This is a genomic window from Sphingobacterium haloxyli, assembly GCF_002980525.1.
Taxonomy (GTDB): domain Bacteria; phylum Bacteroidota; class Bacteroidia; order Sphingobacteriales; family Sphingobacteriaceae; genus Sphingobacterium; species Sphingobacterium haloxyli.
Window position 1 is genome coordinate 173,015 of sequence record NZ_PVBQ01000008.1, and the last position, 57,671, is coordinate 230,685.

Genomic DNA, 57,671 nt, shown 5'->3' on the forward strand with positions numbered 1-57,671 from the left:
CGTCAAAGGAGTTTTTCTAGATTTTGACGTTAAAGTAGATGGTAGTCCCAAAGATTTATCCCAAGCCCTCGTCACTGTCGAAATAAGAACTGCATCGATCAATACCAAAAGTGAGTCGCGGGATGAGCATCTACGAAGTGCTGAATTTTTCGATGCCAATACCTATCCTAGTATAAACTTCCGGACAACTAAGATTACAAAAATAGCTGACGACGAGTTTGATTTAGCAGGTGATTTGACGATTAAGGATATTACTAAAACTGCCGTGTTTACTGCGAAATATGGTGGATCCGCAAAAGACCCTTGGGGCAACCAAAAAGTGGGGTACACTGTTTATGGCAAAATCAACCGTCCGGATTTTGGATTAACATGGAACACCGCGCTAGAGACAGGTGGTGTTATGGTCAGCGAAGAGGTAAAATTCTACGCCGAAGTACAATTTATCCTTTCGTAATTCAAAACCGAAAAGATAGGATTGAATACAATACTGCAGAGACGTCCAGATGGGCGTCTTTTCCTTTTACAAATGCTCCGTATACTGCAACTTACGAATACCCTGCTCCAGCACTGCACGGTCCTTTTCAGCCAATACGACTGGTCGTTCTAGCACTTCTTTCAAGTCATTTAGTTGTGCCAACGTACGCACCCCTACCGCAGCGATATCCACGGCTGGATGACCAAGAGCGTATGCCAATAGTAGTTGTGTTTTACTTACCTTTAACGATGACGCCAGTTTTTCCACGTTACGTCGTGCGTGTCCCACCTCTCCCGAAGTCAATTGTAAATAGCTCCTAGCAGGTTTATCAATCAACACCCCTTGTGTCAGTGCCCCACGGCTGATGACGGAAATATTTTTGCTCTTTAATATAGGGAAGATTTCCTCCGGTCGCCGATCCAATAAGTTATATTGCATCATGACACTAGTAATATTAGACTTAGTAGCATATTCCCTGATCACGTTTGGACGTATAGAAGAAAGCCCGTAGTAGCGAATTTTACCGTCTTTCACCAATTGCTCGAACGCTTCAATAATTTCATCGATAGGATCGTCCATTGTCCCGCCATGCAATTGATATAAATCAATATAATCGGTGCTAAGTCGGGTCAATGAAGCATCTACCGCTTTGATAATGTACGACTTAGAGGCTTTCCAATCCCATGCGCTACCGTCCGAGCGCCATTGATTGCCCACTTTGGTCGCTAAAATAACTTTGTCACGCATGGGCGCCAACACTTGACCGATCATATCTTCGTTCATACCACGCTCATACAGGTCGGCCGTATCGAAATAATTGATACCCAATTCAAAGGCGCGCTGCAAAACTTCTGTGTTTTGTTTTGTAGCGCCGTATTTAAGCGACATTGTCCCTAAACCAATGGTTGCTATTTTTAGTTCTGAATGACCTAATTTCGTTAACGCTGTCATTTTTTACTATTATTGAATTTGGGGTGTGCACAATGCACGATTACATTACCGTTTCCTGACTCTTTATTCCTATTAATTCAATTTCAAAAATCAGCGGACTGTAGGGAGGTATGTCTGCCCCGGCCCCCCGTTCACCATATCCCAATGTAGAGGGGATATACAATCTGTACTTCGCCCCGCTTGACATCAACGGAATACCCAGCTGCCATCCTCGAATAACGTTAGCCAGATCAATATCTAAAGGTTCTCCGCGCTCATAGGAGTTGTCAAAAACCTTTCCGTTCGCTAACACGCCTTTATAATGTACCGTTACTTCGTCATCTCGTGTTGGTTTCGCTCCACTTCCCTCTTGAATCACTTCATAATAAAGTCCGTCGTCAAAGTACCGAACGCCAGACTTTTGCTTAATTGTGTCAAAAAATGCCGTTTCCTCTTTCTTAAATCCATCAATTCTCTCCTCAGCAGCGTTTGCAAACGCAGTCTTAATCATGCGTATTCCTTCCTCTTCACCGATTAATCCTTCGTTTCCCGCTATAGCATCTTGTACACCTCGTAAAAAGCTTTCCGAACTAAGGGTTATACCGCTGCTGGTAAGCGAAGACCCCACATCTTTACCCAATGCGTAGGAGACAGAATCTGTATTTGTTTCTAAGACCTGTGCTTGTGTCAGCACACTCGTAAATGTCGTTGCCAGCGCGGCAAAACCAATCTGCTTTATATTCATTATTTATGTTTTTCTACTATATTCGTCACAATTTCTCTCGTCAAATCAGGATAGTCAACCGTGACTTTAATCTTACTGTTCAACCATGCCTCGATAGCGTAGTCAAACTTCTTCTTTAAACTACCGATTACTGGAACGCCCATTTGCTCCAAAGCCGCGGCATTTAAATGTTGTTCGTACTGATTTTTCATGGGTACTACCAACAATTTCTTTTCCAAAAACAGCGCCTCTGCAGGCGTTTCGAATCCAGCGCCGCACAATACACCTGAGGCATTCGCCATACTGCTCACAAAGGTATCGCTTCTTATGGGATTAATGGTCACATTCTTCACCGTAAACTTCTTTTTATTATGCTTGGAGTAGACGTCCCATTTTACATCCGGAAACTTAGAAAGGTTTTTCAGCAAATGCGCGTCATCGTATGCAGGCAAATAAACGGTATAGTGCCCGTCGTCCTTTGGGTCAAGCTGGCGAACAGACTCCCGAATTACAGGCGTGTAGATATGGTCATGGTACGATTTAAAATGAAATCCGTACGCAATATTTGAAGGAGCATAGTTCTTCATGATAAACTTACCCAACATATCGGTTTCCTCTGGTTTAGGACTCGCGGGGTGTAATGCACCTATTTGATGACTTAAACCGATACACGGAATTTCCCGGGTTTGGCAAGCCCAAGCAGAAATCGGTTCGAAATCATTTATGATGAGATCGTACTTTTCAACAGGCAGGCTATTGATCTCTTTGATAAACCGTCGAACGGTAGAACTCATAAACGTTCGCCACAAATCTACGCCTCCCGATTTTCCAAAGATAAAACTTAAACCGTGCAGACGATATTTGACCGGAAATGGCAACTCTATATCTGCCTGGATGCCGCTAACCAGCACATCTACTTCCCCTAGTGTCTGCAATATTGGAATAATGTCCAACGCTCTACATAGATGACCATTACCCGTTCCTTGAACTGCATACAATATCTTCATTATATCGCTTTAATTTAAGTACCCAAAGTACACATTTTCCATTAATTCGAAAAACGGAGGACCTACTTTTAATCTAAATTTATTATCTTTAGAACAAACCATCTATACAAGTGAATTATGTACAATAAATATTATTACCTTCTGGGGATGCTCCTTACGCTGATACTCAGCTCATGGGGATTTTATGCACACAAAAAAATTAATCACGTAGCGGTGTTTACCCTACCTACGCAATTGGCCACATTCTATAAAAAGCACATTAACCTGATTACAGAAAAAGCCGTTGATGCAGATAAAAGGTGTTATGTCGATTCGCTAGAATCTCCTCGACATTTTATTGATGTAGAAAAATTCGACGCGGGTAATATGGATTCGATACCCATACATTGGAGTCAAGCCACTGCAAAATACCACGAACGTAAATTACGAGCAAGAGGAATCGTGCCTTGGCAAATTTATTTTACTTACCAGAAGTTGGTCAAGGCATTTCGCGAAAACAATACAGTTGCCATTATCCGCCATTCTGCCGATCTCGGTCACTACGTATCGGATGCGCACGTGCCACTCCATACTACGCAGAATTATAATGGCCAACTGACTGGGCAAATTGGTATCCATGCATTCTGGGAAACCAGACTGCCAGAAATGTTTGCTGAAGACTATAATCTTTTCGTTGGCAAAGCCTATTACCTCGATAATCCGCTCGATTCGGCATGGACCATCGTACGAGAGAGTAACGCACTGGTGGATGATGTATTACAGCTAGAAAAAGAACTTTCCGAAACTTTTCCGAAACATCTGCAACGAAGTTATATTACCCGGAACAACGTACTTATTTCTACATATTCGGATGCGTATGCCCGCGCATACCATCAACGTATGCAGGGTATGGTAGAAGAACGCATGCGAAAATCTGTTCAACGGACGGGCTCCTTTTGGTTCTCTGCTTGGGTAGACGCTGGACAGCCCGCTTTAAAAGGCAAGTTTAACGCTGATCAAAAGGTAGAACAATCGGACATTCAACGCGGAAAAATCATAGGCCGGGAAGAGTGGCATTAGCTTATTTTTTCCACTCCCCTACGCAATACCATTAATGCCTCCTCTATTTCGTTCTCATTTAAATGGCCGAAACCTAATCGCATCGCCGACAGGGTACTGTTTTGGTACAAAATGTTCTTCGGAATAAACAACTCCTGATTTCGGCAAAGATTTGCTAGTTGAAAGAGAGAAAGGGATTTGTCCCAGGTCGTCCACAGGGCCAAACCACCCGAAGGCTTTTCAAATGTCACGATGTCACTAAAGCACGTGTCTAAAATTTCACAGAACAGATTCCGGCGTTCACGGTATATTTTTAGGGATTTCTTGAGGTGCCGATGGATCTCTCCTTCCGCTATCATTTCAGCCAAGGCTTGCTCCATGATCACGTCCCCCTGTTGGTCAATAATGCTTAAATATTTACGCATTTCCGCGATTAGGTTATCGGGCGCCACGACAAAGCCTGTCCGAAAAGCTGGCGCGAGTGATTTTCCAAATGACCCTATGTAAACCACCATCCCATCAACATCGCCGCTCGCCAATGGCATAACCGCCGTCTGTTCATATTGAAAATCATAATCGTAATCATCTTCCACGATAACAAAACCGTATTCCTGTGCTAACTGTAATAGGGCAATTCGTCGTTGGGCGGATAGGGTAACCGTCGTCGGGTAATGGTGATGCGACGTGAGATAAACCATACGCACCTGCCCTGGATTAAAATGGGTACGGATATAATCTATATCCATACCTCTTTCATCGACGGGAACAGTAAGCACCCGCGCACCCATTTTCTGAAAAACCATATTAGCAGAAAACATACTCAAGTCCCCGACCAAAACATGATCACCCTTTGAAAGCAAGATCTGCGAAATAATATATAAGCTCATTTCCACGCTGCGGGTGATGAGCAGATTACTTTTTGAAATGTGCAGCCCTCTCGAGAAATTCAAATAGTTACTCAATTGAGACCTAAAATATTCACTTCCCTCGGCTTGATATCTCGTAAGACGCCTCAGATTGTGTTTCCGTTTCATGGAAGCACTGTAGCAGCGGGAAAGGTGTTGCATTTGTGTTAAACGTATATCGGGTTGTCCATCATTAAAAATCAAACGGCAATCGGACGATTCGAAAGGATTATCCAAAACGGGAGACTGCCTAAATAAAAAGCCTGTTCGATCCGGATACTTCGCTAGTGAAACCAATTTTTGATAAGGTTTGTCTATCTTCATCTGATGCGATTGATTAACGATAAAGGTGCCTTTGTTTGGCATTACTTCCACCCATCCTTGGGCGTCTAACTCATTATAGATAGCGATAACTGTCTTACGATGTACCTGCAGCGCTTCGCTTAAGGCTCGCGTCCCAGGTAATTTCGCACCTACCAACAAATATCCACGCTGAACGGCATTTATTACCTGTTGCGCAACCTGTAGATATATAGGTTGGATAGATGTCCTGTCAATAAAAACAAAACTGGAAATTAAATCTAAAACCGGACTACTCATCTTCTTAAAATTGGAACCATATAACAATCCGGAAAGATAATACTTTTGCTGCATGAAACCATCATGATTATTCAACCCCAAACGAGAATGAATAAATCTGATAGCATCATCACCATTAAAAAACAAATTATATACAGATGAAAATAACATACAGTAACCGAATATTATTTGTGGCCATACTTTTTCCTTTGTTGGGACGAGCTCAAGAAGTTAAAACAGACAGTATTCAAGAAGTGATTGTTCACGCAAACCGTTTGCAAATTCCCTTTAGCAAAGACAATCGAAATATAGAGATTTTAAATGCTGAACAAATCAAACAACTACCGGTCAAAAACCTGAATGAAGTACTGGGGCTTTTAAATGGAGTCGACCTGCGACAACGCGGCCCTTTTGGTGCACAGGCGGATATAAGTATTGATGGCGGGAGCTTTGAACAAACATTAGTTCTGGTCAACGGAGCAAAAGTTTCCGATTCGCAAACAGCGCATCACAACCTGAATCTCCCTATTCCTTTAGATGCAATCGAGAGAATAGAAGTGCTTCGCGGTGCAGCAGCACGTGTTTATGGTATCAATGCGCTAACTGGGGCGATCAATATCATTACCAAGAAAGTAGAAAAAAGCTCAATACAGGCCAACGTATATACCGGCAGTTCGTTTAAAAACAGAGACGAAGAGGATAAAGATGGTATCTATTATCACGCCGGTACACAAATCGGCGCGAGTTGGTTTGGCGACAAACACCAACATCAGCTATACTATAACAAAGAAAAATCTAATGGACAACGATACAACACCGCTTCACAGAACGATAAAATATTTTATCAAGGGAATCTAGCGATAGATGATGATAATGAGATGGAATGGCTGGGTAGCTATATGTACAATCGTTTTGGCGCTAATGGCTTCTATGCCGCTCCCGGAGATAGAGAGTCTGAAGAAATTGTTGAAACGATATTCGCTTCTGTCGGTTCAAAACATCAACTTTCCGAACGTTTTTATTTTAGTCCGCGCATAACCAATCGGTATAACGAGGATGATTACCGCTATTTCAAGCACAACCTTTCGTCGGCCCGCTCTCTCCATTATACAAATGCCTTTTCAATGGAGCTGAACAGTCAATATCGTACTGCCTTTGGAGATTTTGGACTCGGGTTAGAATCTCGCCTTGACCGTATTGTCAGTTCTAATATGGGCAAACATGATCGAAATAACCATGGTGCTTATGCGGAGTACAGGACCGAACAAATAAAAAATATGACCATCAACGTGGGGGCATACATTAATTATAACACGCAGTACGGCTGGCAGGCCTATCCAGGTATCGACCTAGGTTACAGCTTTGCGCCTAAATGGAAAATAGTATTCAACACCGGATCAAGCCAGCGTATTCCATCTTTTACTGACCTCTACTTAGACCAGCGTCCGGGAAATATCGGCAATCCTGATTTATTCTCAGAGGACGCTTGGCAAACCGAAGCCGCCATTAAATTCCAAAGTACTAATTTTATTGCCCACGGCGGCTATTTTTACCGCGACATCCGAAACTTTATCGATTGGATAAGAGCAGATACGAAGGATCCTTTTCAGCCATATAATATAGGTAAAAACAAAATACACGGCATAAATACCAATTTTCTTTATACGTTTCAGCATGATGACATCCGTTACAGGGTGAATATGGGATACAACTATCTGCATGCGTCGCTCCAACAAACTGAGGGACTCACATCCAAATATAATTTGGAAAATCTCAAACATCAGGCGAAGTTACTAATCATGGCCAACAACAGGGTATGGAACGCTTCTGTAGCCAACCGTTTCCAACAGCGTATATCAGATAAATCTTATTTCTTAACAGATGTACGAATTGGCTATAGCTTTCCGTTCCTTTCGGTGTATGCCGATGCCCAGAACATCTTTGACGTCACGTATATCGAAACAAGTGCCATTCCGATGCCTGGAAGATGGTATAGTTTGGGGGTCTTTCACCGACTGTAAGGAGGCTTTCACCTATATTTTGGACTTACTTACCTAAATACCCTCCTATCTTTTTCCCTTTACTCCTTATTTTGTTTCTACAAACACGAAACAAATGGGATGGTTTACAATTTTTAAAAAGAGTAAAGATACACAAAACGCAGCAGAAGCTCCACCCGTTAACGCAGTAGCGGCATCGGTGGATAGTAAGCCTCAACTCAACGGAGCGTCTATACATGATGGTCAAGGTATTTTCCTCATTTACAACTACCTGCAGCAGGATTTTGAAACGCGGGGATACAACGACGCACTTACTAGTCCGGATGAAGGTTACCGAAACGACAATATAAAATTGATTAAATACGATCTAGAGATTTTAATCCATCAGGTCAGAACATATCATGATTCCCTCATGAAAGACATCGAATTTCATATCCATTCCCGGGAACGCGCCGGATTGGTCGATTTAGTCGATGAACTACGAATCAAACAGACTGATCTTTTGGGTCATATAGAAAAGGTAAAAGCATTTGAGCAAGCCGTACAAGCGAACACAGGTTTGTGCGAACGTGCGATCTTATCATATAAACGAGGCTTTATGAAAGGCATGGCATCTATTACCCAAGCCTATTTATTAACCAAAAAATTTTAACACATGACAGACTGGTGGTTAAAATTTGGGTGTTTTCTTACGGGTTTCAATTACAATCTCGTCAAAAACTCCAGCGAGCAATCGGCAAAAAATGTAAAGAAATATACCTCCGCCATGTTGCTTATTGTTTTAGTATGGTTTTTCATTGGTTATAGTTTTGCAACACGTTATCTCCACTTAGCAACTTGGGGCGGAATATTGGGTGGTATACTGATGAGTTTCGTCGTCATCCAAATCGAACGCATTATTATTCTGTCGACACGTGTTAGTACTTGGTCTAGCCTATTCCGCATACTTCTCGCGTTAGTGATGTCTATCTTAGGGGCTTTTATTATGGATCAGATTACCTTTAAAGATGATATCGAATTGCGCAAGGCCCAAGTAATGGATGAGCGGGTAAAAATTGCAGTAAAACAATCAGAAGAAGATTTACAGAAACAAATTCAAGATCTGGATACCATGATTTCGACAGCTAATTCTAGATACGAAGCAGTAAGCGAAGATCTTAAAAGGAATCCGGTTATCGTAACGTCCTATACAAATCGCAGTATTACAAGGGACAGCGAAGGGAAAGAAGTGAACAGCACGCAATCTACCAACAAATCCGTCATGGAAAATCCAAAAAAGCTAGAAATGGAGCAGCTGCATAAACAGATTGAAACGCTACAAAGTAAAAAATTTGCGCTGGCGGCATCCATTACATCGATTAAAGAGCTAAAGGAACAGGAATTGAAAGCCTCTACCGGCTTTCTGGATGAACTGACGCTATTGCATGATGTGGTAACTTCTTCCTCCATAGCATTATTTGTTTATTTACTTTTCTTATTCTTTTTTCTTGCGATTGAATTGTTTGTACTGGTTATGAAATTAACCGACAGTGATTCGGACTACGATAGGCTACTCCGACACCAAACAGATATCCGCGTGCAGATGTTAGAGAAACTCCGCATACACTGAACAAAGTATACCAGAAATTGTTATTCATTATATTATCTAAAAAACAAATTATTATGTCATTCAAAGAAACATTTATTGTAAACGGTGAGAACCTGTTAAAGAAAATCAAGGAGATTATTGCCGAAGGTAACGTGACCAAAATCAGTATCTCCGATAAATCGGGAAAAGAAATCATGAGTTTTCCCGTAACTATTGGCGTAGTAGGCGTGGTATTCGCACCCATTTTCGCCGCGATCGGCGCATTAGCGGCTCTACTTACAGAATGTAAAATCACCGTGGAAAAGCGGAAAGGTGAGGATGCTCCTCTCTCGGACGAACAAAAAACGGAAGAGCCGTCTCAAGGTGAAGGGACTGATATAGAGGTTAAGTAGCGATAAGTTTTCAAAACCTTCTGCTACGGGTAGTTGTTATGATTAAGACACAAAATCATATCTATTATGGCAGAAAAAACAATTGGTATCATCGTGGGGTCTTTAAGAAAGGGATCCTTCAGTAAAAAAATTGCAAATTTTCTTATTGGAAATGCGCCAGAGGGCTGTACATTGGAGCGTATCGAAATTGGTGACCTTGCTTTATATAATCAAGATTATGACGAAGGCGATTCCCCAGCGTCCTATGCCCCTTTTCGAAATAAGGTCAAATCTTTAGATGGGGTGATTTTCATTACGCCAGAATACAATCGGTCTGTACCAGGGGTATTAAAAAATGCAATAGATGTTGGTTCTCGACCTTATGGACAAAACGCATGGCAGGGAAAACCGACGCTGGTCATCTCGTCATCCATTAGTAATTTAAGCGGTTTTGGTGCAAACCACCATCTACGGCAATCACTTGTTTTTCTTGATATGCCGGTGCTGCAACAGCCAGAGGTTTATCTAGCGAACGTACAAAACCTGTTTGACGACAGTGGTAGTTTAACCAACGAAGATACTGCTAATTTTTTAAGGGAAGTACTGGATGCTTATACGAAATTTGTCGAACGATATTGAACGATATTTTAGAGATTCTCCTTAATTAAGCGTTCGAGTTCATTTGCGGGAAAAACACCAGACTGTCTCCAACGTATTTCCCCTTTCTGGAAAAGAATCAATGTGGGTACGCCACGGATCCCCAAGGCTGAGGCGACTTGGGGGTTCTTATCCACATCTATTTTTATAATGGAAGCATCCTCACCTACCCTTTCCTTTACTTCATCTAATATCGGTGCTTGCGTTTTGCAGGGGCCGCACCACTCGGCAAAAAAATCAACCAGTACCGGTTTATCTTGATTTATTATCTCTTGAAATGTCATGCTGTTTCTTTTTATCTTATTTAATCGTAGCGAACAGGAGCTACAAATATATAAGCATTTTAGAGAAAAAAAGTTTTCACCACGACGCCAAATTTATTAATGTGGCAGCCTTTCTCTTAAATAGCCATAAAACCATGTACCGGCGATAGCACTCAGCAAGGTCACCGTGACTACGGTTGCTCCAGTACCAATTTGTGCAAACAATGGTCCGGGGCAAGCGCCGGTGATCGCCCACCCGAATCCGAAAATCAATCCGCCATATATTTGACCTTTATTGAATTTCTTCGGAGAAATATGGATTGGTTCACCGTCTATAGTCTTAATATTAAACCTTTTAATTAACCAGACGGATATCATTCCGACCAATACAGCGCTGCCAATGATTCCGTACATATGGAAGGACTGCAAACGGAACATCTCCTGTATACGAAACCAACTAATAACTTCTGATTTAACAAATATAATCCCAAAAAGCATACCCACTATCAAGTACTTGACATTTTGATATGCTTTGTTTTCCAAATCTATCTTTTTGTAACCCATCTTCTATTTTTGTTTAAAGTAACAGTATGTATGGCAAAATTAGGTTCGCCATGATAAAACCTCCGATCATAAAACATATCGTGGCTACAAGTGACGGCCATTGAAGATTAGACAGTCCCATGATAGCGTGCCCGCTTGTACAGCCGCCTGCATAGCGCGTACCGAATCCGACCAAAAAACCACCCACTGCCATCAGCAAAAATCCTTTTACCGTAAACAGCGATTGCCAGTTCATAATATCTTCGGGAACTAAATTGTTATAATTCGTTATCCCATAATCTACAAGCTCTTCCATCAATGCCGGAGTTACAACTATTGCGTTGGGGTTGCCGAGTATTCCAGCTCCAACAATACCGCCTAATAGAATACCGGCGACAAAAAATAGATTCCACATTTCTTTCTTCCAGTTATACTGGAAGAAAGGAATCTTCGCCGGGACACATGCAGCACAGATATGTCGTAACGACGAACTGATTCCAAACGATTTATTGCCTAATAGCAACAAGGCGGGCACTGTAAGCCCGATCAACGGTCCTGCGATATACCAAGGCCACGGTTGTTTTAACAATTCTAGCATGTTGCGTTTTATTTAATTACAAATCTACGAGTATTACCTATCTCTTTATTATAACTTAGATGACCGGATTTCCCTTTTGTTTCCATTCGTTCATTCCTCCCGCGTAATTCTTGACTTTATTAAACCCATTTCTCTTCAAAATAGAATAGGCTATGGTTGAACGATCGCCTGCCTGACAATGGATAACGAGCTGTTTGTCTTGGCTGATTGTATCGAGATGCTCCTGCAGGGTCCCCACAAAAGCGTGATCGGCTCCCTGTATATGCCCCGCTTCATACTCAATGGTGCCACGTACATCGACGATCTGCGCATCCTCTTTCCCAATGTACGTCTCAAATTCTTCTATAGAAACCACATCCATTGTTTCTAGATCCAATCCCAAATCATGGATGTCGGAAATGTAACCGTACATGTTATCCATACCGATACGCATCAATTTTCGTGTCAAGTCTTCCATGCTGTCCTCTTCAGCCACTAAAATGAACTGTCGCTGATAATCCAGAAGCCAGCCGCACCACGTGGCGAAAGAACTATTGCCCTGTATATTCAAGCTTCCGGGAATAAATCCTCCTGCATAGTCGGTCTTACTTCGCGTGTCCACAATGATGAGCCCTTTCTGATAGGCAGCCAAAAATTGTGCCCTAGATAGTTTTGGATGCTTGGGAACCGCGATCAGCAACGGCCGGTCAACTTTGTTTTGACGCTTCATCATAGCAAAATATCTTGGCGGTTCAGGTTGATCGGATAATAAATAATCAGCAAACCCTTGTTCATCATTATTGTAACGAAACGCCCAATTACGTTTTTTTTCGTATCCAACGGTAGAGCTAGGCACCGCTCCTAGTTCTTTTCCGCAAGCAGACCCTGCTCCATGTCCCGGCCACACTTGGACATATTCTGGTAGCGTTGCAAATTTTTTCAGTGATTGGAACGTCTGCTTAACCCCAACTTCTTTTGTTCCCGCCAGCCCGGCTGCCTTTTCTAGAAGATCCGGACGACCGATATCGCCCACAAAAATAAAATCACCGGTAAACACCATAACAGGCTTGTCCGTAGCTGGGTTATCAATCAGTAAAAAGCTGATGCTCTCGGGGGTGTGTCCAGGGGTGTGGATAACCTCCAAACTTAGATTCCCCACTTGAACAACATCGCCATCTTGTAGTCCAACATGTGAAAACTGATATTGCCAATCTGCACCGCCTTCGTCGGAAAGGTATATCCTAGCCCCCGTAACCGCTGCTAATTCTCGCGAACCACAAAGGAAATCTGCATGAATGTGTGTCTCGGCAATATGCGTGATACGGAGGTTATTTTCGTCTGCAATCCGCAAATATACATCAATATCTCTTTGTGCATCGATTACAACGGACTCACCTGTGGCTTGGCAGCCTATTACATAGCTAGCTTGCGATAAACTTTTATCATATACGCGTTGAAAAAACATAATATTTATAAATATTTCTATATTAATTCGCTTCTGTGTTTATACAAAGTTCCTATTTTATTTTTTATTGTTTGGTCACATTAGTTACACAACTAAGATTTCTGCGATTTTTATTTTTTATTGAGGCATTTCTCGGGGTTTGCGTATAAAACTATTTGTCGATTAACATGTTATTATTATCAAAAGAGAGTACAACTATGGCGTCATTTTTCCAATACAGCGTACACCTTGCTGACAGCCCTTTCTGGGCTTTCGCTGTTCACGACGGACATCAAATAGATTCAGCCGTTGAGCATTTTATGCTGTTAGATGAAACGCAACGTTTGAGAGAAGAAGACCCCTATACGGCCTCGATGGCGGAACTACCGATCAACCAACTTTTTGTAGGATCATCACGTTTTCAATTGGACGTCAACAGGAAGGAAGAAAATTCGGTGTACCTTCGACCAGAACAGGCTTGGGGATTGGAGGTTTGGAAAGATACGCTACCATCTACCGTTTTACAACAGCTCTATGACGACCACAAAAATTTCTATAAACAGGTAGATAGCTATATACAACAAACCATTGATAAATATCACTTTTTTGTTGTTTTTGATGTGCATTCGTATAATGCGCAACGAGCCGACGCAAAACAACCCATAGATAAGCACGCCAATCCGCAAATAAATTTGGGCACCCACTACAATACAGAAAAATGGCGACCACTAATCGATAGATTTATGGAGAGCGTACGTAGCCAGCGAATTTTGGATGAAGCTATTGATATCCGAGAGAACGTAAAGTTTAAAGGCGGATATCTAGCGCAACATATTCTCGACAAATTTGGTAACCAGGGTTGTGTTCTATCCATCGAATTCCGGAAAGATTTTATGAACGAATGGACGGGTCTTCCCTACCAACCCGTTATTCTAGAATACAAACAGTTGTTACTTCACACCTTAAAAGACTTGCAAAAACTAGACGTATATGGAGTTTAAGGATAAAATATTGCCTCAACTATTACGGGCAATTAAAGACAGAACGCCCATACACAAACAAGTTCCCAATAAGGGAAAGATTATTTTTAATAAAATAGTCCCTTATCTATTTATATACCGTGTACCCGATTCAGGTAAAGATCGTATGTTATCGGAGCTCACAAAATCCGAATTAGCCAGTGCGGTATTCTTGCCATATAATGGTGACGATTCGGTAAGTTTATGGATTCCAAAGCTGGCAACAGCACTTGCAGAAGAATTTGGCACCTGTTTACTTATCGAAGTATGGAGTGCCCCGGAAGACCAGGATGCTGATATAGCCATTCATCTCTCGCAAAAAAATGCGCTGGTATTGGCCGAGTACTTAAAGAAAAATATAGAAACCGAGGCTCCTGAATTCCTCGTCGAACTTAAAAGAGAAACAAAGTTACCACGTCCACCCCGGCTTCCACTCTTAGTCGACACAGACGACACAAAAAAAAATATCGTCATCTCTCTCGGCATCTCCGTCCGCAAGAGATATGAGAATATCGAAGGCGCGCACTTGCCGCTGTTGGCACGGGCTTTTCGAGAATCTTTGGCAAAAGGCCTGTCACGGCTATTTTTTGAATTTGTACGACTGTATACAACAGCGCGGGCGGCCCAGTTTAAAATGAAAGGTCAGGAACGACTCAACGCCGAGATATATGAAATAGACCGCGCATTAGCTAAAGAGAGTCAGAAGTTTGATTTCTTACTGCTCGTTACACCTACCAACTCACACGAAGCCTGGCTGCAATTCAAAAAAGATAAATACAGAAAAGCGCCAGTTTTTCATTACCGACCCATTCCGATCGATCCGGATATCGTAAAGAGGAACTTATATAATCTGCGTATCGAAGATATCTATGACCCAACGATAGCCTATCTTTTTAGAGACAAACGGCGGGAACTTGATGATATGATGACGATGCTCGCCTCTCGTGGCACCTCAGATTTCAAATACGGAAGCCTGATGGTTTTTGGCAATGTGGATGAACAGTTATATGGACTGGCAAAGGCCATGCTTACAGCTATTGATAGTATAACGCGGTCGGAAAGGGAAGAATCGGAAGAAGAATATCTTGATGCTAAGGCTTTTGCCCGACTAGCAGAAGAGGAAATATCCTTTCTCCAGCAGCAATCGCCAACCTTCAAAACCAGTGTGCGTGTCCGCGATGATATCGCCGGGGTTATGGTGAACCACGGTGTGCTGAATATTAGTAAGCAATACAGAATAAGTAAGCGGAGAGCGATCGCGCTTATCCAACATGAAGTGGGTACCCACATAATTACGTACTTCAATGGAAAAGAACAGCCTTTTAGTCTATTCCGACTAGGTGTTCCTGGATACGAGCAGCTGCAGGAAGGACTCGCCGTTCTTGCCGAATATCTAGTTGACGGCCTTACGAATCAACGACTACGCATATTGGCGGGACGTGTTATTGCTGTGCAACACATGCTATTAGGACATTCATTTGTCGAAACATTTGACATGCTACACGAAGAGTATCACTTTAGTACCAGCACCTCATTTACCATAGCGATGCGTGTATATCGTTCCGGCGGACTAACAAAAGACACTGCTTACCTACAGGGTTTCAAAGAACTTATCCAGTATATACAGGAAGGCAAAGATCTGAATCTACTTACAATTGGAAAGATCCGAGAAGACTATTTGCCTATTGTCCATGATTTAATTCAACGGGGTGTATTACGGCCGCCGCGCATCAAACCCCGTTATTTACACGAGCCTTATACGGATAAATTAAAAGATGTAGATCAATTCGCCAGTATTTTTAAAATGATTAATTACTAAAATTAATAAAGGATATATGAACATCGCATTCTTAATCAACCAAACCCACAAAGAGGAAAGCAACTTCACGACCACGTTTCTTTCTTTTAAAGCACATGGACGTGGGCATAAAGTATTTTATATCGGTCTGGCTGACTTCACTTATCACAACGAGCATAATATCGGTGCCCATTGTCGCGTGATAGAACCATCAGAAAATATAGAAAGTCAAGAAGGTTTTTTGGAGATGATACGTAAAAAGGAAAAGCAATATATAGATGCTACGCAAATGGATGTCCTTTGGATTCGCTACGATCCTGTTATAGATATGCTCAACCGCCCTTGGGCTCCTCCCACTGCTCTACAGTTCGCTCAGCTTATCAAGCGACAAGGAACCTGGGTTATCAATGATCCCGATAAGTTGGTAGAGGCAACCAATAAATTATATTTAGAATACTTTCCCAAAAAAATTCGTCCTAAAACCATGATCACGCGGTCTTACAATGACGTTGTCAATTTCCTGGACAGCCAAGACCATCAAATCATTTTAAAGCCGTTGACGGGCTCTGGTGGAAAAAATGTTTTTCTAGTGAAAAAGGATGAGCGACACAACCTAAAGCAGACTGTAGAAGTCATCACACGCGATGGCTATTTGCTTGCGCAAGAGTATCTGCCGGAAGCTGCAAACGGCGATATTCGTTTTTTCCTCTTGAATGGTGACCCTATACAGATAGCAGGAAAATATGCCGGTGTTAACCGAATACAGCAAAAAGGCGATATCCGGAGTAACATCCATCAAGGCGGAACTGCGCAAAAGGCAAATGTTGACGAAACCATCTTAGCTACCGTCGCTCAAGTTACAGAAAAGCTTAAGGAAGACGGCATGTATTTCGTAGGGCTAGATATCGTAGGAGATAAAATAATGGAAATCAATGTCTTTAGCCCCGGCGGTCTCAATCTAGCGTCTAAACTAAACAACGTGGATTATGGTTCTCTTGTTTTAGATCATATCGAAAACGAGGTGGAAAAGCGGAAAAACAAATAAATGGCCTTCCATGTCTGGAAAGTCGTCTTTATTGCTATGTCTATTTCGCACTCCTTTCCAGCTCCCTCACAAAATCTCTTCCCCAATAGTGGATATCGTAGTATTTCACTTGATCATATAGCCTATTAATACGAGTTGCCCTTTCTTCCTCCGGCATGAGCAGCGCTTTCAGTAAACTTTCCTTCATACTTTTCATATCGTACGGATTTGTTAGAATAGTATAAGGTAGTTCAACGGATGCACCCGCAAATTCCGATAATACCAAGGTGCCCGCTCCTTTTATTATTCCTTGTACAGCCACATACTCTTTTGCAACAAGGTTAAGCCCGTCTCTTAATGGTGTAATCCAGGCAATATCACTGATCGCGTAGAGTCTCACCACTTCTTCAAAAGGCAACGACCTATAGAAATATTGAATGGGCATCCAATTCATGGTAGCGAAGCGCCCATTGATTTCTCCTACGGCGCGATTAACCTCGTCGCGTATGTCATCATATATTTTCATGCCCTGGGAAGGCGGAGTGCAGATATTTATCAGCTCCACCTTTTCATGGTACTCCGGATACTCCTCGAGAAATTCACCAAATGCTTGAATTTTCTCCAGCGGACCTTTTACATAGTCCAAGCGCTCGACAGAGAGGATGGTGCTCATTCCGCTGGACTTATTGGTGAGCGCAGCGGATATCTCTTTTTTTATACCGGGTTGTTTAAAAATCGACCGTATCTTACCCATATTTACTCCAACAGGCAGTGCGCCCAGCCGTATTTGACGACCATCAATCTCAATAACTTTAGTCATTTGGCTTACCCCCAGTGCACAACTATAGGTCAAAAATTGTTTTGCTGTATTAATTCGCTTAACCACCTTAAACGGCGTGTGAGAACGTAACACATCGATAAAGTTCTCTACGTAACGTGGAATGTGAAAGCTTATGAAATCGCATAACAATAAACTTCCTATGATATCCTTACGCCAAGGGATGATGTTAAAAATATCTGCTGCCGGAAAGGGTGTATGATGGAAGAAACCAATCTTTAGATCCGGGCGAAGTGGTTTCAAATAAGCCGGAACCATCCACAGATTATACTCGTGAATCCATACCAGCGCATCTTGGTCAGCCTCTTTGGCAATGCGTTCGGCAAAGATTCGGTTGATTTTTAGATAATGTTCCCAATCGTTGTGATTAAACTTTGCTTTGTCTACAAAGGAGAAAATCATGGGCCAAAAAGCTTCTTTGCAAAATACGCGATAGAACTGATCAATGTCCGCTTTGGAAAGGCTAATCGTAGCCGCTATCAAATTCGGATATTTGTCTTCGTCAATCAACTGATTTGGAACATCTGGACGATCTACTTGTTTAACTTCCTCTCCAATCCAAATACCGGAACGTCCCTTTTCAAATAATCCGAGTAACGAGGGGATAATGCCATTTGGACTTTTCGGAGCGACTCTTATCGTTTCCCCATTGACAACATCCTGTTCAAAAGGCAATCGGTGGTAAACCATTACGAGTTGGTTCGAGCCTTTATGGGACTCCATAGATTTATATATATCCGTCGTTTCCGTATATGTACGGAAACGTTCGAAGTGTTCCATTGCTTCGATAATCCCTCCTGCGCCGGGTTTAGTGGCTTGGTAGACGCTCTTATAATCGGCCGTATGCTCGAGTAGTGCCACTTCAGCCTCTCCAACAACCACTCCATTATACAGCGTATCATACAAAGAACGATCATTAAGGGTGTCGCCTGCTACCAATACATTGATCTCGTCGATATGTAAATGCTTAATTAAGGCTTTCAATGTACTTCCCTTATTCACGCCCCTCGGTAATATATCGAGATATCTATCAACCGATGTAATAACATCGCAATCGAAGCGCTGTGCTATCTCATAAACTGGAGATAGATCTGTCTCGGTATCATAATAAAACGAGCACCGACGTTGTTGCGGGACTTCTTGATAAGCAACATCCGCTTTCTCTAAGACACTCGAACGTATCTCATATGGAGAGGGCCATTTATTGTCGATATCACCTTGTATTGGCTCCACGGCCTCTAACGTTAACCCGTTAACCACAGTTGCCCCTACGTCTGCAATGATGTAATTCGGTTTCGGAAGGAGTGGATCATTGAGCAATGGAATAACGGACTCTAAACCTCGTCCCGTAACAAATACAAGCTGTATGTCGGGTGATTGTTTGATCAGGCGATACAGACGTAATCTGCTTTCCATGCTTCCTCCTAAAAATGTCCCATCCAAATCCGTTGCTAATAGCATCATATATCGTTTCTTTTTTTATTGTTTAAATTTTTTGTGATTGGCGTGTGTCTGCAGACGAGTCGTATTTGCTATGGGCAAATTAGGTTACCCAGACAGACTTACCGTTTGAAAACACAAATATAACTAAATTTAAACTATTAAGCAAACAACACTATGAATCAAAGGATTACTATCTGTTAATTTACATTAACATCGAATTAATATGCAAAAAGCGAAAAAATCAAAATTATAAATTGTATTTTTAGCGGGAACCTACGACGTGTTTTATGTTTACTAAACTAATTGCTATAGATGATCAAAAAATTGGCACAGTACATTTTCATGCATACATCATCAAAATACAGGAGGACGAGGTGAGTTTCGCTATTTTTATGGATGAATTACGTACGCCGTTATTGTATTTTTATCGAGATAGTATAAATAGTGTCTCTTTCAAGATCGATAACGAACAATTTTTAGGCATTGTCAGAAACAGCAAATTCACAGGAGAGGAACGAAAAGAACTTTACAAAGAATTTGAGTTTTTCCTTCGTACCATGGAAGAGCGGGCCACTGCCTACTTGTTTAAAACCGCGACAGTGAAATATATAACAAACTCTCGCGACATCATCCGATATAAAAACTATTATATTTCCGCTAATACGAAAATGTTTGAGCAGAAATAAAAGATATAGACGCAATTAATTGAATCGGCCCACTTGCCTATCCATTACTTAATTGCGTCTCCTGCTAGTTCAAAATAACCACCTCTACCCGTCTGTTTTTCTGACGGCCTTCCGGTGTTTTATTATCTGCCACTGGATTTGTTTGTCCAAGACCTTGTGTACTGATACGAGATGACGATACGCCTGCATCTTCCAAGAATTTCTTGACCGAAGTTGCTCTTTTTTCAGACAACCATTGATTGTATTCCGCTGTTCCTGTAGCATCGGTGTGACCGTCCACACGCACCTTTCTAGCGCTGTCATTAATCAGCAATTTTGATAATTTACTCAATTCAACCTTCGCTTTATCCGTAAGATAAGATGAGTTCGTTGGAAACAGTAGGTCGGAAGAAAGCGTAAATTTAATCCCTTCATCCGTACGCGTGGCGTCTTTAAACTCCCCCTTCACATTTTTTAAGCCGTCGTCAGTTCCATCCTTAGAGACGACAGCTCCAGGATTAACCATAATAGCTTGTTGTTTGCAAGACGTTACACCAAGAGCAATAATGAGTGAAAACGCGGCAGTACCTAGATATTTCATGAAATTCGCTTTTAAGTTATGCTGTAAAGATAGTAATTTTCATCTTAATAAATCGCTCTTTAAAGCTATGAGTTACCGGATTTCGATATTCAAGCCTAAAGCGCCATTTTATTCATCCGCTCCAAATAGTTTCGCTAACAATGTCTTGATTTCTGGTATTTCTTTGTACAAATTCCATATCAGTCCAGAGCGTGCATTTTCTATGCAGACGGTAATAGCCGCTTGGTTGGTAGCAAAATATTCATCCGATACATCGTTGTTTCGTAAATCGAGCCAAGCACGGAATCCGTACTCTGTAAAAAAGTTTTCACCGTAATTATCATACAACGCTAATACGGCTTTCTTACCTTCTTCGTTCAAAATAAACATAGACGACGGCGCGATCGCGGGATTGATACGATAACTTCCGACGCTATCCATACGTTGATAGAATCCCCAGACATCGGAATTGGTAGACCCTACCCCTATTTCGTTATCGCGGCGTTTCCGAACCTGAATATAATTTCGTAAAGCTTGTTCATAGTTGACGTTCTTGTCTCTTAACAACTTGGGATCAATCGTGAAAAACGGCTTATATAGATCCAATAAAGTCGATCCTGAAAATCCAAACAAGAGATGCTCTCCATATAAGACAGTATCTTGAAAGACAGAAACCCTATTGGCCATATTATCCGTTGGCATGTTCCGAAGTGGATCGACGGCGTACCGGAAACTCCGCATAAGAGTCGAAATTGTATCTCTGGCAAGACTATCCATTTTATTATAATCCGATGAGTACGTCAAATCTATATTTTTAACTCCATTTTCGTAAGCGGAAAGCGGGATAGCATGTTTCGGTGAACTCATCGCCAGCAGGTAAGCATTAATGGACTCATTTATGCCTCCGAGTGTCGGATAATGCTCTGTTAAACCTGCCATTGCAATTTTTTCTACCAACACATCGTTGTATCCATCGGCCACTAATTCATTCCACTTAATATTTTCCCAAAGTGTAGTTATTCTTTTTCGCAGATCGGTTTCGGCATCGTCATTTTTAGCAAAATACTGACGTGCCACCAATAATGCTTCTATCATCGAAGACGTCGCCAATACATCGTAGGTCGCTTCATTATTGCGGTGTTCGGGTAGGCCGGTACGCCCATCGAAATATGCAGGAAAGATGCCCAGATGATGCTGTGCTTTTGTTAGAAAATACACCATACGGGAAACGCGGCCTAATGCTAACGACCTGTTTATTCGTCCCTTTTCCACCCCTACGATAAGACTTAAGATAGCGTTTCCACTTTCTTTAACCGATACAATGGCACGTTCCTTCATACGAAATGGCAGATACATCCCACTATTGATGTCGTAATTTTCCGCAAAATAGTTGACGTGCGCTTCTTGTACCAAGTCTAATAATCCGGTCTCATCTAGTTTTTTTGTCTTTACTTCCTTTACTTCGGAAAACGGTGATTCCTCGTAATTATAATCTACCCATGCAATCTTATAATAGTAGGATTTATTGAGATCCGGAACGTAATCTAGGCAGCCCTGCATCGATATCGGACGTATGCCAACTCCCTTAAACACCTTGTTATCTTCTGATCGATATATTTTTATATAACGGATCGAAGGTGTCAACGGCAACTGCCATTGTAAACGGACTTGTTTGTCATATGCTATAGCAGACGAAAGAATAGCGGGGGAAGAAAGCTTTACTCTTGACACGCTTTTTGACAGAAACTCTACTTGATCAATAAACAGGTGATGCGTCCCCTCACCGGTTCCGTTTTGCGCAAACCGTAGCCCTGTAATAGATTCTTTGACATGCAAGTTTTTCAAATCGGCTATTGGAATCCGCACATCTATCCATTTATTGTAGTCAAGGTTCTTTATATACGACGCTAATTCCACCTCGTTCGTTTCCGAACCTTTTTGTTGGATATTTATTTTCGGCAGGTGATGCGCTGTTGTATTTTCGGACTTGATAAACACTTTTAGCACGAGATAGTCTGACCGCTCAATCTGATAATTCAATTTTTGACGGCTATATCGTAAATCGACTTGCCAATCGCCTTCCATTGCGGACATATATTGCAAGGAAAGTGCATTACCCGGTGTGAAGAACAGGGTGTCAGATACTAATAGGTGGTGGTTCAAGTTCTCGACCCAGGAACGTCCTTGATAGCTTACTTTACTTTTGGCATAGACCCCTTTTACCAAACTGTTGTCGAAAACAACTTCGGGATATGTGTCGGCATACCCTTTTTCTGACATACAGATAATGCCCATAAACGCCAAAACAAACAGATAGAATCGCTTCATAACAAATATTGATCTTCGACAAAAATAAGCAAATATTACACCAATTAACTATTGCCCCCTATTTTAAAGGTTCGGTAAGAAAAATATTACGCACATTTTTAGACGGTTAGCAACAGTCATATTAAAAAGCGTCAAAATAATTTTAGGAATAAAATTTTCTGTCTATATTTGCATCGTCGCAAGCGAAAGTAGCTCAGTTGGTAGAGCACAACCTTGCCAAGGTTGGGGTCGCGAGTTCGAATCTCGTCTTTCGCTCAGTTGCCTAGGTGGTGGAACTGGTAGACACGCAGGACTTAAAATCCTGTTCCCGTTAAGGGAGTGCGGGTTCGATTCCCGCCCTAGGTACTAAAGGAAACAATACGATTGTGTTGTTTCCTTTTTTTATGGTCAGCCTTTCTTTAAAAGCTCATCCGTTGTATTCGTATAGCATTCAATATCGCTAATAATGCTACGCCAACATCGGCAAACACCGCTTCCCACATTGTCGCTAATCCGCCTGCTCCTAGAACCAGAACAATAGCTTTTATACCGAAAGCTAATCCGATATTTTGCCAAACAATTTTCCTGGTTTGTTTACCAATGTTAATCGCCACCGGTATCTTACTTGGTTTATCGTCCTGGATAACCACATCCGCTGTTTCGATCGCGGCGTTGCTTCCTAGTCCGCCCATAGCAATACCGACGTCGCTCAAAGCGATTACCGGAGCATCGTTCATACCGTCTCCAACAAAAGCAACACTTTCGCCTCGCGTCTTGATTTCCTTTACTTTGTTTACTTTATCTTCTGGCAACATGTCGCCGAAAGCATTTGAAATTCCCAGTGCTTCGGCAACGTGCTCGACAACAGTGCTCTTATCTCCGCTCAACATGGTTGGTTTTACACCAAGCGACTTCAATTTATCAATAGTCAGCCTGGAATCCGCTTTGACACTATCAGCAATCGTGATGTAGCCAACAAATTTATTATCGTAAGCAATGGCAATAGTCGTATAAACGATGGTATTGGGATTTAAGTCGTGTTGGATTCCAAATTTCGCCATCAGTTTGAAATTTCCAACCAACAGGTTTTTTCCACCGATAGTGGTTTTTAATCCTTGGCCAGGGATCTCTTCCGTATTTTCCAACTTAATTTCACTGTTTGGCTTTCCGACATATTCGTGAATAGCTGTTGCTATAGGGTGTGTGCTATGGCTTTCCAAAACATTGACCATCTGAAGAATCTCACGCTCTTCAAATTCCGCATTAATATTCACTTCGCGGACTTTAAAAACACCTCTCGTCATTGTTCCCGTCTTGTCCATTACCACGTTCTGGATGTTGGCCAAAGTATCTAAAAAATTGCTACCTTTTATCAAGATACCATTCCTGCTTGCAGCCCCGATACCACCAAAATATCCTAAAGGGATCGAAATAACCAACGCACAAGGGCAAGAAATAACCAAGAACACCAAAGCCCTATACAACCAATCGGTGAATACGTAATCCGAAACAAATAATACAGGTAGGAGCGCGATTCCAATGGCGAGGAACACGACGATAGGTGTGTATATTCTGGCAAATTTACGGATAAATAATTCCGTCGGTGCTTTTTGAGAAGTAGCGTGTTGCACCAATGTCAAAATCTTACTTAACTTGCTATCCGTATACGCCGCTGTAACCTTTACCTGACTGACAGTATTTAGATTTATCATCCCTGCTAAAACTGTTTCTCCTTTACTTTTGGTGTCAGGTTTACTTTCCCCCGTGAGTGCGGCGGTGTCGAATGAAGCAGAATCAGATAACAGTGTCCCATCCAAACCCAATTTGTCACCGGGTTTTAGCATTATAATTTCGTCGATATCCACCGTTTCCGCATTTACCATTTCAGGCTCTTTATTTCTTATAACCCATACCTTATCAGGTCTTTGATCTAGCAATGATTTGATGTTCAGCTTCGCCCTCGAAACGGCCATACTTTGAAACACTTCTCCGACGCTATAAAATAACATTACGGCAACACCTTCCGGATACTCGCCTATAGCAAACGCGCCAATTGTTGCGATACCCATTAGAAGAAATTCCGAAAAGATGTCCCCTTTGTTTATGCTTTCTACAGCTTCTTTGAGCACAGGCACACCCACGGGAATATAGGCAATCACATACCAGATAATCCTAACCCCGCCTGTAAACCATCTCTGTGTCTCCACATAATCCATGGCAAGCCCCATAAGTAATAGCGTTGTAGAAATGAATGCAGGCAGAAACATCTTGAAAATACTATTGTTATGACTTGCATGCTTATGCCCATCATTGCTGTACTCTTTCCGAACATGCTTTGTACTACAACAACTATCATCCTGTAGCGTTTCTTCCACACCTTCTTTAGTGTGTGTGTTTTCTTCCTGCGAGCAACAGCGCTGCCGGCCCTGCATGTCATTAGTCTGTTTATCTGCCATTATTAAGAATCTTTCAACACCAGCCAAAATCGTAGCTTCGTATTCTACGAAGTTACAAAAGAAGAACATACAATACTAACCTTCCGTTTACCAGAAAGAAACGGAAAACTTCAAGCGGACAAAAAGGAATGTACTGGATGATTTTATCAGGATTCAAATATTTTTTCCTATATTTCCGACGAAACACAATATTGAATTTTGAACTTTATAAAACATCTAAAATGAATAATCTGGAATTTAATGATATTCAGCAACATTGGGATAATTTTGTTTCCGCAGCTATTGCATGGGCGCCGAGAATCCTAACAGGATTTGTTTCCGCTCTCCTCATATACTTGATCGGCTCTTGGTTGATTAGGTTTATAAAACGGATGGCGGAGAAGACATTTCAAAGACGTCAGATGGATATATCGCTTCAACGTTTTCTCCTCAACCTTATCAACTGGGGACTCAACATTCTTCTGTTTATTGTGGTGGTTACGCAGCTTGGTGTCCAGACCTCTGCTTTTGTAGCAATGATCGGTGCAGCCGGACTAGCCATTGGATTAGCCCTACAGGGGTCATTGGCAAATTTTGCTGGAGGAATATTGATTCTGGTGCTCAAGCCTTTCAAAATTGGAGACTATATCTCATCCGACACCGGCGTATCAGGCACCGTACAAGAGATAGATATTTTTAATACAAAACTCACTACCCCCCAAAACCAACTAGTTGTCGTCCCCAACGGGCCAATGTCGAATAGCAGTATAACCAATTACACCCAGCTCGGGACGCGAAGAACATGGTTTGACATAGGAGTATCATATGGTGCTAATTTAAAAGACGCAAAGGAATTATTGTTAGCTGTAATCGATAAAAATGAATACGCGATGAAAGAACCAGCGCCCCAAGTTGTTGTTACCGAGCTTGGAGACAGTGCCGTCAATCTATCGATACGAGTGACTACCACTAACGAACATTTCTGGACCATGAACGAACAGTTGATCATCGATTGTAAAGCTGCACTGGATAGTGCCGGAATTGAGATCCCCTTCCCTCAACGAGATATCCACATCCGAAAAGAAGGCTAAGGCAAATTTTGATCTTACGGTGTAGCGAAAAACATGATGATAAATTTTATACGTTTCTTTGATCTCCACCAGGGAGAAGATAAGAAGGAAACCGTGCTGGAGAGCGTCGTCACCAACATCTCCTTCCGGGGTTCCAATGCTTGGATTCTGGCCTGTGCCATCGTGATTGCGTCAATCGGACTGAATGTCAATTCGACTGCCGTCATTATCGGAGCCATGTTAATTTCCCCGCTTATGGGACCAATTGTGGGAGCAGGCTTTGCGTTAGGGACATTTGATTTTCCGCTCCTGAAAAAGTCAATCAAGAATCTATTGATAGCAACAGGAATTAGTCTGGTTGTATCATTCCTATATTTCACCCTTAGCCCTTTTAAAGAAGCGCAATCGGAACTCTTGGCACGTATTTCCCCAAACATCTACGATGTACTTATCGCATTCTTCGGTGGCGTTGTTGGCGTCATCGCGATTACCAGGGTAAATAAAGGCAACCCGATACCGGGGGTGGCAATTGCAACTGCGCTGATGCCCCCCCTCTGTACAGCGGGCTATGGGCTTGCCATTGGAAATCTAAGCTATTTCGCAGGTGCGTTATACTTATACATCATAAACTGCGTATTTATCTGTCTGGCGACATTTGTCATTGTTAAATACCTCCGTTATCCCAAGATGCATTACGTGGATAAGCAACGAGAGAAACGTATTACTCAGATGATAACAGTTATCACATTAGTACTGGTTGGCCCAAGCCTGTACTTTGCCTACACCATGATACAACAACGAAAATACACGAACAAGGTAGAGCTTTTTATTCAGCAGGAACTAACGGAAAAAGGGTATACTATTATTTATGAGCGACTCCTGCAAAACCGTTCGCCCAAGCAGTTGGAACTCGCCTTTTTGGCAAAGAAATTCAGTAATAGAGAGATCGATGCACTTTCGCAATCTATGAAATCATTTGGTATAGAAAATACGGAGTTGGTTATACGACAGGATAGTCTTGACATCCGGTCAAGTATTTTGAACGAAATCAATCAACGAAATATATCTGTCAACGAAAAAGATCTAACCATCCGCGCGCTTAACAATAAATTAGCAAGCTATGAATTGGACAATGGAAGGCTTCAAAGTGATCTATCCATCCTTTTTCCAGAGATAGAAGATTATAGCATAGGCGTTCAAAGCCGATATGTAGACGCCGATAGCATATCGAAGCATATCGCATTTATATATGCAACAAAAGAATCGTTAGCGGAAGAACAGGCGAATAAACTGAGGCAGTGGGTTAAAAACCAGTTCCCACTTGATAGTATCAATCTTATACAAAGGAGGATAACGCAGGATTAGAAATTTACCTGCCCGACACGGCAGAAGCCCGTATCAAAAAGTGTTAAAAACTTTCGTGAAGTTTTAAGAATCGTACCATGAAAGTTTTGCTTTGCAAAGTCGAAACTCTATATTTGCCACAGTTTTTTATATGGCAAAAACATCTTTTTGCCACCTTCACCTTTATCAATCAAGATAAGCAGAATAATGGATATTTTTAAAGCGATTATTGTAGGTATTGTACAGGGACTAACAGAATTCCTACCCGTATCTTCCAGCGGTCACATCATTATAGCTCAAGAAATCTTAGGACTTGACTATGGTGATGAGGATAACCTGTTGTTTGCCGTAATGCTGCACGGCGCAACGGCCTTGAGCACACTCGTGGTGTTTCGAAAGGATATTTATAATATCCTTAAAGGTTTGTTAGCGTTCCGAAAAAACGAATCGTTGAGCTTTGCCATATCGATACTGGTATCCATGGTTCCTGCGGTGATTGTCGGACTTTTCTTTATCGATACCTTGGAACAATTGTTTTCCAACCTTCTTGTTGTAGGGTGTTCTTTACTTGCTACATCGCTTTTACTATTGTTTGCAAGTAAAAAAAGAAACCAGGGAAAAGCTATTAATACGGTAAGGGCCTTCGTTATTGGTATCGGCCAAATGTTGGCGGCGGTATTCCCCGGTCTGTCACGCTCCGGCACTACGATTTCCACAGCCCTCCTTATGGGGACCGATAAAGATAAAGCTGCAAGATTTTCGTTTCTCATGGTGTTGCCACTTATTATCGGAGCAACAATAAAAAAGATCTTTGAAACGTCCTCAATAAGCCAGCCAGAAGTAATAGAACAAGCAACCACCATGACTATCCCTGCTTTGAGTCTTGGATTTTTGGCAGCTTTTTTAGCCGGACTGTGTGCTTGTAGTTGGATGATAAAACTCATCCGAAACGCAAAACTCTATTATTTCTCAATTTATTGTGCGTTAGTAGGTACCGCCGTAATAACCTATGCATTGATTAGTTAACGCACAATAGTCTATAAAAATGACTTGATATGGTCATTATACCCATATATCGCCAAGATATCTCCTTTTTCCAAGACGGTATCAGGACGAGGTACACCGTGTAATACAGTCGTAACAATATTTTTTCCGAAAGATGTTCGTTGTTCAGTGTTCTTCAATATTGTTAATACCAACAGTTCGTACCTTTCACGGAAACCAATTTCCTGTACCGACTTTCCTACGTATTTGTCTGGAACAACAACTTCAACTATGGAATAGTTGCTGTTAAGTTCGAAGGAATCGATAAGCCCTGTCATGCTCAGGCGCTTCGACCACCGCTCTGCCGATTCCTCTTCGGGGTGCGCGATCTCCGTGATGCCCAGTGCACCCAAGACCTTTTCATGCAAACGGTTAACCGCCCGGCTGATTAAACGTTTCACTTGCGCTTCCTTACATAATGCAGACACCATTATATTGGCCCCTTCATCTTCTCCTATAGCTACAATAACTACATCGGTATTTTTTAAGGGAAGCGTATTGAATGCCACTTCGTCGGTAGCATCCAAGCAGACGGTGTGCGTAATTTTTTCTTTAAGCGCCGTAATCTTTTCTATTCGCTGATCGACGCCGATGACCTCATTACCCTGCGTTGTCAGCTTTTCCGCTAGCGAGGAACCAAAATTCCCCAATCCTATTACGATAAATTTCATCTTTGTACTTTTTTAATGGTTGACGAGCGCTCGGCGTGAGTAATTACGTTCTTCGTACCGATATGCTCTATATCTCGGTTTCATAAATCTTAATATATAGTAAGCTCTTCAGGAGCGTACCGATAATGTGTGTATTTTACTTTTTTGATGAACGCGATGAGCACCGATAACATCGTTACTCTTCCCACAAACATCGTCAAAATTAAGATCACTTTGCTCTCTGTGACAAACTCACTTGTTACACCTAGGGAAAGCCCCACAGTGCTATAGGCAGAAAAACACTCAAAAGCCACTTCCAACAACGGACGGGTAGGCTCAAAAAAGGAAATCGAGAAAATCGCCATCCCGATGGTGAAAAGCGAAAGGAACATGGTTGCAAACGCTCTTTGTATGGATATAGTACTAATCTCTCTCCCAAAAACCTCTGTCCGGTCCTTGCCTTTTGCCAGGCTCAATATGTTCAGGACTGCTACAGCTAAGGTACTGGTTTTAATACCTCCGCCGGTAGAGTTAGGAGAGGCTCCTACCCACATTAACAGCATGACAAAGATAATCGTTGAGAATTGCAACGCGCCAAAGTCTATGCTGTTAAAACCGGCTGTCCTCGGTGTCGTGGCAGTAGAAAAGGCAATGACTAATTTTCCAACCCCCTCATGAGCAGCAAGCACGTTCCCGTATTCATTAATATAGACAACTAAAGTGGCAAATAGCGTAACGATACCTGTTGTGACCAGATTAATCTTACTATTGATGTTTAATACCCAAGGACGATGAAAGCGACCCTTCAATGTCCATTTCCCGATAAGCTGTTTATACACGTGCTTCAAATACTGAAGAACGTTTACGACAATAGGAAATCCCAACCCTCCAAAAATATAGATCAAGGATATAAGAAGCTGTAGGCTGTAGTTATGCACAATGGCATCATCCATCAATCCGTTCGACATGGTGGAAAATCCCGCATTACAGAAAGAAGATATGGCATGGAAAAGTGAATAAAATATACGGCTGCCATAAGACATTCCCGTGTTGTCGCCCAAACTCCAAAATATACCTATAGCTCCAATGATTTCTATACCTAATGTAACCCAGACCGTTCGCCGCAGCAGCACAAAAACTTCTGACATCCGCTGCGTGTTCGAATATGCGCCCACGGCTAACTGATTCTCATAGGTACTTCCTCCCTTGAGGAAATAACTAAACAACGCTGCGAACGAGAGAATGCCTATTCCGCCAGCCTGAATAAGGAGCATAATAGTGAGCTGCCCCCAAAATGTAAAGTGGGTTGCCGTGTCCACCACGATCAGCCCTGTAACGCAAACAGCGCTGGTTGAGGTAAAAAGCGCATCAATCCACGACAATGGCTGGTGTAATGCCCACGGTAATTTCAATAGGCAAGTACCCGCCATGATAAGAAGCAAAAAGCTAGAAATGAATAACTGCGCGGGGTTATAGAAACGTTTCTTCACAATATTTTAAAATGCGGGGTAAAGCTAAAGTTTTTTTCCTTTAATCTCAAAATTGTCGAACCTGTTCCTTCGTTGAAATAATTCACCTTTGAATAATACGGTCGCTCGATAGAGTCGCTCGATAGATATGTTTGGGCTCCCCTGCCCTAGCTCATATCTATCAGATGGAAGATGTGCCCGTGGGAAGCGACCGGCAACGATCGTTAGCCGTTATCGTATAAATTAATGCTCCTAATGCATAGAAAGGCACATCCCAGACATCGGCGGTCATCCTTTCATTCCATAAAGGAAGTATTATTTCAAATAAGACCGATACCAGCAGGAAACATGCAAATACGTGCGATAGTGGCAGGGTATAAGCGGGATTTTGATAAATCAGTTTCCTTTCCCAACCTATCAGCGGTAATACAATGGGCATAAATAAGATCGGATCAAGGTAGCTGTCTATAATAGGAAGTGAGACCTTCGCTACTTTCTGTGCATATTGGTGCATTAAGAATAGAATGGAAGATACAGTAAAAAGCAAAGTTAGCTTTCGGTTCACATTCATAACGCGATTAGAAAAACAAGCAACAATACTACTAACAGTACGGGGGAGAACAACAATAATAAGAACAATACAGGGAGTTTCAGTACAAATATCAAAATCTGTAAAAGAACCGGCTGACCTTTTTTGGGACGGACCCAATTTTCCAACCGCTTATAAGCGGTTGATATGACTTCCCATATTTCCTCCCTTATTGTTTGTTTTTCAGGTATATTCTGATTTTCTTCCCCTCTATTCCTCTGCATTTGGTTTTATATATGTAGCATTACTTCGTTGGAGCGTTGTCCGGCCCATTCCAAATCTATTCATTAATAGAGCAACCATAGAATCACCCGATATATTGGTAGCTGTCCTCAGCATATCCAAAGGTCTATCAACGGCGAAAATCAAGGCTATACCCGCGGGATTAACACCAATGGATTCCAATACAATGACTAGCATTAGGATTCCCGCTCCGGGCACGGCCGCCGCACCAATAGAGGCCAATGTTGATGTTGCAATTACACTTAGCTGTTGTGCAATAGTAAGGTCGTACCCCATTACCTGTGCGATAAAGACTGCAGCGACCCCTTGATACAGGCACGTCCCGTCCATGTTGATCGTGGCTCCAACAGGAAGGACAAAGCTTAATACTTCTTTCCTTATATGCAAGTTCTCCTTCGCACATTCCATCGTTACAGGAAGCGTAGCGGCGCTCGAACTCGTCGAAAAACCTAGAAGCTGCGCAGGTAAAATGCCCTTAAAGAATTTAAAGGGATTCATCTTTCCAAAGGAATAAATTATTATTGAATAAATGCCGTACACCAATACCAGCAAACCTAGTATTACGGTAACAGCATACATACCCAAAGCCTTAAACATATCTATAGAAGGAGCTTCTGCGATAAGCGTGATAATAAGAGCGAACACTCCGTAAGGCGCGAACATCATTATGATATCGACGATCTTTAACACGACAGCATATCCTGAGTCGAGTACGTTTTTAAGCCCTCGTATATGATCGATTGGCAATGATATCATTGCGATTCCTACCAACAGACTAAAAAATATAACTTGGAGCATATTGCCGTTTGAAGTTGTCGCATGAAAGATATTCTCCGGAACAATATCGACAATTACCTGTAAAGGTCCTCTTTCCCCTTTTACTTCGTTAGCTTGTTCCACTTTTTCTCCTACCTCTCCGCCAAACGACTGTAACATCTCTTGCCGGGTATCTTCAGAAATAAAGTTGCCCGGCTCAATAATATTAACCATGCCCAGTCCAATAGTAACAGCAATGAAAGTAGTCAGGATATATAAACCAAAGGTTCGAAGTCCAAGACTAGAAAGTTGTGTCACATCTTTCAGATCAGAAATACCTTTAATTAATGACACGATGATTAGCGGTATAGCAATCAATTTCAATAGGTTAATAAAAATAGTGCCGAAGGGTTTTATCCAATCGGAGACAAGTTCTCTTCCACCGTCAAATTGGATACACAACGCCCCGAACAATATCCCTGCGACAATTCCGATCAATATCTGCCAGTGTAACGCTATTTTCTTCATGTATAATTTTTAGTTAGCTGTTATTCGCCGGAGTCGTTGCCTTGTTCAATAGAACGTATCCAATAACTCCCGAAAGCAATGAAGCCACCAAAATGGAAAATTTCGCCTCAGCAATAAGGAGATCACTCGAAAAAGACAATAGCGCGATAAAGATTGACATCGTGAAACCTATACCCGCTAAAAGACCGATCCCAATAATCTGAGTCCACGAAGCTCCTTGGGGCATCGAACCTATCCGCAACATAATTGCCAACTTTGTCATCAAATATACACCGACGGGTTTACCTAGCATAAGTCCTAATATGATTCCTATACCCAAAGGCGAAACCAGACCTTCCAACATACCATCCTCAAAGCGAATATTGGTGTTGGCTAGGGCAAATACAGGAACGATCAGGAAATTCACAGGTGTAGTTAGCGCGTGCTCCAACTTCAATAACGGCGGTTCGTGCTTCCCCTTGGTGGCCAACGGGATGGTCATCGCTGTCAGTACCCCTGCAATAGTGGCGTGAATACCCGAATGGTGAACAAAGTACCAGATAAACAGGCCTGGAATGAGATAAAATACCAACGACTTGACTCCCATCCTGTTGAAAATAAAGAGCAGCGCTAGTATGGCGGCCGCATACCCTAGATACACCGTGTGTAACTCAGCAGAATAAAAGATCGCTATAACCAAGATTGCGATGAGGTCATCTACAATAGCCAAGGCGGCCAAAAATATCTTCAATGACGCGGGAACTCGTTTGCCCAACATCGCAACTACAGCTAACGCGAATGCTATATCTGTTGCCATGGGGATTCCCCATCCGCTCGCTGTTTCCGTTCCTTGGTTAACAAAAATGTATATACCCGCGGGCACAACAGCACCGCCAAAAGCACAAAGTATAGGAAGTAGAGCCTGCCGAGGGGTAGACAGCTCACCGCTAACAAGCTCCCTTTTTATCTCTAATCCGACCAAGAGGAAGAAAATCGCCATCAATCCGTCATTTATCCAGAGGGCGAGTGAATATTTTAGGTGTACCGCATCATTTTCAAATCCAAGCGAGGTATTCAATAACCTTTCAAATGAGTCACCGAGCGGGGAATTGGCAAGAGCCAATGATACGACTACACAGATAAATAAGATTATCCCCCCACTAGTTGGAGAATCGATAAAATTTCTGAGGGTTTTTAGCATAATAAATTCGTACAAAATAGTAAGCCTCAAATATAATATAACCGAATAGAATAGAAAAGGAAAATCGGACATGTTTCCCAAAAACCTTCCGGAATCCTATCCTCCGTCCGGTCTTCTGGCTCTCATCCCTCGGACAGCGCCTAAGAAAGCCTTATAAATAAAAAAAGCTCCAATCTTTTGATTGAAGCTCCGCGGAGAGTGAGGGATTGGTTTAGCCCCGCAATCCCCAGCCTCGGCCCTAAACCTCCTGTGGATCGAACCCTATGGGTTCTCATCCCCTTCCGTAGCAAAATGAAAAAGCTTTAGAAATAAAAAAGCTCCAATCTTTTTGATTGAAGCTCCGCGGAGAGTGAGGGATTCGAACCCCCGAACCTGTGACAGTTAACGGTTTTCAAGACCGCCGCATTCGACCACTCTGCCAACTCTCCGCGACAAAAGTACAAATTTTCTCCTTTATCCAAAACTTTATTTCAAATTTCCAAGGTATAGGCAACTCATTCCTCAACAAACATTTTAGCTACGGGAAAATATACCTTTGGCGTGCAATCAGTTAATCCAACCCCAACAAAAAATAATCATTTTATTTTGCAAAATAAGCACAATTGCCTACTTTTGTTGCACCGAAAAGGAGGCGCCAATAGCTCAGCTGGATAGAGCAACGGTTTTCTAAACCGTCGGTCTCAGGTTCGAATCCTGATTGGCGTACCTAAAAAACCTGCTATCAAATGATAGCAGGTTTTTTCTTTTGGAATAAAATCAAATTATCCCTTAATAATTACTTCGTAAAAACCATAAACGAATTTTAAATCCGTAAAAGATTATAAAAAAAAGCCGCAGTCCATTTGAAGAACCGCGGCTTATGCGTTTGCGTATTTTTAATTTTTAACCTGCCTGCTTCGCACGGATGATATTCAATGCTCCCCCTGCTTTAAACCATTCAATCTGCTGCGCATTGTACGTGTGATTAACCAAGATGCTATCTTGTGTGCCATCCGCATGGTGTAAGACGAGCGTCAATGGTTTTCCCGGAGCAAATTCCGTTAAGCCAAGGATGTCAATGGTATCATTTTCCTGGATCTTATCGTAATCGTCCTTGTTGTCAAACGTCAGCCCTAACATACCTTGTTTTTTCAAGTTAGTTTCATGAATGCGGGCAAAAGATTTAACCAACACGGCCCGTACTCCTAAATGGCGAGGTTCCATGGCAGCGTGTTCACGAGAAGATCCCTCACCGTAGTTTTCATCACCAACCACGATTGAACCTATACCCGAGGCTTTATAATCACGTTGTGTAGCCGGTACAGCAGCATACTCGCCAGTTAATTGATTCTTAACGAAATCGGTTTTGTCATTAAAGAAATTAACCGCACCAATAAGCATATTATTGGAGATATTGTCCAAATGTCCCCGATATTTCAACCAAGGGCCTGCCATCGAAATGTGATCGGTAGTACATTTCCCTTTTGCTTTTATCAATAGTTTCAATCCAAAAAGGTCGGTTCCTTCCCACGCAGGGAATGGCTCTAATAATTGAAGGCGATCAGATGTAGGTGACACATCTACTGTCACAGAAGAACCGTCTACTGCGGGCGCCTGATAACCTGGATCCTTGACATCAAACCCTTTTGACGGCAATTCGTCACCTGTTGGTGGATCCAGTTTTACCTGCTCGCCGTTTTTATTGATTAATGTATCCGTTACCGGATTAAATCCTAGGTTGCCCGAGATAGCGATTGCCGCCACCATTTCTGGAGAAGTTACAAAAGCATACGTATTTGGGTTACCATCAGCCCGTTTTGCAAAGTTTCTATTAAACGAGTGAACAATGGTATTTTTCTCTTGTTTATCTGCTCCGGCTCGGTCCCACATCCCGATGCAAGGACCGCAAGCATTTGTAAAGATTGTCGCGTTCAAGTCTTCGAATGTTTTTAACAAGCCATCACGATCTGCTGTATAACGCACCTGCTCAGAGCCTGGGTTAATACCAAACTCAGCTTTTGTGACCAATCCCTTGTCAATAGCTTGCTTAGCAATAGAAGCAGCGCGCGACAGGTCTTCATAAGAGGAGTTAGTACAAGAACCGATCAAGCCCCACTCAACCTTTAAAGGCCAACCGTTCTTTTCTGCTTCTTCACGCATACGCGATACCGGTGTGTACAAATCTGGAGTGAAAGGACCATTCAAAGAAGGCTCCAACGCGGATAAATCAATCTCGATTAACTGATCAAAATACTGCTCCGGATTAGCATAAACTTCAGGATCTGCTGTTAGGTGCTGTTTGACCGCGTTTGCCGCATCTGCTACATCGGCGCGACCTGTAGATCTTAGATAGCGCTCCATAGATTCGTCATAACCGAAGGTAGATGTTGTTGCTCCAATCTCTGCTCCCATGTTACAAATTGTACCTTTACCAGTACATGATAACGATTCCGCTCCTTCTCCAAAATATTCCACAATAGCGCCCGTGCCGCCTTTCACTGTCAGAATCCCGGCCACCTTCAATATAACATCTTTCGGCGCAACCCATCCAGATAGCTTACCCGTTAATTTAACACCGATTAGTTTTGGAAACTTCAGCTCCCAAGGTAAGCCTGCCATTACATCACATGCGTCAGCTCCACCAACACCGATCGCAACCATCCCCAGACCACCGGCATTCACCGTATGGGAGTCCGTTCCGATCATCATTCCACCAGGAAAGGCATAGTTTTCCAAGACTACTTGGTGAATGATACCAGCTCCAGGTTTCCAAAACCCTATACCATATTTGTTTGATACGGAAGATAAGAAATTAAATACTTCTGAACTTTCGTTTTTTGCACGTGTCAAATCCTGCTCCGCTCCATCCCTTGCTTGAATTAAGTGGTCACAGTGAACAGTTGAAGGCACGGCGACCTTAGGGCGTCCGGCTTGCATAAATTGCAGCAACGCCATTTGCGCCGTAGCATCTTGCATAGCAACACGGTCCGGAGCAAAGTCTACATAAGAGGTACCTCGTTCATAAGCTTCGGTTGCATTTCCTGCCCATAAGTGAGCGTACAAAATTTTCTCAGCAAGAGTTAAAGGTTTATTAACCACCTGACGTGCAGCAGCAATGCGCTCGTCATACTGGCTATAGACCTTCTTGATCATTTCTATATCAAAAGCCATTTATTTAATAATTATTTGATGTACTATATTAAAACTAAATCAGTTGCCCAATTTTAAGTCAGAGCAAAAATACAAAAAGAATACTTTTTAAGTAGATTTAAACCACGGCAAACCCTAATTTGGAATAAATCCAAACAACTTAAATCTGCGATGCTATCGGCCCCACATTTTTCAACTGCCGAACCGCTTCTGCAGGATCCGCAGCAGAAAAAACACTACTTCCGGCAACTAACACATCAGCTCCTGCCTCTACCAGCTTTGCAGCATTATCTATACTGACCCCACCATCGACTTCAATCAACAGGGAATCATTTATCTTTGAAGACAAATACCTGATTTCCTTTATTTTAGTATATGTTTGTTCAATAAACTTCTGTCCTCCAAAACCCGGATTAACGGACATAATACATACTAAATCAATATCCCTAATAACATCTTTCAACAAACCTACCGGCGTATGTGGATTCAATGCCACCCCCGCTTTACACCCCAGCTCTTTAATAGCCGCCAGTGTTCGGTGAAGATGTGTACAAGCTTCGTAATGTACTGTAATAACAGTCGCGCCAGAATCCTTACAGTTTTTTAAATAACGATCTGGATCCACAATCATCAGATGTACATCTAATGGTTTTGACGCATGTTTGGCGATTGCCTGCATAACCGGAAAACCAAAAGAGATATTGGGTACAAAGACACCATCCATAATATCAATGTGAAACCAATCTGCTTCACTGCGGTTTACGATTTGTATATCATCGTAAAGCTTCGCAAAATTAGCAGCCAGAACAGATGGAGCTATCAGATGTTTTGTTGTAGGCATGTTTCTTTTCAAAAAATTTTCCAACAAAGATACGGAAGTCTAAAACTATTACACGAGTAAATTGATATTTTAATCCTTTAAACGATTGCCTAATAAATAGTACATTTGTTGTAAAATTATATTAATAGCATAAAAATAATAGGCAAGTGGCAAAACTCAAAATCAATTACATTCGCGACAAGAATCAAAACAATTCTTTTATAGTGAAATTTGCCCTGATTATTTTGGCAATCGTATTGATTTGCATTTTCTTACCGAAACAACCGCGTTTTCGTTACGAATTTGAAAAGGGGAAAGTATGGAATCACGAAAACCTCGTGTCTCCTTATAATTTTGCTATTTTAAAAACGCAAGAAGAGCTCAACAGAGATCGAGAACAGATACTGAAGACTGTTCAGCCCATTTATAACTTAAATGTCAGTGCCAGCAAAGAACAGATCGACCAATTCAATACGGATATTGCGGAGAAATGGCAAATTGCTAATATGGATTCCCTGTCCAGTCAAAATATAGAAACATATCAATCAGTAGGAAATGCCCTTCTTAATTACGTCTACAATAGGGGTATTATTTCGCTTAACAACCGTTATCAAAACAAAGGCATGGACGCTGACCAAGTGGACAAAGCACAGAGTCAGTATAACTTCACACTGATTCAAGATAACGTAGCCCAACAGAAGAATACCTCCGATATTTTCACTATTGAATCTGCCAATCAATACATTGAAAACAATCTTTCCAAAAACAACAGAATAGATCAGAAGACATGGTTAGCAGAAACACTCAAGAACTACGTTACCATTAATTATATCTTTAATGAAAACCTAACAAACAAAGCGGAACAGAATGCATTGGCCAATATTTCTGTTACTCGCGGGATGGTACAAAAGGGAGAGCTTATCGCCGAAAAAGACAAGATCATCAGTAATGAAACTTATCAGAAACTAGCTTCCTTACGTAAAGTTTTTGAAGATGAAGCTCGAATTAGCGGCAACCAGGGGTACGTTATGCTCGGCCAGTTTGTCGTCATTTCGATGTGTGTATCCCTCCTGATGGTGTTCCTCTTTTTTTTCCGATCAACCATCTTTGAGAGCAATAGATTGCTATTTATTATTTTGATCGTCATCGTGTGTATGCTCGGCGTGCTGTCCTGGGCAATCAACATGAAAATTCCCAACCTTTATTACATCCCTTATTGCAGCGTCCCTATAATCTTTAGGGTATTGTTTGACACACGCGTAGCCTTGAATATCCATTTGTTGATGGTCCTATTGGCTGCGCTATTCGTACCCAATAGCTTTGAATTTGTATTTTTACAGTTCATGGCTGGTATGGTTGCTATTTATAGCATCAGAACTTTGGTAAAACGGGAACAGTTTTTAATGTCGTCCCTAATCATTTTGGGCACCTATATCGTAGCATATATAGGGTTAGTGTTAACCCGAAATGGATCGATAAGTTCCGTTTATTGGGCAGATGTCATTCCTTTTGTCGTTAGTGTTGGACTGACGCTCTTAGCTTATCCGCTAATATACGCTTTCGAACGTTTATTTGGTATCGTTTCCGATCTAACTCTGATGGAATTGACGAATAGCAATTCCCGTTTGCTTAGAGAACTCTCGCTGAAAGCACCAGGAACTTTTCAGCACTCACTACAAGTAGCCAACCTTGCGGAGGCGGCAATTTATAAAATCGGTGGAAATCCATTGTTAATCCGTGCAGGAGCGTTATATCACGATATTGGCAAGATGTCCAACCCATTGTTTTTCATTGAAAATCAAAAGACTGATACCAACCCCCATGCAGAGCTGACCCCGGAGCAGTCTGCACAAATCATTATATCACACGTGCATAAAGGTGTTGAGATGGCCAAGAAAAACCAACTTCCAGAAGTTATCATCGACTTTATACGTACACACCATGGCACAACAAAGGTTGATTATTTCTACAATATGGCTATCAAGAACAATCCGGACAAACTAGTGGACGAAAGCATATTTAAGTATCCCGGACCTGTACCCTTTTCCAAAGAGACCGCCGTACTGATGATTGCCGACTCCGTGGAAGCAGCTTCTAGAGCTTTGAAAGAACCTACAGAAGAATCCATCAACAATCTGGTTGACAAAATTGTGGAGTATAAAATCACCCAGCGCCAATTTATTAATTCTGATATTACGATGCGTGATATCACAGCGGTATCTGATATTTTCAAATCGATGTTAAAGAGTATTTATCATGTCCGGATTGACTATGACGTCAACAAAAAAACCGCTCCCACAACCGGTGTTATAAAAAATTAATTGAGTGCCAGATGTTTATTCTTTTTTGACAAAAAAACCCTTTTAAAGCTTTGCGGATTGAAATATTTGCTTTATGTTTGCACTACTCAAATGGAGGAGAGGTGCCTGAGTGGCCGAAAGGAACAGTTTGCTAAACTGTCGTACTGGAAACGGTACCGCGGGTTCGAATCCCGCTCTCTCCGCCACTAAAAATAAAGCCCGACAATAGTCGGGTTTTGTTGTTTATAGACTTTTGTAAACAACGTTTGGACAAAAGGATTAAACAACAAAAATAATGAACGGAGTGAATGGCTTTATTTTTAGTGAAGCCTCCCCTTTTGGGGATCACCGAGCAAGGCGAGGTAATCCCTCTCTCCGCAGAGCTTCAATCGAGAGATTGGAGCTTTTTTTATTCTAAAGCGTTTATATTCTGCTACTAACGGGAGGAGAACCGCGGGATTAACTCCCATTGAATACAAAAATAAGTTTGCGAAGATGACAAACGAGATTTAAAAATTCGCTTTTTTTGCCTTTTTTATCTAGATTTAGGTGATAAACCAAACGGACATATGAAGAGAATACTTTCAATAGACGGTGGTGGTATCAGAGGTATCATTCCAGGGATGTTTTTGGTAGCACTAGAAGAAAAAATTAAACAGGCAACGAACAATCCAGAAGCACACTTAACCGACTATTTTGATTTTTTTGCGGGCACAAGTACAGGCGGAATCCTCTTGTCTATCCTATTATGTCCCGACGACAACGAGCCGAGCAAACAAAAATATACAGCAAAAGACGCGCTCGACATTTATCTAGACCACGGGACGGAGATATTTTCCGCTTCAACTTGGCGTCGTTTTCTAAGTAAATTCGGCTTACTAAGTGAGCTTTACGATGAGACTATATTAGAAAATCTATTGAAGAATTATTTTGGCAATAAAAAACTCAGTCAGCTTCTAAAACCTTGCATTATCACAGCATATAACATCGAATTGCGAAAAAACCACCTTTTCCGTCAACAAAAAGCGATATCGCACGGCGACTTGCGCGATTTTTATATACGGGATGTATGTCGTGCTACGTCCGCCGCTCCTACGTATTTTTCAGTAGCAGAAATATTTTCCCTCGCCGATATACGCTATCCCTTGGTAGACGGCGGCGTCTTTGCTCACAACCCTTCGCTATCCGCCCTTTTAGAAGTTATCAAAAGTTACAATACCTATAAAATAAATGATATTTGGATATTATCCCTCGGAACAGGATTATCAAAAATGTCATATGATTATGAGGATTTTAAGAAAAAACGAGCCATATCCATCGGACCTGCGTTAGTCGATATTATGAGTAGTAGCTCTGCAGAGAGTACGGATTATTATCTGAAACAGTTGTTCCGATCAGTTAACAAATCGGGTAATTACATCCGCATTGAACCCAGCAATCTCTCCTCAATCCATCCATCTATGGATTCCGCATCTCCGGCAAATATTCAAAAACTTGTTTCTCTCGGCGATAAATTAATCAGTGAACACGAAGAGCTAATGAATCAAATTGTTGCAGAAATTATACAAGACAACAAAAACAAATCGGATCGGTCTGTATGGAATTTTTTAAAAAATTAGACCCGTTATAGAACAGGTTTCCATCCATAAACCTTACATTTACACAACAAAAGACAAGTATGGCGCTAAATTACATTTGGGTCTCCTTTTTCTTAATAACATTTCTGGTCGCTATCGCCAAGCTTATCGGGGGCGATACAGAAATATTCCAAAACATTGTCAACTCCCTCTTTGAAAGTGCAGCCAACGGTGCCACGATCTCCCTTGGTTTGATAGGTATGATGACCTTTGCTTTGGGTATTATGAAAATTGGAGAAAAGGGTGGTATGATAAATATCTTTGCCAAAGCGGTAGGGCCGTTTTTTAACCGACTTTTTCCTGAAGTCCCAAAAAATCACCCTGCGCTGGGCTCTATCTTGATGAATTTTTCTGCCAATGCACTCGGCCTGGACAATGCCGCTACTCCCCTTGGACTGAAAGCCATGAAGGAGCTCCAAGAGATTAACACGCAGAAAGATGCGGCCAGCAACGCGCAAATAATGTTTATTGTATTAAATGCTTCCAGTCTTACATTGCTTCCTATTTCCATTATGGCCTATCGACAGGCTGCCGGAGCGGCCCAACCCTCGGATATTTTCTTGCCTATTCTTATCGCAACGTTCTTTTCTACATTAGCCGGACTGATTACCGTATCTCTATACCAAAAAATCAATCTGTTTCAAAAAACAGTCATGCTGTATTTGGGCGGGTTAGCCATATTGATAGGAGCTGCATTATATTATTTCAGCACACTATCGCCGGAAGAAATTGACGTTATATCTCGCGTATTCGGTAACCTTGTACTATTCAGCATCTTTGTTTCCTTTATTGCGTTAGCCTTGTTTAAGCGTATCAATGTCTATGATGCTTTTATAGAAGGAGCAAAAGAGGGGTTTGAAGTAGCTGTCAAAATCATCCCTTATTTGGTTGCTATTTTAGTGGGCATAGCCGTGTTTCGGGCTTCCGGAACGATGGATTATTTGATAGAAGGCGTCTCCGCTCTCATCGCGTTCGCAGGAATAGATACCTCATTTGTAGAAGCATTGCCGGTCGCGTTTATGAAACCGCTGAGTGGTTCCGGCGCACGAGGATTAATGGTGGAACTGATGGCAACAAACGGTGCGGACGATTTTGCTGCCCGTGTAGCCTGTGTAATACAGGGCTCCACCGAGACAACGTTTTATGTATTGGCCGTTTATTTTGGTTCAGTGGCTATCAAGAAAACACGGCACGCGCTTCCATGCGCACTCCTAGCAGAACTTGTTGGTATTATCGCCGCTATCATCGTGGCTTATATTTTCTTTGGATAAAAATTATTAAAACTGATCGACAGCGATCTCGTTAATAGATTAAAGGACAAACTTAAACTTATCAATAAATTAAACGCATGAAAAAAACAATTGCATTAATTGCACACGACGGAAAAAAAGCGGATATGGTAGCCTTTGTGAAAGACCATATTGAATTTCTACGAAATGCAAATATTGTCGCTACCGGTACTACAGGATCCTATGTAGCACAAACCGGTCTGGAAGTGGAACTTAAACTAAGCGGTCCAAAAGGAGGTGATGCGCAGATAGCTGCAATGGCGGCTGAAGGCAAAGTCAACGGGATCATATTCTTCCGCGATCCGTTAGGTCAACACGTACATGAGCCCGACATCCAAATGCTTATGCGCATATCCGATTTGTACAACGTTCCACTAGCTACTAATCCAGCCACCGGAAGTTTAATTATCGAGGGATTATTTTCGTAAACAGATCCAAGAATATTATACCATGTAAAACGATTTAATATAATTATCTATATTTTTTTGGCTGAACATGGTATATTTGCCGACACCATAATTTAAATACATGTCTTCAACTAACAACAGCGAGGTTGATACACCATTTCAACGATTTGGCAGAGCGGAATGGAAAAGTCTAAACGGCCACTTTTCTCATCATCTTACACCGGATGACATAGAAAAGCTAGGAGCGCTAAATGAACCACTCACTGTTAAAGAAATTGAAGAAGTATATTTCCCATTGGCCCATTTGTTAGGCATCTTGATTGAGCGCACAAACGATAAACACGCTGCCGTCAGTAATTTTTTGAAGAAGGGTACGAATAGCCTGCCGTTTATTATCGGAATAGCGGGATCTGTTGCTGCAGGAAAAAGTACGACCGCACGGGTCCTACAAAAAGTGCTTTCCATGCTTCCAAGCAAACCCAAGGTTGAGCTCGTAACGACAGATGGATTTCTATATCCAAACCGCATTTTAGCGGAACGAAATATACGCAAAGGTTTTCCCGAGAGTTATGATACCAAACTTTTACTAAACTTTCTTGCGTCTATGAAATCTGGTGTTCCCCAGTTTGAAGTGCCCGTCTATTCTCATTTGGAATATGACATCATACCCCATGAGAGCCAAAATATTACGCAACCTGATATTCTTATTGTCGAGGGTATCAATGTACTACAAGTAAATTCCTCCACAAAGAACAGTGTTTTCGTTTCGGATTATTTTGACTATGCTATTTATGTGGACGCGGAGGAAAAAGATCTTATAAACTGGTATATTAATAGATTCGAGTCATTACGCGCAACATCTTTCCAAAATCCAGCGTCCTATTTTCATCGCTACGCCGACTTAGGTAAAGAAGAAAGTGTCTCGATGGCAACAAACATCTGGAATACTATCAACCGCCCAAATCTGCACGAAAATATTTTACCCACCCGTTATCGTGCTGATTTAATTCTCGAAAAAGGGTCGCACCACTTTGTAAAACGCATAAAAGTACGTAAAACATAACTTACAAATTATTATCATACGCCCGTTTAAACTTCAAGACTTCCTTAAATACTTCGTTTTCTACCTGTTTATGCACTTTATTGCTACTGCTTTTTGCATGCATTTCCATTTTGTATTTGACGTAGTCTTTCCCGAGTTCAACAACTTTAAGCTGTAACTCGTCTTCACCAGTTAAATAGGGATGATTTGCCAAGACCGCTTGTATACATTCTTCCAGCTTATCCGGGTCTACGGCGACCTGGAGCGGCAGTTCAAATTTCACGAGGAAAAGCGTCGAACGATGCGCAGAAAGATTGATTATAGGTGACGTAAAAACCATGTTGTTAGGTACCATGACCATATCATCATCCTCATTTTGTATAACCAGACTCGAAAAATTAATATCTACAATACGTCCTTTGTGTTCGCCAACCGCTACTCTATCCCCTACCGACAGTTGATCGGAAAACATAATAAATAATCCAGATATTAAATTCGTGATATACTCTCTGAATGTAACGGCTATTGCCATTGCAACGATGGTCAAGCTGGTAACAAAGTCTCGCGGATCTATGCCAAACGCAATCATTAAACTAATGGTCGCTACAGAGGTATTGAGCACTACCGTCAAGCGATTTATACCCAAAACAAAATTACCCCGGACAATTCGCTTTTCGTGTCGCTTTTTATATATCATGATCATGATATACCGACCGATGGAGAACAATATGCTAGACGTCAAAAACAAGTTGAGCCCAGCTGACACATTATTTAACCAAGGGTATTGCTTATAAACGCCTCCCAAAGACCAAAACGAAGCATATAATAAAACCCACAAAATCAGCTTAATTAAAAACGGAATGGGGTTCGTATCCTTTTTTTCTTCTGTCATCATAATACAAATACCTAAATTATCATTTTTCCACTAATATTGCAATATCTTGTTTCCAAGCGGCATATTTTAACTACGGCTATTTCGTTGTACTGGATATGCTCTCCGCGGTGGATTCCGAATCATCTGAACCAGAAAAAGCACATTAATTTTTCTCAAAAAGGACAAAATAAACTAACTTAGCAGGCTGAAATGCGCTAGATATATTATTATGCAAACAACTTTTGATTTTGAGAAGCCTATTGCAGACTTGCAAACCCAAATAGAAAAGGTCCTGCAAGTGCAGGAAAAGACCAAGGTAGATATGAGTGCTACCGTTAATGAACTAGCGGATAAACTCGAACAAACCAAACAGGATATTTATGCAAACCTCACGGGTTGGCAAAAGGTCCAGATGTCCCGTCACGCCGACCGGCCTCAAACATTCGATTACATCCAAATGATTTGCGACGAATTTATTGAGCTTCATGGCGACCGCACCGTGCGAGACGATAAAGCTATTGTTGGAGGATTTGCTTCGATCAATGGGCAATCCGTTATGGTGATTGGGCATCAAAAAGGAAAGAACACAAAAGAACGTCAATATCGCAATTTTGGCATGGCCAATCCAGAAGGATATCGAAAAGCGCTTCGGCTGATGAAAATGGCGGAGAAGTTTAATAAACCGATCGTGACGTTAATCGATACAATGGGGGCTTATCCTGGTCTGGAAGCCGAGGAACGCGGTCAAGGAGAAGCTATCGCACGCAATCTGTTAGAAATGTCGGTACTTAAAGTGCCTGTTATCTGTATTGTTATCGGAGAAGGAGCTTCCGGAGGCGCGTTAGGAATTGGAGTCGGAGATCGTGTATATATGATGCAGAATACGTGGTATTCCGTCATATCACCGGAGTCTTGTTCGTCTATTCTTTACAGAAGTTGGGACCAGAAAGAGAAAGCGGCAGAGTCGCTCAAACTGACAGCAGAAGATATGTTGAAAAATGGTTTAATTGACGGTATCATTAACGAGCCAATGGGCGGTGCACATCAAGATCCAATAATAGCTGCAGAAAACCTAAAGGCAAGAATTATAAGCGACCTTACCGAGCTGACGCGGAAAGACGCAGATACCCTTGTTACTGAGCGTATCGATAAGTTCAGTAACATGGGAGTTGTCGTAGAATAAGAGATTAATATCTAAACGGATAGTCCCTTATAAATTCAAACTTATAATCGGTAGTCGTTTGGATAGTATCGATCAGTGAGGACAGCAATTGCTGTCCTTTTTTGCTCTGAAACATATCATCGTGCATTAATAACACCACATTGTTCGGCTCCATCGACGATTTATTGTCCATATAATTCCGAATGCGCGTGTATATCTCGTTAACCGGTTGGACCGGCATACCGGAAGCACCGTGAATTCTCCATTCCACATCCCAACCATAAATTTTATACCCGTTAGTGTATAGCATATCAGCCGTACTCGCCCCACTTTTGAGATCGATACGTCTTATATCGTCATAAATCCAGATATTACGTCCGGGCAAACGAACTATTTTATGTTTCAATTCCAGATCCAGTTCATTTTTCTCAAAATCTTCATATGCACTAACCGGATTACTGTAGAAGCTGGTAAATCTATTGCCAGCATGTGTATAACTATGGTTGTAGCATTCTACCAGGTAGTTTTCTTTATAGCGTTGAAGATCCCTTTTTAATCTTTTAGACATTTTCGCATGCCTACCGACTAGAAATGCACTGATTTTTACGTTTTTTGCCTTTGAGATAGAGTCAATAGCTGAGCTCCCGATCAAGGGCCCGTCGTCAAAAGTGAAATAAACGTGTTTGGGAAGTTTATTCAGCTCCCCGCGTACCGAATCCCGAACACGACGACGCTCTGTTCTTACGAACCGATCCAGTGAATCTTTACTGATTGGGTTCAGCGTATCGACCAGAATCTGAACAGGATTTCGCCATCGTTCTGTTAAATATCCCTTTTTTTTTACGGTATCTTCTGATATTATATCAATCAATCCGGCGACGCTATCAACTGCTACCGTATCTGGGAGTAAACTTGCAGCACTTGTGTTCATATTGCCTTGGCACCCCGTAAAAGATACGATTCCGGCCACTATAGGCCCCAAAATAAAGATGGATATAATCCCTTTCCACATACGCTATTTCAATTGTTAAAATCTGACTCAAACTTAAAAAATATGAATGACAAAAATTGAACTGTAACGAAAGAACCTGTAAAAATACCAGATTTTAGCTACATACAGTTGATTTTCGTTATCTTTGTGCGATTTAAAAAAATTGAAATTTTCATGGCTTTACAATGTGGTATAGTAGGTTTACCAAATGTGGGTAAATCAACATTATTCAACTGTCTGTCCAATGCAAAAGCACAGGCAGCAAATTTTCCCTTTTGTACAATAGAACCCAACGTCGGTGTTATTACTGTACCCGATGATCGATTAAATAAATTAGCGGAAATTGTTAAACCACAGCGCGTCGTTCCTAATACTATCGAGATTGTAGATATAGCCGGTTTGGTAAAAGGCGCTTCCAAAGGGGAAGGGCTAGGAAACCAATTTTTAGGAAATATCCGCACAACGAATGCTATTATTCATGTTTTGCGTTGTTTTGATGATGGCAATGTCGTACACGTAGACGGTTCGGTAGATCCCATCCGGGATAAAGAAATCATTGATACCGAATTGCAGCTGAAAGATTTGGATACCGTGATAAAACGTATCCAGAAAGTAGAGAAAATGGCTAAGACAGGTGGTGATAAAGATGCAAAAAGAACGTATGAAATCTTATCACTTGTCAAAGAACATCTAGAGGCTGGTAAATCTGCCAGAACAGCTCCTATCCAATCGGAAGATTTTGAATTTATCAGTGACCTCGCTTTACTGACGATTAAACCTGTTTTATATGTTTGCAACGTAGACGAAGCGTCCGTAACAACGGGAAATGCGTATGTCGACCGTGTAACGGAGGCTGTAAAGGATGAGAATGCTGAAGTACTCGTGATTTCGGCTCAAATTGAATCTGAAATTGCGCAACTTGAATCGTATGAAGAGCGTAAAATGTTCCTGGACGACCTCGGCTTAGATGAGTCCGGTGTATATAAATTAATCAGAGCAGCTTATTCCCTACTGGATCTTGCTACTTATTTTACGGCTGGTGTGCAAGAAGTACGTGCTTGGACCATCGAGAGAGGATTTACTGCGCCGCAGGCAGCAGGTGTTATCCATACCGACTTCGAGAAAGGCTTTATCCGTGCTGAAGTTATTAAATATGATGACTACATTCAATACGGTTCAGAGAACGCCATTAAAGAAGCGGGCAAGCTTAGTGTAGAGGGAAAGACCTATATCGTTGAAGATGGTGATATCATGCATTTTAGGTTTAACGTGTAATCACATATATCTCATTATTAAAACGAACGCCCGGCTTTTTTGTTGGGCGTTTTATTTTTTTTATCTTCGGGTATGAAATTTGGACAAGTAAGTAATCCGGAAGAAATTGATTTTTCGTTTCCTCCTATTCCCTCGGAAACGTTTCAGTTACTGGAAGCACACCAGCAACAAAAACCGCTAGAAATTGCTGTGGGTTGTGCAAAATGGAACAAAGCGGATTTAAAAGGCTTCTACCCTCGGGGTACCAAAGATGAATTGGTATACTACGCCAAGCAATTTAACGCTATCGAATTAAACGCGACATTTTACAATTCTCCGTCTAAAGAGCAGGTAAAAACTTGGAAAGACAAAACACCTGATGGTTTTAAGTTCTTCCCCAAGATCCCCCAATCGATTAGCCATTATTCCAGACTTATCAATACCGATGAGAAATTAAAGCATTTTGTAGATGCTACTGTTCTATTTGAAGAGAAACTCGGTATGGCCTTTCTACAGATGCACGATAATTACAAGCCGAAGGATTTTGACCGACTGGAGAAATTCTTGCTTACTTTTCCGAAAGGCTATCCACTAGCTGTAGAAGTTCGGAATCAGGAATGGTTCTCGGATAGCAAAATCAGTGAAAAGCTATACAAATTATTCGAAAAAACCCGTACTACCAACGTACTTGTCGATACCGCTGGGCGCCGTGACTTGGTGCATATGCGCCTGACGACTCCCACAGCTTTTATACGCTATGTAGGCGCCAATCACCCGTCGGACTATGAAAGGTTGGTCGAATGGGTAAAGGTTATTAAGGAGTGGAAACAAGCTGGTTTGCAGCAACTGTTTTTCTTTATTCATCAAAACATAGAGTTGGAGTCTCCCCTACTAGCAGCACATTTCATTGAACATCTCAACAAGGAAATAGGCTCAGACCTCCGTATACCGAATAAAGAGGATACGTTGTTTTAAACCTTTCCGCGCATGCTAGTTCCTGTTTGGTCGTTTAGCACGGGCTCGGGCATGTTTCTTCTCATTTTCGCCTTAACGAGCTTGTCTACACTGTACATTAACAATATGGAAACCAACGATATAGCAACAACGGTATAACCCACAATATCATAATGCTCCAACGGGCTAAATTTATTTTCCTGAAAGACGATAAATCCAGCGATCGTTGCGGCAATTCCTCCGGCTATCTGCTGTAATGATGCATTGATACTCATAAACGCTCCTCGATCTTGCATATCGGGGACGGCAGAGACCAGTGCAGACGAAGGTACCATCCTACTCATAATTCCGATCATCATACAGATATTGAGAATCATTACCAAGGTAAAAGGGGTTGTGCCGAGATTCGTATAAATAACGCAGATCACCATTAACCAAATCGTCGCTCCTGCGAACAATTTATACTTATCCACGCGATCGCTCACCTTTCCTACAAACGGCATAACAACAAGGGAACTTACACCCGAAGCCATAAATAAAAAAGGTAACTGTTCATTACTTATTCCCAGATTATTTACAGCAAATACAGTTCCGTAAGGCATCATCATAAAGCCCCCCACGGATAATATCGCAGTCGTTAAAAAGCCAACGTGATAAGGTTTCTTTTTTAACGTTTGCATTAAATGGCTGATAGCTTTCTTCTGTACTTCCATCCCTAGGTGGGCATCTACCGGCTTTAGCCGCACAGCGATAATAATCGCTATGATTACTGCCAATCCCGCTATAAATAAAAAGGGAGCTTCCCACCCCATTCTATTCGCGATATAAAGTCCGATCGGAATACCTAGCACCTGACTGGCCCCAAATCCCATTTGAACAAATCCCATAACTCGACCTCTTTTTTCCAAAGCAAACAAATCCGTGATAATGGCCATGGAAATCGAACCGATAACACCCCCGAACAAGCCGGTTATAATTCTTGCGGCTACCAAGGTATAGAATGTGTCAGCAATTCCACAAAAAATTGTGCCGATAATAAAACCGGTATAAAAAAACAACAACAGTTTCTTCCGATCATACTTGTCGGCAAAACCCGCCGTTAAAAGCCCAGAAGCACCAGCACTGAAAGCATACGCAGATACCACGATACCGAAAGATGAGGCGTGCATATCCATAGATTTGATGAGTAAGTCTCCCAAGGGCGACATAACCATAAAATCAAGAATAACTGTAAACTGACTGATGGCCAAGATGAAAATCACCAGTTTTTCGTAGCCTGTGAAAGGTACATCTATTTTCGTCTGCATAAATCTATGGAGTCTTAAAATTTCTAATACGTTAACCTTCCTTTTCCAGTTCTTCGAACATATGGCGGTCTTGGGCGGCGCCTACTATATCACCGAGGCGGTCTTTCATATCAGCACGATAAGCATATAAATCAGAATAATAAGGGTTTAGCGATATTGCTTTGGAGTAATCGTGAAGTGCGGCTTCCCAGTTTTCCATTTTTTCAAACAAGTCTGCACGGAGTGCATGGACATAAAAATCTTCAGGAAGCAAGTTTACCAATTTATCAAAATCGAGCAAAGCCTCATCGTATAACTTTAAATCGACTAAAAATCCACCTCGTTCTTCGTAAACTATGCTGGCATCTGGTTGAATTTCCACCGATGTATCAAAATCGGCTTTAGCTTTTTCATGTTCTCGAATGCCTTTGAGCAGCTTAGCCCGCAATAGATATGCCTGAGCATATGCTGGATCCAAGCTTATTGCCTGGTTTAAATCAGATAAAGCTTTGTCATATCGTAATAACCATATATACAACGCGCCGCGAGACACGAGGAGTTCGACGCTGTTCGGGTAATTTTCTCGGCCATACGCGTATATTTTAAGCGTACGCTCATAGTCGAATTGCTGTGTAATTTCCAACGCATCAGACAATATTTGTTGCAACTCGATACCGCTGCCTAGGAATACAGATTCTATTGGTCTATTTTCTACCCATTCCAAAAACGCTTGATAATTAAAATCTAGACTTTTTGCTACTTGCGAATCGTAAAAAGCTCCCTCTTCATCACCTAAAGCCATATTGAGGAGTGATCGACAAGCATAAAAGAAGGGTTGGTCAGAAAACTGTTGTATTGCCGTTGTATACTGTTCTCGCGCTAACTCCAGTTGCCCATTTCGAAAAGACGTAAACGCTTCTCTCGCCAGCGCTAATGCCGGATCGTCGACCGCCATCTCCGCGGGTTCTAAAAAGGTTAAGGGGAAAAGCTGGGCACTGGCCAGAAGAAAGTATCTGTTGTTTGTTAAAGACATGATCAAAAATAGTAATTACCAATATCTTTTCACAATCCGTAGCCTATGGGTATACCGATTTTGTTCTTTATTGAATATACCCTGCAGATCCATCTTGTCTATACGTACGTTTGCGGAGGCGTGAAAGATTGTTTCAACATCAATCATGATGCCCACGTGCGTAATACGTCCGTCCTCATTATCAAAGAAGGCAAGGTCACCCGGTTTAATCTCAGAAAGAAAATTGACTGTCTCGCCTCTTTCGGCTTGCTGGTAAGCGTCCCGCGGCAGTTGTACTCCAAAATAGGCATATACCGTTTGACTTAGACCCGAACAGTCAATACCAGAACAGGTACGCCCTCCCCATAGGTACGGTACGTTATAATAGTAGACTATCAATTCAGGAAACCATACCTGAAAATCCGACGTGGTCGGCTTGCGAAAAACGCCTTCGATATCATACAAAAAACCGTCAAAAGGTGAGTCCATAAGCTGCATCGGAATTTTCGTACCAGGTTTTATTTGTACCTTCCTGTCTCCTAACGACGCTGTGGCACCAGACAAACTCACGACCACATACTTACTTGGCGATACCTCCATAAAGTGTTCTTCCAGTAATGGTACAAATTGTCCCTGTTGCAGCCAACCTTCATAACCAGTATCGAACATACGGATATAAGCCCATTCCTTTTCATCCCGAAGTATTTCAAATTGCTCGGCAAAAAGCACTTGGCTCACCATTTCACTTCGGTGTGAGTCTGTAGCGCGCAACGGGATTACGGATAAGTTGCAAATACCTTTCTTCATCTATCTATTTTATAAAATAAAAACAAATACTGTCGCAATACTGTTTTATACATACGAATATATCACTTTTTATATAGCCACAAAAGATGAGCAACAGATTCAATCGCATACTTTTAGCCGTAGATGACACACCGTGTACCATGAAGGCTATTGATTACGCAAAAGATTTAGTTCGGGAGTTTCATTCGTCCATTGCCTTGGTCACGGTTGTTCCTCCAACCTCACCAGCCAGCTACGGAGCAGACCCATTATTAGGTCAACAACCGATAGTCGTACCGGAAGTATCGGAAATACAACAAGAATCTGCTCAACGATATCTGGAAAGTATCGGATCTGATTTTGATGGTGCGCAGGAAGTATTTTTATTTAACCAAGTAGGCAATGTTCGAGACGAAATTTTAAACACGGCTGCCGAATGGACAGCAGATCTTATTATTATGGGATCTAACGGACGTACTGGTTTTGAGCATTTTATATCGGGCAGTGTATCCGAGTCCGTCATACGGAAAGCAAGTTGCCCCGTATTGGTTATTCCCGGTAAATCAGAATAAAGCGAAGCACTTTACGCATCAAATTATTACTGATTTTTTCTCAGTCGCGCAGCAAACATGCTGTCCGATTTTCTATTATATCCTTTAATAACACCGCCGTCTTCCATCATCAACCCGTGTTCTTCCTCCAGATAACGGACAAGCAGCTCATTTTCCGCTTCAAATACCGAGCAGGTAATGTACATCAATGTTCCTTGCGGCTTAAGGTAACGAACGGCGGTATCAACGATCTGACGTTGAAGGGAAACAAAGCCTTGAATACGCTCTTCGTCAAACTGAGTAAGCATCTCGGGTGTACGCCCCCAAGTTCCCGAACCAGTGCAGGGCGCGTCAACCACTATGCCGTCAAAAACCTCTCCGTCCATCAGGTGACTGATATCCTGCGTTAAATCCAGTACTTTTTTTCTATAGATTGTTTTTACATTCGCTTTATCAAAACGTTCGTCCAAATTGCGGAGTATGCTTAGTCGTACATCGGAAACCAATAAATCAATATGTGGCCAACGGTCTACTAACAACAGTGACTTTCCACCTGAACCCGCACATGCGTCCCACCATTTTTCTCCCTGTTTTAAAGAAGGAATTTCGAGACTTTGTTGAGAAGACAAATCCTGCACTTCATATAACCCTTCTATTCCCCTTATATGCTGCAGGTTACTTCCACTTGGCAAACGATAAGCATTTTTAAAAACTTGCTCAAACGAAATTCCATGTGCTGCAAGTTCCCGTTCTACAGTTTCTTTATAATGCTGTGACACCCGAATAAATAAATCGGGCTGCACCAAATGGCTTAACGAAAATTCTTCTTTTTCAATACCGGGTGACAAATAGGAAGCAAAGGGAAAGAAGCGATTTTCCAAATCATAGCCCTGCATATTCAAAAAACGCAGCTTTTCCGCTAAAGGCGTAGTCATACAAGATGTCCAATCTGGTCGATGAAGTGTTACCAAGGCACTTTGCGTTTCACACAAAAATTCAGCCACTATAAGACGGTCAAGCGTGGGTAAATCTAGCATAGAACGTCCTAACCGGAAATAATTATAGCATAAACGAGAAGTCATCCGTCTATCGGATGCGCCCATTTGTTTATTTGCTTTAAAAAATCGTGTGATAAACCGAGCAAAAGGTTCCTTATTATCATATGCCTCTATCGCTCGCTGAAAATTCCGTAACTGCTGCTCAACGCGGCGTGGATTAATCACCATATTAATTTAACTGAAACGATGAGCCTTGATAGCTTTTAAACGAGACAGCTTTATTTACAAAACCCCAGCCTTCGTTATAATCAAACAAATAAGTGCTGAATAAGCCTTCGAACTTTTCTTTGGCTACGTGTTCGGGGTAATTATCACCATATTTTGCAAGTAGATTTCCAAAATATCGAGCAGCATCATATCCTTTATAAGAGTGGTCGGACGGATTAACGCCGTATAAAGCGTAGTAATTTTCTTTAAATTCCTTTGCTTCCCGTGTCCATGTTTTTAGATGGCTTTCCGCTGTAATAACAGGCTGAAAGTCACCAAATCGCTCGTATATACTGAAATCGATACGCTCCCATAACGGATGACCATACACACGGAACATATAAAATTCCTGCGATGATTTTGCTTCTAGATTACTTACGAAAGATCGCAGCTGAAATCTATCGGTCGTACCGGCTACTATTAAGTTCGTACCTGTCAGACTAATTTCTTCATTTAATTGAGGAATAGACGATACGGAACGAACCTGAGCAGACGAATTTACTTTCCTCAACTCCGACAAGAAACCGTTGAGAAACTGTCGCCCGTCATTGTCTGATGTGTTATAAATAATGACCACATCTCCCGTTTTGTAATCTCGTGCCACACGCGCCGCCATAGCTTTCGTATGCACATCAATCGATGGTGTTAACGATACTAAATTCGGTAAACCGAATTCCCGAGCTCTTGTTGCTGCCAGCGGATTTACTTGCAATACATTTCTGTTTGACAGATGCGTGCCAAACGTGGTTATTTCTTTGGGGAATACAGGACCCACGATCAAGGCAGCATTTGCTATTTCCTCCGATTTTGCAACATATTGATTATGAACTTCGTTATCTCGCGAGTCAATCACATTAAGCGAAAACGAACGGCCCTTCTGTGCCAGCTCATCTAACCCCAATTGAAAACCTTGATAAAAGTCAAGTGCAATTGCAGAACGATTGACATCCTCTTTGGATAATGTATGAGGGGAAATCCTATTAAGTTGAAAAGGTAGAACCAATGCTACGCTGTTTCTGGCCGCTTCTACTCTACGAGCATCTTCAACTGTTTCATCTTTGTCGACCGCTTCCGGTTTTTCCTCCTTTGGAATAGTCCCACCCACATTTCCACCACTATGGTCAGGCGATTTTAGCACACGAGTCTTGGGCGAACAGGCTCCTAAAAATAAAAGTAGCACCAATGCCCATGCAAATAATCGCTTATTCCCATTCAATTGTTGCTGGCGGTTTTGAACTAATATCATAGACAACTCTGTTGATTCCTTTAACATGATTGATAATTTCGTTTGAAATTTTTGCTAACAAATCGTACGGCAAGTGAATCCAATCGGCCGTCATACCATCTAATGAGCCTACTGCACGCAAGGCTACGACGTGTTCATACGTACGCTCATCGCCCATAACCCCTACAGATTGAACAGGTAGAAAAATGGTACCTGCCTGCCATACTTTATCATACCATCCTGCTTCTTTTAAGTTACGGATATAGATATCATCAGCTTCCTGCAAAATTCGTACCTTTTCTTCCGTGATATCGCCAAGCACCCGGATAGCAAGCCCAGGCCCGGGGAATGGATGACGTCCTAAGATATTGGCGTCTACCTCAAGTGTTTTCCCCACACGACGTACTTCGTCCTTAAACAAGGCTTTCAAGGGCTCTACTACTTTCAGTTTCATAAAATCGGGCAAACCTCCAACATTATGATGAGACTTGATGGTTGCCGATGGTCCTTTCACAGAAATCGATTCAATAACATCCGGATAAATCGTACCTTGTCCTAACCATTTTGCTTCAACTCCTTCCGGCAATTCATGTTGGATGTCTTTAGAAGCCTGATCGAATACGTCAATAAATGATGCGCCGATTATCTTACGCTTTTGCTCTGGTTCCGAAACACCAGTCAAACGACCAAAAAACAATTCCTTCGCATTAATCCCCCTAATGTTCAGCCCCATATTTTTATACGAGTCCAATACTTGTTCATATTCGTTCTTACGAAGTAAACCATGGTCTACAAAAATACAGTGCAGGTTTTTTCCGATAGCTTGGTGTAACAATACCGCAGCTACAGTAGAGTCTACACCACCAGACAATGCCATGATCACATGGTCGTCACCTAATTGCGCTTTCAATTCCGCTACCGTCGTTTCCACAAAAGTATCGGGTGTCCAGTCCTGCGAACAACCACATATATCAACGACAAAATTCTTTAACAACACTTGTCCATCGGTGCTGTGTGTCACCTCAGGGTGAAATTGGATACCGTACGTACGTGTACCCTCCACCTCGTACGCAGCAACACTTACTTTATCTGTACTAGCAATGATTTTAAAATTGGAAGGTATCTCCTTGATCGTGTCTCCGTGCGACATCCACACTTGGGACTGCACCGGAACACCTTTCAACAACACGCTTTCCTGGTCTACAAATTGTAAATTCGCCCGACCGTACTCCCGAATTTCCGAAGGCAGTACCTCTCCCCCCTGTTGTTGTGCTAAATACTGTGCTCCGTAGCAAACCGCTAATAACGGAAAGCGATTTTGAATATCGGCATAGTCAATTTGAGGTGCGTCCTCTTGCCTAACTGAATAAGGACTGCCTGAAAAGATAACTCCCTTCACGTCATCGTCAAATGCCGGCAGGTTGTTATAAGGATGAATTTCGCAATAAACATTAAGCTCACGAACACGACGTGCAATTAGCTGTGTATATTGCGAGCCAAAATCAAGAATGATAATTTTTTCGGACATGGCGCAAAGTTACATATTCGCCTTGTATTTTTAACGATTTTTTAATTGATTTCCTTTAGCGGCCTAATAAAGTCAG

The 57,671-nt window shown here is 41.8% G+C and carries 51 protein-coding genes and 5 tRNA genes (2 of these 56 running past the window's edge); 27 read left to right on the top strand and 29 right to left on the bottom strand.

Translation table 11 applies throughout. From position 1 onward, the window contains the following. Nucleotides 1-454 carry the 3' portion of a YceI family protein gene (locus tag C5745_RS12140; RefSeq protein ID WP_105717275.1) on the top strand. 71 nt of this gene lie to the left of the window's left edge, so 454 of the gene's 525 nt are visible here — the last part of the coding sequence; its start codon lies off the left edge, out of view; its stop codon occupies nt 452-454. 66 nt (nt 455-520) lie between these two features. Here the strand turns inward: C5745_RS12140 and C5745_RS12145 are convergent, their stop codons facing one another. From C5745_RS12145 to C5745_RS12155, 3 genes are read right to left on the bottom strand one after another with little or no spacing between them, the layout of a single operon-like run. Then, the gene (locus C5745_RS12145; RefSeq protein WP_105717276.1) at nt 521-1,426 is read right to left on the bottom strand and encodes an aldo/keto reductase; all 906 of its coding nucleotides are present in this window, start codon (nt 1,424-1,426) and stop codon (nt 521-523) included. Between the two features lie 40 nt (nt 1,427-1,466). Next, a complete protein-coding gene (locus tag C5745_RS12150; protein ID WP_105717277.1) occupies nt 1,467-2,150 on the bottom strand; it encodes an FKBP-type peptidyl-prolyl cis-trans isomerase in 684 nt (227 codons plus the stop codon). Next, nucleotides 2,150-3,136 (bottom strand): glycosyltransferase family protein, encoded by a 987-nt coding sequence (locus C5745_RS12155; RefSeq protein WP_105717278.1) that lies wholly within the window; start codon nt 3,134-3,136, stop codon nt 2,150-2,152. Before C5745_RS12155 ends, C5745_RS12150 begins: the two co-directional genes overlap by 1 nt. A gap of 117 nt (nt 3,137-3,253) precedes the next feature. Between C5745_RS12155 and C5745_RS12160 the strand changes: the two genes are divergently transcribed. Further along, nucleotides 3,254-4,195: a zinc dependent phospholipase C family protein gene (locus C5745_RS12160; protein ID WP_105717279.1), complete on the top strand. Its 942-nt coding sequence runs from the start codon at nt 3,254-3,256 to the stop codon at nt 4,193-4,195. On the opposite strand, the gene C5745_RS12165 is transcribed toward C5745_RS12160, so the two are convergent. Then, nucleotides 4,192-5,829, bottom strand: coding sequence for an aminotransferase-like domain-containing protein (locus C5745_RS12165; RefSeq protein WP_243403333.1), 1,638 nt, complete (start codon nt 5,827-5,829; stop codon nt 4,192-4,194). The genes C5745_RS12160 and C5745_RS12165 overlap by 4 nt on opposite strands. Here C5745_RS12165 and C5745_RS12170 point away from each other — a divergent pair. The 5 genes from C5745_RS12170 to C5745_RS12190 all read left to right on the top strand — a co-directional run bounded on the left by C5745_RS12170 (nt 5,817) and on the right by C5745_RS12190 (nt 10,256). Next, the gene (locus C5745_RS12170; RefSeq protein ID WP_105717280.1) at nt 5,817-7,679 is read left to right on the top strand and encodes a TonB-dependent receptor plug domain-containing protein; all 1,863 of its coding nucleotides are present in this window, start codon (nt 5,817-5,819) and stop codon (nt 7,677-7,679) included. The genes C5745_RS12165 and C5745_RS12170 overlap by 13 nt on opposite strands. A 94-nt stretch (nt 7,680-7,773) precedes the next feature. Next, nucleotides 7,774-8,310 (top strand): hypothetical protein, encoded by a 537-nt coding sequence (locus C5745_RS12175; RefSeq protein ID WP_105717281.1) that lies wholly within the window; start codon nt 7,774-7,776, stop codon nt 8,308-8,310. A gap of 3 nt (nt 8,311-8,313) precedes the next feature. Next, nucleotides 8,314-9,267 carry a DUF4407 domain-containing protein gene (locus C5745_RS12180; RefSeq protein WP_105717282.1) on the top strand — a complete coding sequence of 318 codons (954 nt, stop codon included), beginning with the start codon at nt 8,314-8,316 and terminating at the stop codon, nt 9,265-9,267. A 53-nt stretch (nt 9,268-9,320) separates the two neighbouring features. Next, nucleotides 9,321-9,638 carry a DUF4342 domain-containing protein gene (locus C5745_RS12185; protein WP_105717283.1) on the top strand — a complete coding sequence of 106 codons (318 nt, stop codon included), beginning with the start codon at nt 9,321-9,323 and terminating at the stop codon, nt 9,636-9,638. A 66-nt stretch (nt 9,639-9,704) separates the two neighbouring features. Continuing rightward, nucleotides 9,705-10,256: an NADPH-dependent FMN reductase gene (locus tag C5745_RS12190; protein WP_105717284.1), complete on the top strand. Its 552-nt coding sequence runs from the start codon at nt 9,705-9,707 to the stop codon at nt 10,254-10,256. A gap of 8 nt (nt 10,257-10,264) precedes the next feature. On the opposite strand, the gene trxA is transcribed toward C5745_RS12190, so the two are convergent. The 4 genes from trxA to C5745_RS12210 all read right to left on the bottom strand — a co-directional run bounded on the left by trxA (nt 10,265) and on the right by C5745_RS12210 (nt 13,122). Further along, on the bottom strand, nt 10,265-10,573 hold the full coding sequence (gene trxA / locus C5745_RS12195) for a thioredoxin (protein WP_262508127.1): 309 nt from the start codon (nt 10,571-10,573) through the stop codon (nt 10,265-10,267). A gap of 81 nt (nt 10,574-10,654) precedes the next feature. Next, a complete protein-coding gene (locus C5745_RS12200; RefSeq protein WP_105717286.1) occupies nt 10,655-11,101 on the bottom strand; it encodes a DUF6691 family protein in 447 nt (148 codons plus the stop codon). Nucleotides 11,102-11,114: 13 nt separating this feature from the next. Beyond that, nucleotides 11,115-11,678 carry a YeeE/YedE family protein gene (locus C5745_RS12205; RefSeq protein ID WP_105717287.1) on the bottom strand — a complete coding sequence of 188 codons (564 nt, stop codon included), beginning with the start codon at nt 11,676-11,678 and terminating at the stop codon, nt 11,115-11,117. 55 nt (nt 11,679-11,733) lie between these two features. After that, nucleotides 11,734-13,122 carry an MBL fold metallo-hydrolase gene (locus tag C5745_RS12210; RefSeq protein ID WP_105717288.1) on the bottom strand — a complete coding sequence of 463 codons (1,389 nt, stop codon included), beginning with the start codon at nt 13,120-13,122 and terminating at the stop codon, nt 11,734-11,736. 167 nt (nt 13,123-13,289) lie between these two features. Between C5745_RS12210 and C5745_RS12215 the strand changes: the two genes are divergently transcribed. From C5745_RS12215 to C5745_RS12225, 3 genes are read left to right on the top strand one after another with little or no spacing between them, the layout of a single operon-like run. Further along, nucleotides 13,290-14,102 carry an N-formylglutamate amidohydrolase gene (locus C5745_RS12215; RefSeq protein WP_105717289.1) on the top strand — a complete coding sequence of 271 codons (813 nt, stop codon included), beginning with the start codon at nt 13,290-13,292 and terminating at the stop codon, nt 14,100-14,102. Beyond that, nucleotides 14,092-15,939 (top strand): flavohemoglobin expression-modulating QEGLA motif protein, encoded by a 1,848-nt coding sequence (locus C5745_RS12220; RefSeq protein WP_105717290.1) that lies wholly within the window; start codon nt 14,092-14,094, stop codon nt 15,937-15,939. Before C5745_RS12215 ends, C5745_RS12220 begins: the two co-directional genes overlap by 11 nt. Nucleotides 15,940-15,955: 16 nt before the next feature. Beyond that, complete coding sequence (locus C5745_RS12225) at nt 15,956-16,963, top strand: ATP-grasp domain-containing protein (RefSeq protein ID WP_105717291.1); 1,008 nt, start codon at nt 15,956-15,958, stop codon at nt 16,961-16,963. A gap of 40 nt (nt 16,964-17,003) precedes the next feature. On the opposite strand, the gene ggpS is transcribed toward C5745_RS12225, so the two are convergent. Continuing rightward, complete coding sequence (ggpS, locus tag C5745_RS12230; RefSeq protein ID WP_243403334.1) at nt 17,004-19,244, bottom strand: glucosylglycerol-phosphate synthase; 2,241 nt, start codon at nt 19,242-19,244, stop codon at nt 17,004-17,006. A gap of 266 nt (nt 19,245-19,510) precedes the next feature. On the opposite strand from ggpS, the gene C5745_RS12235 reads away from it, so the two are divergent. Beyond that, on the top strand, nt 19,511-19,909 hold the full coding sequence (locus tag C5745_RS12235; protein WP_105717292.1) for a hypothetical protein: 399 nt from the start codon (nt 19,511-19,513) through the stop codon (nt 19,907-19,909). Between the two features lie 64 nt (nt 19,910-19,973). On the opposite strand, the gene C5745_RS12240 is transcribed toward C5745_RS12235, so the two are convergent. Both C5745_RS12240 and C5745_RS12245 read right to left on the bottom strand, forming a co-directional pair. After that, nucleotides 19,974-20,489: an OmpA family protein gene (locus C5745_RS12240; protein WP_105717293.1), complete on the bottom strand. Its 516-nt coding sequence runs from the start codon at nt 20,487-20,489 to the stop codon at nt 19,974-19,976. A gap of 108 nt (nt 20,490-20,597) precedes the next feature. Then, on the bottom strand, nt 20,598-22,796 hold the full coding sequence (locus C5745_RS12245; RefSeq protein WP_243403335.1) for a glucoamylase family protein: 2,199 nt from the start codon (nt 22,794-22,796) through the stop codon (nt 20,598-20,600). A 182-nt stretch (nt 22,797-22,978) separates the two neighbouring features. Between C5745_RS12245 and C5745_RS12250 the strand changes: the two genes are divergently transcribed. Further along, nucleotides 22,979-23,051: transfer RNA gene (locus C5745_RS12250), tRNA-Gly, on the top strand. A 5-nt stretch (nt 23,052-23,056) separates the two neighbouring features. Further along, a tRNA-Leu gene (locus C5745_RS12255) sits at nt 23,057-23,141 on the top strand. 53 nt (nt 23,142-23,194) lie between these two features. Here the strand turns inward: C5745_RS12255 and C5745_RS12260 are convergent. Continuing rightward, nucleotides 23,195-25,231 (bottom strand): heavy metal translocating P-type ATPase, encoded by a 2,037-nt coding sequence (locus tag C5745_RS12260; RefSeq protein WP_105717334.1) that lies wholly within the window; start codon nt 25,229-25,231, stop codon nt 23,195-23,197. Between the two features lie 221 nt (nt 25,232-25,452). Between C5745_RS12260 and C5745_RS12265 the strand changes: the two genes are divergently transcribed. From C5745_RS12265 to C5745_RS12275, 3 genes are all read left to right on the top strand, one after another. Further along, nucleotides 25,453-26,301: a mechanosensitive ion channel family protein gene (locus tag C5745_RS12265; RefSeq protein ID WP_105717294.1), complete on the top strand. Its 849-nt coding sequence runs from the start codon at nt 25,453-25,455 to the stop codon at nt 26,299-26,301. A gap of 33 nt (nt 26,302-26,334) precedes the next feature. Beyond that, entirely contained in the window at nt 26,335-27,645 is a 1,311-nt protein-coding gene (locus C5745_RS12270) for a TIGR00341 family protein (RefSeq protein WP_243403336.1), read from the top strand. Between the two features lie 186 nt (nt 27,646-27,831). After that, nucleotides 27,832-28,650: an undecaprenyl-diphosphate phosphatase gene (locus C5745_RS12275; protein WP_105717295.1), complete on the top strand. Its 819-nt coding sequence runs from the start codon at nt 27,832-27,834 to the stop codon at nt 28,648-28,650. 11 nt (nt 28,651-28,661) lie between these two features. Here the strand turns inward: C5745_RS12275 and C5745_RS12280 are convergent, their stop codons facing one another. The 6 genes from C5745_RS12280 to C5745_RS12310 form a co-directional block, all read right to left on the bottom strand. After that, a complete protein-coding gene (locus C5745_RS12280; RefSeq protein WP_105717296.1) occupies nt 28,662-29,339 on the bottom strand; it encodes a potassium channel family protein in 678 nt (225 codons plus the stop codon). A gap of 89 nt (nt 29,340-29,428) precedes the next feature. Then, the gene (locus tag C5745_RS12285) at nt 29,429-30,808 is read right to left on the bottom strand and encodes a TrkH family potassium uptake protein (protein WP_207795792.1); all 1,380 of its coding nucleotides are present in this window, start codon (nt 30,806-30,808) and stop codon (nt 29,429-29,431) included. Between the two features lie 160 nt (nt 30,809-30,968). Continuing rightward, nucleotides 30,969-31,358 carry a hypothetical protein gene (locus C5745_RS12290; RefSeq protein ID WP_105717298.1) on the bottom strand — a complete coding sequence of 130 codons (390 nt, stop codon included), beginning with the start codon at nt 31,356-31,358 and terminating at the stop codon, nt 30,969-30,971. Nucleotides 31,359-31,586: 228 nt separating this feature from the next. Then, entirely contained in the window at nt 31,587-32,903 is a 1,317-nt protein-coding gene (locus tag C5745_RS12300) for a dicarboxylate/amino acid:cation symporter (RefSeq protein ID WP_105717300.1), read from the bottom strand. A 13-nt stretch (nt 32,904-32,916) separates the two neighbouring features. Continuing rightward, entirely contained in the window at nt 32,917-34,083 is a 1,167-nt protein-coding gene (gene nhaA, locus C5745_RS12305) for a Na+/H+ antiporter NhaA (protein ID WP_105717301.1), read from the bottom strand. Nucleotides 34,084-34,426: 343 nt separating this feature from the next. Next, nucleotides 34,427-34,511, bottom strand: a tRNA-Ser gene (locus tag C5745_RS12310). Nucleotides 34,512-34,714: 203 nt separating this feature from the next. On the opposite strand from C5745_RS12310, the gene C5745_RS12315 reads away from it, so the two are divergent. Next, nucleotides 34,715-34,788: transfer RNA gene (locus C5745_RS12315), tRNA-Arg, on the top strand. A 177-nt stretch (nt 34,789-34,965) separates the two neighbouring features. Here C5745_RS12315 and C5745_RS12320 read toward each other — a convergent pair. Then, nucleotides 34,966-37,233 carry an aconitate hydratase gene (locus tag C5745_RS12320; RefSeq protein ID WP_105717302.1) on the bottom strand — a complete coding sequence of 756 codons (2,268 nt, stop codon included), beginning with the start codon at nt 37,231-37,233 and terminating at the stop codon, nt 34,966-34,968. Between the two features lie 139 nt (nt 37,234-37,372). Then, nucleotides 37,373-38,053, bottom strand: a complete 681-nt coding sequence (rpe, locus tag C5745_RS12325; protein ID WP_105717303.1) for a ribulose-phosphate 3-epimerase — start codon at nt 38,051-38,053, stop codon at nt 37,373-37,375. A gap of 146 nt (nt 38,054-38,199) precedes the next feature. Between rpe and C5745_RS12330 the strand changes: the two genes are divergently transcribed. The 6 genes from C5745_RS12330 to coaA all read left to right on the top strand — a co-directional run bounded on the left by C5745_RS12330 (nt 38,200) and on the right by coaA (nt 44,728). Continuing rightward, nucleotides 38,200-40,353 carry an HD family phosphohydrolase gene (locus C5745_RS12330; RefSeq protein WP_105717304.1) on the top strand — a complete coding sequence of 718 codons (2,154 nt, stop codon included), beginning with the start codon at nt 38,200-38,202 and terminating at the stop codon, nt 40,351-40,353. Between the two features lie 95 nt (nt 40,354-40,448). Beyond that, nucleotides 40,449-40,538 (top strand) — tRNA-Ser (locus tag C5745_RS12335). 363 nt (nt 40,539-40,901) lie between these two features. Further along, complete coding sequence (locus C5745_RS12340) at nt 40,902-41,951, top strand: patatin-like phospholipase family protein (protein WP_105717305.1); 1,050 nt, start codon at nt 40,902-40,904, stop codon at nt 41,949-41,951. Between the two features lie 59 nt (nt 41,952-42,010). Continuing rightward, entirely contained in the window at nt 42,011-43,240 is a 1,230-nt protein-coding gene (locus tag C5745_RS12345) for a nucleoside recognition domain-containing protein (RefSeq protein ID WP_105717306.1), read from the top strand. Between the two features lie 77 nt (nt 43,241-43,317). After that, nucleotides 43,318-43,686 carry a methylglyoxal synthase gene (locus C5745_RS12350; protein WP_105717307.1) on the top strand — a complete coding sequence of 123 codons (369 nt, stop codon included), beginning with the start codon at nt 43,318-43,320 and terminating at the stop codon, nt 43,684-43,686. A 100-nt stretch (nt 43,687-43,786) separates the two neighbouring features. Next, nucleotides 43,787-44,728, top strand: coding sequence for a type I pantothenate kinase (gene coaA, locus C5745_RS12355; RefSeq protein ID WP_105717308.1), 942 nt, complete (start codon nt 43,787-43,789; stop codon nt 44,726-44,728). A gap of 1 nt (nt 44,729) precedes the next feature. Here the strand turns inward: coaA and C5745_RS12360 are convergent, their stop codons facing one another. After that, nucleotides 44,730-45,602: a mechanosensitive ion channel family protein gene (locus C5745_RS12360; protein WP_105717309.1), complete on the bottom strand. Its 873-nt coding sequence runs from the start codon at nt 45,600-45,602 to the stop codon at nt 44,730-44,732. A 208-nt stretch (nt 45,603-45,810) separates the two neighbouring features. On the opposite strand from C5745_RS12360, the gene C5745_RS12365 reads away from it, so the two are divergent. After that, nucleotides 45,811-46,764, top strand: a complete 954-nt coding sequence (locus C5745_RS12365) for an acetyl-CoA carboxylase carboxyltransferase subunit alpha (RefSeq protein WP_105717310.1) — start codon at nt 45,811-45,813, stop codon at nt 46,762-46,764. Nucleotides 46,765-46,768: 4 nt separating this feature from the next. Here C5745_RS12365 and C5745_RS12370 read toward each other — a convergent pair whose 3' ends face one another. Further along, nucleotides 46,769-47,755 (bottom strand): polysaccharide deacetylase family protein, encoded by a 987-nt coding sequence (locus C5745_RS12370; RefSeq protein WP_243403337.1) that lies wholly within the window; start codon nt 47,753-47,755, stop codon nt 46,769-46,771. A 153-nt stretch (nt 47,756-47,908) separates the two neighbouring features. On the opposite strand from C5745_RS12370, the gene ychF reads away from it, so the two are divergent. Continuing rightward, complete coding sequence (ychF, locus tag C5745_RS12375) at nt 47,909-49,009, top strand: redox-regulated ATPase YchF (protein WP_105717311.1); 1,101 nt, start codon at nt 47,909-47,911, stop codon at nt 49,007-49,009. 72 nt (nt 49,010-49,081) lie between these two features. Next, nucleotides 49,082-49,963: a DUF72 domain-containing protein gene (locus C5745_RS12380; RefSeq protein ID WP_105717312.1), complete on the top strand. Its 882-nt coding sequence runs from the start codon at nt 49,082-49,084 to the stop codon at nt 49,961-49,963. On the opposite strand, the gene C5745_RS12385 is transcribed toward C5745_RS12380, so the two are convergent. The 3 genes from C5745_RS12385 to C5745_RS12395 are packed head-to-tail and all read right to left on the bottom strand — an operon-like array spanning nt 49,960 to nt 53,047. After that, entirely contained in the window at nt 49,960-51,249 is a 1,290-nt protein-coding gene (locus C5745_RS12385) for an MFS transporter (RefSeq protein WP_105717313.1), read from the bottom strand. The genes C5745_RS12380 and C5745_RS12385 overlap by 4 nt on opposite strands. Before the next feature lie 31 nt (nt 51,250-51,280). Continuing rightward, nucleotides 51,281-52,261: a tetratricopeptide repeat protein gene (locus C5745_RS12390; protein WP_105717314.1), complete on the bottom strand. Its 981-nt coding sequence runs from the start codon at nt 52,259-52,261 to the stop codon at nt 51,281-51,283. Nucleotides 52,262-52,276: 15 nt separating this feature from the next. After that, nucleotides 52,277-53,047: a C40 family peptidase gene (locus tag C5745_RS12395; RefSeq protein WP_105717315.1), complete on the bottom strand. Its 771-nt coding sequence runs from the start codon at nt 53,045-53,047 to the stop codon at nt 52,277-52,279. Nucleotides 53,048-53,133: 86 nt separating this feature from the next. Here C5745_RS12395 and C5745_RS12400 point away from each other — a divergent pair, with 86 nt between their 5' ends. Further along, entirely contained in the window at nt 53,134-53,598 is a 465-nt protein-coding gene (locus C5745_RS12400; RefSeq protein ID WP_105717316.1) for a universal stress protein, read from the top strand. A gap of 26 nt (nt 53,599-53,624) precedes the next feature. Here the strand turns inward: C5745_RS12400 and C5745_RS12405 are convergent, their stop codons facing one another. The 4 genes in view from C5745_RS12405 to C5745_RS12420 are tightly spaced (at most 55 nt apart) and all read right to left on the bottom strand, a layout consistent with a single transcriptional unit that may run on beyond the window. After that, a complete protein-coding gene (locus C5745_RS12405) occupies nt 53,625-54,803 on the bottom strand; it encodes an RsmB/NOP family class I SAM-dependent RNA methyltransferase (RefSeq protein WP_105717317.1) in 1,179 nt (392 codons plus the stop codon). A 1-nt stretch (nt 54,804) separates the two neighbouring features. Next, on the bottom strand, nt 54,805-56,088 hold the full coding sequence (locus tag C5745_RS12410; RefSeq protein WP_133166345.1) for an ABC transporter substrate-binding protein: 1,284 nt from the start codon (nt 56,086-56,088) through the stop codon (nt 54,805-54,807). After that, a complete protein-coding gene (gene guaA / locus C5745_RS12415) occupies nt 56,045-57,595 on the bottom strand; it encodes a glutamine-hydrolyzing GMP synthase (protein ID WP_105717319.1) in 1,551 nt (516 codons plus the stop codon). The genes C5745_RS12410 and guaA overlap by 44 nt, the downstream gene beginning before the upstream one ends. A 55-nt stretch (nt 57,596-57,650) precedes the next feature. After that, nucleotides 57,651-57,671: the final stretch of a hypothetical protein gene (locus C5745_RS12420; RefSeq protein ID WP_243403338.1), read on the bottom strand. 489 nt of this gene lie beyond the right edge of the window; 21 of the gene's 510 nt are visible here — the last part of the coding sequence; the start codon falls outside the window, past its right edge — the gene reads right to left on this strand; its stop codon occupies nt 57,651-57,653.

Excerpts from the sequence above, each read along its gene's own strand:
- C5745_RS12145 (WP_105717276.1), bottom strand. The coding sequence starts at position 1,426 with ATGACAGCGTTAACGAAATTAGGTCATTCAGAACTAAAAATAGCAACC.
- C5745_RS12150 (WP_105717277.1), bottom strand. The coding sequence starts at position 2,150 with ATGAATATAAAGCAGATTGGTTTTGCCGCGCTGGCAACGACATTTACG.
- C5745_RS12155 (WP_105717278.1), bottom strand. The coding sequence starts at position 3,136 with ATGAAGATATTGTATGCAGTTCAAGGAACGGGTAATGGTCATCTATGT.
- C5745_RS12160 (WP_105717279.1), top strand. The coding sequence starts at position 3,254 with ATGTACAATAAATATTATTACCTTCTGGGGATGCTCCTTACGCTGATA.
- C5745_RS12170 (WP_105717280.1), top strand. The coding sequence starts at position 5,817 with ATGAAAATAACATACAGTAACCGAATATTATTTGTGGCCATACTTTTT.
- C5745_RS12165 (WP_243403333.1), bottom strand. The coding sequence starts at position 5,829 with ATGTTATTTTCATCTGTATATAATTTGTTTTTTAATGGTGATGATGCT.
- C5745_RS12175 (WP_105717281.1), top strand. The coding sequence starts at position 7,774 with ATGGGATGGTTTACAATTTTTAAAAAGAGTAAAGATACACAAAACGCA.
- C5745_RS12180 (WP_105717282.1), top strand. The coding sequence starts at position 8,314 with ATGACAGACTGGTGGTTAAAATTTGGGTGTTTTCTTACGGGTTTCAAT.
- C5745_RS12185 (WP_105717283.1), top strand. The coding sequence starts at position 9,321 with ATGTCATTCAAAGAAACATTTATTGTAAACGGTGAGAACCTGTTAAAG.
- C5745_RS12190 (WP_105717284.1), top strand. The coding sequence starts at position 9,705 with ATGGCAGAAAAAACAATTGGTATCATCGTGGGGTCTTTAAGAAAGGGA.
- C5745_RS12200 (WP_105717286.1), bottom strand. The coding sequence starts at position 11,101 with ATGGGTTACAAAAAGATAGATTTGGAAAACAAAGCATATCAAAATGTC.
- C5745_RS12205 (WP_105717287.1), bottom strand. The coding sequence starts at position 11,678 with ATGCTAGAATTGTTAAAACAACCGTGGCCTTGGTATATCGCAGGACCG.
- C5745_RS12210 (WP_105717288.1), bottom strand. The coding sequence starts at position 13,122 with ATGTTTTTTCAACGCGTATATGATAAAAGTTTATCGCAAGCTAGCTAT.
- C5745_RS12215 (WP_105717289.1), top strand. The coding sequence starts at position 13,290 with ATGTTATTATTATCAAAAGAGAGTACAACTATGGCGTCATTTTTCCAA.
- C5745_RS12220 (WP_105717290.1), top strand. The coding sequence starts at position 14,092 with ATGGAGTTTAAGGATAAAATATTGCCTCAACTATTACGGGCAATTAAA.
- C5745_RS12225 (WP_105717291.1), top strand. The coding sequence starts at position 15,956 with ATGAACATCGCATTCTTAATCAACCAAACCCACAAAGAGGAAAGCAAC.
- ggpS (WP_243403334.1), bottom strand. The coding sequence starts at position 19,244 with ATGATGCTATTAGCAACGGATTTGGATGGGACATTTTTAGGAGGAAGC.
- C5745_RS12235 (WP_105717292.1), top strand. The coding sequence starts at position 19,511 with ATGTTTACTAAACTAATTGCTATAGATGATCAAAAAATTGGCACAGTA.
- C5745_RS12240 (WP_105717293.1), bottom strand. The coding sequence starts at position 20,489 with ATGAAATATCTAGGTACTGCCGCGTTTTCACTCATTATTGCTCTTGGT.
- C5745_RS12245 (WP_243403335.1), bottom strand. The coding sequence starts at position 22,796 with ATGAAGCGATTCTATCTGTTTGTTTTGGCGTTTATGGGCATTATCTGT.
- C5745_RS12260 (WP_105717334.1), bottom strand. The coding sequence starts at position 25,231 with ATGGCAGATAAACAGACTAATGACATGCAGGGCCGGCAGCGCTGTTGC.
- C5745_RS12265 (WP_105717294.1), top strand. The coding sequence starts at position 25,453 with ATGAATAATCTGGAATTTAATGATATTCAGCAACATTGGGATAATTTT.
- C5745_RS12270 (WP_243403336.1), top strand. The coding sequence starts at position 26,335 with ATGATGATAAATTTTATACGTTTCTTTGATCTCCACCAGGGAGAAGAT.
- C5745_RS12275 (WP_105717295.1), top strand. The coding sequence starts at position 27,832 with ATGGATATTTTTAAAGCGATTATTGTAGGTATTGTACAGGGACTAACA.
- C5745_RS12280 (WP_105717296.1), bottom strand. The coding sequence starts at position 29,339 with ATGAAATTTATCGTAATAGGATTGGGGAATTTTGGTTCCTCGCTAGCG.
- C5745_RS12290 (WP_105717298.1), bottom strand. The coding sequence starts at position 31,358 with ATGAATGTGAACCGAAAGCTAACTTTGCTTTTTACTGTATCTTCCATT.
- C5745_RS12300 (WP_105717300.1), bottom strand. The coding sequence starts at position 32,903 with ATGAAGAAAATAGCGTTACACTGGCAGATATTGATCGGAATTGTCGCA.
- nhaA (WP_105717301.1), bottom strand. The coding sequence starts at position 34,083 with ATGCTAAAAACCCTCAGAAATTTTATCGATTCTCCAACTAGTGGGGGG.
- C5745_RS12320 (WP_105717302.1), bottom strand. The coding sequence starts at position 37,233 with ATGGCTTTTGATATAGAAATGATCAAGAAGGTCTATAGCCAGTATGAC.
- rpe (WP_105717303.1), bottom strand. The coding sequence starts at position 38,053 with ATGCCTACAACAAAACATCTGATAGCTCCATCTGTTCTGGCTGCTAAT.
- C5745_RS12340 (WP_105717305.1), top strand. The coding sequence starts at position 40,902 with ATGAAGAGAATACTTTCAATAGACGGTGGTGGTATCAGAGGTATCATT.
- C5745_RS12345 (WP_105717306.1), top strand. The coding sequence starts at position 42,011 with ATGGCGCTAAATTACATTTGGGTCTCCTTTTTCTTAATAACATTTCTG.
- C5745_RS12350 (WP_105717307.1), top strand. The coding sequence starts at position 43,318 with ATGAAAAAAACAATTGCATTAATTGCACACGACGGAAAAAAAGCGGAT.
- coaA (WP_105717308.1), top strand. The coding sequence starts at position 43,787 with ATGTCTTCAACTAACAACAGCGAGGTTGATACACCATTTCAACGATTT.
- C5745_RS12360 (WP_105717309.1), bottom strand. The coding sequence starts at position 45,602 with ATGATGACAGAAGAAAAAAAGGATACGAACCCCATTCCGTTTTTAATT.
- C5745_RS12365 (WP_105717310.1), top strand. The coding sequence starts at position 45,811 with ATGCAAACAACTTTTGATTTTGAGAAGCCTATTGCAGACTTGCAAACC.
- C5745_RS12370 (WP_243403337.1), bottom strand. The coding sequence starts at position 47,755 with ATGTGGAAAGGGATTATATCCATCTTTATTTTGGGGCCTATAGTGGCC.
- ychF (WP_105717311.1), top strand. The coding sequence starts at position 47,909 with ATGGCTTTACAATGTGGTATAGTAGGTTTACCAAATGTGGGTAAATCA.
- C5745_RS12380 (WP_105717312.1), top strand. The coding sequence starts at position 49,082 with ATGAAATTTGGACAAGTAAGTAATCCGGAAGAAATTGATTTTTCGTTT.
- C5745_RS12385 (WP_105717313.1), bottom strand. The coding sequence starts at position 51,249 with ATGCAGACGAAAATAGATGTACCTTTCACAGGCTACGAAAAACTGGTG.
- C5745_RS12390 (WP_105717314.1), bottom strand. The coding sequence starts at position 52,261 with ATGTCTTTAACAAACAACAGATACTTTCTTCTGGCCAGTGCCCAGCTT.
- C5745_RS12395 (WP_105717315.1), bottom strand. The coding sequence starts at position 53,047 with ATGAAGAAAGGTATTTGCAACTTATCCGTAATCCCGTTGCGCGCTACA.
- C5745_RS12400 (WP_105717316.1), top strand. The coding sequence starts at position 53,134 with ATGAGCAACAGATTCAATCGCATACTTTTAGCCGTAGATGACACACCG.
- C5745_RS12405 (WP_105717317.1), bottom strand. The coding sequence starts at position 54,803 with ATGGTGATTAATCCACGCCGCGTTGAGCAGCAGTTACGGAATTTTCAG.
- C5745_RS12410 (WP_133166345.1), bottom strand. The coding sequence starts at position 56,088 with ATGATATTAGTTCAAAACCGCCAGCAACAATTGAATGGGAATAAGCGA.
- guaA (WP_105717319.1), bottom strand. The coding sequence starts at position 57,595 with ATGTCCGAAAAAATTATCATTCTTGATTTTGGCTCGCAATATACACAG.